This is a genomic window from Paenibacillus sp. 10L310 (assembly GCF_056395745.1).
Genome location: NZ_JBFTKC010000006.1, coordinates 57672 through 115342, shown reverse-complemented (window position 1 = coordinate 115342; position 57671 = coordinate 57672). Strand labels below are relative to the sequence as shown.

Annotated in this window: 55 protein-coding genes and 1 other annotated feature (1 of these 56 only partly in view); of the genes, 9 read left to right on the top strand and 46 right to left on the bottom strand. The window is 46.5% G+C overall.

The features are described 5' to 3' along the window. The first annotated feature begins 133 nt into the window (after nt 1-133). Nucleotides 134-1135: a Na/Pi cotransporter family protein gene (locus AC1DE7_RS15900; RefSeq protein ID WP_477534782.1), complete on the top strand. Its 1002-nt coding sequence runs from the start codon at nt 134-136 to the stop codon at nt 1133-1135. A gap of 57 nt (nt 1136-1192) precedes the next feature. On the opposite strand, the gene AC1DE7_RS15895 is transcribed toward AC1DE7_RS15900, so the two are convergent. The 18 genes from AC1DE7_RS15895 to gpr all read right to left on the bottom strand — a co-directional run bounded on the left by AC1DE7_RS15895 (nt 1193) and on the right by gpr (nt 19232). Further along, nucleotides 1193-1627 (bottom strand): NUDIX hydrolase, encoded by a 435-nt coding sequence (locus tag AC1DE7_RS15895; protein WP_477534781.1) that lies wholly within the window; start codon nt 1625-1627, stop codon nt 1193-1195. Nucleotides 1628-1740: 113 nt separating this feature from the next. Further along, nucleotides 1741-3087, bottom strand: a complete 1347-nt coding sequence (gene mtaB / locus AC1DE7_RS15890; RefSeq protein WP_477534780.1) for a tRNA (N(6)-L-threonylcarbamoyladenosine(37)-C(2))-methylthiotransferase MtaB — start codon at nt 3085-3087, stop codon at nt 1741-1743. A gap of 2 nt (nt 3088-3089) precedes the next feature. After that, on the bottom strand, nt 3090-3854 hold the full coding sequence (locus AC1DE7_RS15885) for an RsmE family RNA methyltransferase (RefSeq protein WP_249912134.1): 765 nt from the start codon (nt 3852-3854) through the stop codon (nt 3090-3092). Nucleotides 3855-3992: 138 nt separating this feature from the next. Further along, nucleotides 3993-4673, bottom strand: coding sequence for a site-2 protease family protein (locus AC1DE7_RS15880; protein WP_253439422.1), 681 nt, complete (start codon nt 4671-4673; stop codon nt 3993-3995). Nucleotides 4674-4676: 3 nt separating this feature from the next. Beyond that, complete coding sequence (gene prmA, locus AC1DE7_RS15875; RefSeq protein ID WP_477534779.1) at nt 4677-5642, bottom strand: 50S ribosomal protein L11 methyltransferase; 966 nt, start codon at nt 5640-5642, stop codon at nt 4677-4679. 190 nt (nt 5643-5832) lie between these two features. Then, the gene (locus tag AC1DE7_RS15870; protein WP_211080824.1) at nt 5833-6225 is read right to left on the bottom strand and encodes a hypothetical protein; all 393 of its coding nucleotides are present in this window, start codon (nt 6223-6225) and stop codon (nt 5833-5835) included. Next, nucleotides 6218-6397 carry a YfhD family protein gene (locus tag AC1DE7_RS15865; RefSeq protein WP_017687220.1) on the bottom strand — a complete coding sequence of 60 codons (180 nt, stop codon included), beginning with the start codon at nt 6395-6397 and terminating at the stop codon, nt 6218-6220. Before AC1DE7_RS15865 ends, AC1DE7_RS15870 begins: the two co-directional genes overlap by 8 nt. Nucleotides 6398-6655: 258 nt before the next feature. Further along, the gene (locus tag AC1DE7_RS15860; protein WP_017687219.1) at nt 6656-7024 is read right to left on the bottom strand and encodes a hypothetical protein; all 369 of its coding nucleotides are present in this window, start codon (nt 7022-7024) and stop codon (nt 6656-6658) included. Nucleotides 7025-7264: 240 nt separating this feature from the next. Continuing rightward, on the bottom strand, nt 7265-8389 hold the full coding sequence (gene dnaJ, locus AC1DE7_RS15855) for a molecular chaperone DnaJ (protein WP_036615086.1): 1125 nt from the start codon (nt 8387-8389) through the stop codon (nt 7265-7267). A gap of 129 nt (nt 8390-8518) precedes the next feature. Continuing rightward, nucleotides 8519-10363: a molecular chaperone DnaK gene (gene dnaK / locus AC1DE7_RS15850; protein ID WP_047843796.1), complete on the bottom strand. Its 1845-nt coding sequence runs from the start codon at nt 10361-10363 to the stop codon at nt 8519-8521. Between the two features lie 161 nt (nt 10364-10524). Beyond that, nucleotides 10525-11088 (bottom strand): nucleotide exchange factor GrpE, encoded by a 564-nt coding sequence (gene grpE / locus AC1DE7_RS15845; protein ID WP_036668567.1) that lies wholly within the window; start codon nt 11086-11088, stop codon nt 10525-10527. Between the two features lie 44 nt (nt 11089-11132). Then, nucleotides 11133-12164: a heat-inducible transcriptional repressor HrcA gene (hrcA, locus tag AC1DE7_RS15840; RefSeq protein ID WP_036615092.1), complete on the bottom strand. Its 1032-nt coding sequence runs from the start codon at nt 12162-12164 to the stop codon at nt 11133-11135. A gap of 254 nt (nt 12165-12418) precedes the next feature. Continuing rightward, complete coding sequence (locus tag AC1DE7_RS15835; RefSeq protein WP_017687214.1) at nt 12419-12889, bottom strand: N-acetyltransferase; 471 nt, start codon at nt 12887-12889, stop codon at nt 12419-12421. Between the two features lie 118 nt (nt 12890-13007). Further along, nucleotides 13008-14192: a radical SAM family heme chaperone HemW gene (gene hemW / locus AC1DE7_RS15830; RefSeq protein WP_036668565.1), complete on the bottom strand. Its 1185-nt coding sequence runs from the start codon at nt 14190-14192 to the stop codon at nt 13008-13010. 222 nt (nt 14193-14414) lie between these two features. Beyond that, the gene (lepA, locus tag AC1DE7_RS15825; RefSeq protein ID WP_036615097.1) at nt 14415-16229 is read right to left on the bottom strand and encodes a translation elongation factor 4; all 1815 of its coding nucleotides are present in this window, start codon (nt 16227-16229) and stop codon (nt 14415-14417) included. Nucleotides 16230-16374: 145 nt separating this feature from the next. Next, nucleotides 16375-16734, bottom strand: coding sequence for a DUF3679 domain-containing protein (locus AC1DE7_RS15820; protein ID WP_253502035.1), 360 nt, complete (start codon nt 16732-16734; stop codon nt 16375-16377). Between the two features lie 54 nt (nt 16735-16788). Beyond that, nucleotides 16789-18084: a stage II sporulation protein P gene (locus AC1DE7_RS15815; protein WP_477534778.1), complete on the bottom strand. Its 1296-nt coding sequence runs from the start codon at nt 18082-18084 to the stop codon at nt 16789-16791. A gap of 146 nt (nt 18085-18230) precedes the next feature. Beyond that, nucleotides 18231-19232, bottom strand: coding sequence for a GPR endopeptidase (gpr, locus tag AC1DE7_RS15810; RefSeq protein WP_091013937.1), 1002 nt, complete (start codon nt 19230-19232; stop codon nt 18231-18233). A 175-nt stretch (nt 19233-19407) separates the two neighbouring features. Here gpr and rpsT point away from each other — a divergent pair, with 175 nt between their 5' ends. Then, on the top strand, nt 19408-19680 hold the full coding sequence (gene rpsT, locus AC1DE7_RS15805; protein ID WP_024628504.1) for a 30S ribosomal protein S20: 273 nt from the start codon (nt 19408-19410) through the stop codon (nt 19678-19680). Nucleotides 19681-19868: 188 nt separating this feature from the next. Here rpsT and holA read toward each other — a convergent pair whose 3' ends face one another. From holA to AC1DE7_RS15790, 3 genes are all read right to left on the bottom strand, one after another. Continuing rightward, complete coding sequence (gene holA, locus AC1DE7_RS15800) at nt 19869-20885, bottom strand: DNA polymerase III subunit delta (RefSeq protein ID WP_036668560.1); 1017 nt, start codon at nt 20883-20885, stop codon at nt 19869-19871. A 256-nt stretch (nt 20886-21141) separates the two neighbouring features. Next, a complete protein-coding gene (locus AC1DE7_RS15795; RefSeq protein WP_477534777.1) occupies nt 21142-22431 on the bottom strand; it encodes an anti-sigma factor family protein in 1290 nt (429 codons plus the stop codon). Further along, the gene (locus AC1DE7_RS15790) at nt 22428-22976 is read right to left on the bottom strand and encodes an RNA polymerase sigma factor (protein WP_017687205.1); all 549 of its coding nucleotides are present in this window, start codon (nt 22974-22976) and stop codon (nt 22428-22430) included. Before AC1DE7_RS15790 ends, AC1DE7_RS15795 begins: the two co-directional genes overlap by 4 nt. Before the next feature lie 351 nt (nt 22977-23327). On the opposite strand from AC1DE7_RS15790, the gene AC1DE7_RS15785 reads away from it, so the two are divergent. Further along, nucleotides 23328-23630, top strand: coding sequence for a hypothetical protein (locus tag AC1DE7_RS15785; RefSeq protein ID WP_017687204.1), 303 nt, complete (start codon nt 23328-23330; stop codon nt 23628-23630). A gap of 240 nt (nt 23631-23870) precedes the next feature. Here the strand turns inward: AC1DE7_RS15785 and AC1DE7_RS15780 are convergent, their stop codons facing one another. The 4 genes from AC1DE7_RS15780 to AC1DE7_RS15765 all read right to left on the bottom strand — a co-directional run bounded on the left by AC1DE7_RS15780 (nt 23871) and on the right by AC1DE7_RS15765 (nt 28181). Further along, nucleotides 23871-25310 carry a polysaccharide deacetylase family protein gene (locus AC1DE7_RS15780; RefSeq protein ID WP_477534776.1) on the bottom strand — a complete coding sequence of 480 codons (1440 nt, stop codon included), beginning with the start codon at nt 25308-25310 and terminating at the stop codon, nt 23871-23873. A gap of 523 nt (nt 25311-25833) precedes the next feature. Next, a complete protein-coding gene (locus AC1DE7_RS15775; protein WP_051447377.1) occupies nt 25834-26610 on the bottom strand; it encodes a DUF3298 and DUF4163 domain-containing protein in 777 nt (258 codons plus the stop codon). A gap of 171 nt (nt 26611-26781) precedes the next feature. After that, entirely contained in the window at nt 26782-27672 is an 891-nt protein-coding gene (gene rsiV / locus AC1DE7_RS15770) for an anti-sigma-V factor RsiV (RefSeq protein WP_036668554.1), read from the bottom strand. After that, nucleotides 27669-28181: an RNA polymerase sigma factor gene (locus tag AC1DE7_RS15765; RefSeq protein WP_036668553.1), complete on the bottom strand. Its 513-nt coding sequence runs from the start codon at nt 28179-28181 to the stop codon at nt 27669-27671. Before AC1DE7_RS15765 ends, rsiV begins: the two co-directional genes overlap by 4 nt. 791 nt (nt 28182-28972) lie before the next feature. Here AC1DE7_RS15765 and AC1DE7_RS15760 point away from each other — a divergent pair. Beyond that, nucleotides 28973-29425, top strand: a complete 453-nt coding sequence (locus AC1DE7_RS15760) for a hypothetical protein (RefSeq protein ID WP_405157623.1) — start codon at nt 28973-28975, stop codon at nt 29423-29425. 15 nt (nt 29426-29440) lie between these two features. Here the strand turns inward: AC1DE7_RS15760 and AC1DE7_RS15755 are convergent, their stop codons facing one another. The 3 genes from AC1DE7_RS15755 to AC1DE7_RS15745 form a co-directional block, all read right to left on the bottom strand. Next, nucleotides 29441-32311: a ComEC/Rec2 family competence protein gene (locus AC1DE7_RS15755; RefSeq protein WP_477534775.1), complete on the bottom strand. Its 2871-nt coding sequence runs from the start codon at nt 32309-32311 to the stop codon at nt 29441-29443. A gap of 102 nt (nt 32312-32413) precedes the next feature. Further along, nucleotides 32414-32932, bottom strand: coding sequence for a deoxycytidylate deaminase (locus tag AC1DE7_RS15750; RefSeq protein WP_017687196.1), 519 nt, complete (start codon nt 32930-32932; stop codon nt 32414-32416). 39 nt (nt 32933-32971) lie between these two features. Further along, the gene (locus AC1DE7_RS15745; RefSeq protein ID WP_477534774.1) at nt 32972-33607 is read right to left on the bottom strand and encodes a ComEA family DNA-binding protein; all 636 of its coding nucleotides are present in this window, start codon (nt 33605-33607) and stop codon (nt 32972-32974) included. A gap of 185 nt (nt 33608-33792) precedes the next feature. Here AC1DE7_RS15745 and comER point away from each other — a divergent pair, with 185 nt between their 5' ends. Then, nucleotides 33793-34638, top strand: coding sequence for a late competence protein ComER (gene comER / locus AC1DE7_RS15740; RefSeq protein ID WP_036615122.1), 846 nt, complete (start codon nt 33793-33795; stop codon nt 34636-34638). Here the strand turns inward: comER and leuS are convergent. From leuS to spoVAC, 17 genes are all read right to left on the bottom strand, one after another. Beyond that, entirely contained in the window at nt 34619-37063 is a 2445-nt protein-coding gene (gene leuS, locus AC1DE7_RS15735; RefSeq protein ID WP_036668549.1) for a leucine--tRNA ligase, read from the bottom strand. The two genes, comER and leuS, sit on opposite strands and share 20 nt — an antisense overlap. 78 nt (nt 37064-37141) lie before the next feature. Beyond that, nucleotides 37142-37411, bottom strand: a binding site (T-box leader). A 112-nt stretch (nt 37412-37523) separates the two neighbouring features. Next, nucleotides 37524-38480 carry a phosphotransferase family protein gene (locus AC1DE7_RS15730; protein WP_477534773.1) on the bottom strand — a complete coding sequence of 319 codons (957 nt, stop codon included), beginning with the start codon at nt 38478-38480 and terminating at the stop codon, nt 37524-37526. Between the two features lie 221 nt (nt 38481-38701). Further along, nucleotides 38702-39472 carry a class I SAM-dependent DNA methyltransferase gene (locus tag AC1DE7_RS15725; RefSeq protein WP_036660118.1) on the bottom strand — a complete coding sequence of 257 codons (771 nt, stop codon included), beginning with the start codon at nt 39470-39472 and terminating at the stop codon, nt 38702-38704. A 129-nt stretch (nt 39473-39601) separates the two neighbouring features. Continuing rightward, entirely contained in the window at nt 39602-40507 is a 906-nt protein-coding gene (locus tag AC1DE7_RS15720) for a CvfB family protein (protein ID WP_036668546.1), read from the bottom strand. Beyond that, on the bottom strand, nt 40504-40851 hold the full coding sequence (gene rsfS / locus AC1DE7_RS15715) for a ribosome silencing factor (protein ID WP_036615136.1): 348 nt from the start codon (nt 40849-40851) through the stop codon (nt 40504-40506). Before rsfS ends, AC1DE7_RS15720 begins: the two co-directional genes overlap by 4 nt. A 17-nt stretch (nt 40852-40868) precedes the next feature. Beyond that, a complete protein-coding gene (gene yqeK / locus AC1DE7_RS15710) occupies nt 40869-41435 on the bottom strand; it encodes a bis(5'-nucleosyl)-tetraphosphatase (symmetrical) YqeK (RefSeq protein ID WP_282320681.1) in 567 nt (188 codons plus the stop codon). Beyond that, nucleotides 41419-42009 (bottom strand): nicotinate-nucleotide adenylyltransferase, encoded by a 591-nt coding sequence (locus AC1DE7_RS15705; RefSeq protein ID WP_074095918.1) that lies wholly within the window; start codon nt 42007-42009, stop codon nt 41419-41421. The genes yqeK and AC1DE7_RS15705 overlap by 17 nt, the downstream gene beginning before the upstream one ends. 15 nt (nt 42010-42024) lie before the next feature. Further along, on the bottom strand, nt 42025-42318 hold the full coding sequence (gene yhbY / locus AC1DE7_RS15700; RefSeq protein ID WP_017687186.1) for a ribosome assembly RNA-binding protein YhbY: 294 nt from the start codon (nt 42316-42318) through the stop codon (nt 42025-42027). 82 nt (nt 42319-42400) lie between these two features. Further along, nucleotides 42401-43270, bottom strand: coding sequence for a shikimate dehydrogenase (gene aroE / locus AC1DE7_RS15695; protein WP_477534772.1), 870 nt, complete (start codon nt 43268-43270; stop codon nt 42401-42403). A gap of 42 nt (nt 43271-43312) precedes the next feature. Then, nucleotides 43313-44440, bottom strand: coding sequence for a ribosome biogenesis GTPase YqeH (gene yqeH / locus AC1DE7_RS15690; protein WP_036615146.1), 1128 nt, complete (start codon nt 44438-44440; stop codon nt 43313-43315). Further along, nucleotides 44437-44964: a YqeG family HAD IIIA-type phosphatase gene (locus AC1DE7_RS15685; RefSeq protein WP_036615148.1), complete on the bottom strand. Its 528-nt coding sequence runs from the start codon at nt 44962-44964 to the stop codon at nt 44437-44439. The genes yqeH and AC1DE7_RS15685 overlap by 4 nt, the downstream gene beginning before the upstream one ends. A 110-nt stretch (nt 44965-45074) precedes the next feature. Beyond that, nucleotides 45075-47288 (bottom strand): DUF4129 domain-containing transglutaminase family protein, encoded by a 2214-nt coding sequence (locus AC1DE7_RS15680; RefSeq protein ID WP_338706618.1) that lies wholly within the window; start codon nt 47286-47288, stop codon nt 45075-45077. Beyond that, nucleotides 47285-48532 (bottom strand): DUF58 domain-containing protein, encoded by a 1248-nt coding sequence (locus tag AC1DE7_RS15675; protein WP_477534771.1) that lies wholly within the window; start codon nt 48530-48532, stop codon nt 47285-47287. Before AC1DE7_RS15675 ends, AC1DE7_RS15680 begins: the two co-directional genes overlap by 4 nt. Nucleotides 48533-48535: 3 nt before the next feature. Next, entirely contained in the window at nt 48536-49492 is a 957-nt protein-coding gene (locus AC1DE7_RS15670) for an AAA family ATPase (RefSeq protein ID WP_477534770.1), read from the bottom strand. A gap of 208 nt (nt 49493-49700) precedes the next feature. Continuing rightward, a complete protein-coding gene (spoVAE, locus tag AC1DE7_RS15665) occupies nt 49701-50051 on the bottom strand; it encodes a stage V sporulation protein AE (RefSeq protein WP_047843814.1) in 351 nt (116 codons plus the stop codon). A gap of 5 nt (nt 50052-50056) precedes the next feature. Then, on the bottom strand, nt 50057-51073 hold the full coding sequence (gene spoVAD, locus AC1DE7_RS15660) for a stage V sporulation protein AD (RefSeq protein ID WP_036615162.1): 1017 nt from the start codon (nt 51071-51073) through the stop codon (nt 50057-50059). Continuing rightward, complete coding sequence (gene spoVAC, locus AC1DE7_RS15655; protein WP_370739100.1) at nt 51070-51573, bottom strand: stage V sporulation protein AC; 504 nt, start codon at nt 51571-51573, stop codon at nt 51070-51072. Before spoVAC ends, spoVAD begins: the two co-directional genes overlap by 4 nt. Nucleotides 51574-52175: 602 nt before the next feature. On the opposite strand from spoVAC, the gene AC1DE7_RS15650 reads away from it, so the two are divergent. Both AC1DE7_RS15650 and AC1DE7_RS15645 read left to right on the top strand, forming a co-directional pair. Then, nucleotides 52176-53249, top strand: a complete 1074-nt coding sequence (locus AC1DE7_RS15650) for a M42 family metallopeptidase (RefSeq protein WP_315370663.1) — start codon at nt 52176-52178, stop codon at nt 53247-53249. 159 nt (nt 53250-53408) lie between these two features. Next, the gene (locus AC1DE7_RS15645) at nt 53409-53729 is read left to right on the top strand and encodes a hypothetical protein (protein WP_036615167.1); all 321 of its coding nucleotides are present in this window, start codon (nt 53409-53411) and stop codon (nt 53727-53729) included. A gap of 241 nt (nt 53730-53970) precedes the next feature. On the opposite strand, the gene AC1DE7_RS15640 is transcribed toward AC1DE7_RS15645, so the two are convergent. Then, nucleotides 53971-54678, bottom strand: a complete 708-nt coding sequence (locus tag AC1DE7_RS15640; protein WP_477534769.1) for a metal-dependent hydrolase — start codon at nt 54676-54678, stop codon at nt 53971-53973. A 275-nt stretch (nt 54679-54953) separates the two neighbouring features. Here AC1DE7_RS15640 and nirB point away from each other — a divergent pair, with 275 nt between their 5' ends. Beyond that, complete coding sequence (gene nirB / locus AC1DE7_RS15635) at nt 54954-57383, top strand: nitrite reductase large subunit NirB (RefSeq protein WP_477534768.1); 2430 nt, start codon at nt 54954-54956, stop codon at nt 57381-57383. Nucleotides 57384-57440: 57 nt separating this feature from the next. Next, nucleotides 57441-57671, top strand: partial view of a nitrite reductase small subunit NirD gene (gene nirD / locus AC1DE7_RS15630; RefSeq protein ID WP_036615174.1) — the 5' portion only. Its footprint extends 96 nt past the window's final position; only the first 231 of its 327 coding nucleotides appear in the window; the start codon lies at nt 57441-57443; its stop codon lies off the right edge, out of view.

Here is a 57671-nt window from a genome sequence, read left to right as displayed (position 1 = left end):
GAATCACCGTATCTTTCGAATTGGGGTGGGGTAATTTAGGTCGCTTCCCTCTGAATTCCTTTAGGCTTGTCATGGTTGTCTTTTCTTACTCATAGGATGAGTTAAGGAACCGGATGGAAGGAATGATATTTCTATGTTTAGAGATGTTATATTGCCCTTACTCTATGGGCTTATTATCTTTTTTGGTGGCATGAAGCTGATGGAAACGGCCTTGCAGCGCATGGCAGGGCCCATGTTGGCAGATTGGCTCAATCGTGCCACCTCTGCTCCATGGAAAGGCATGGCCTTCAGTGCAGGTGCAACGGCCCTGTTACAGAGCAGTACTGCGGTCACCGTACTCACCATTGGACTGGCTAATGCCAGATTAATTACCTATGGACGAACACTTGGCATCATCCTCGGCACCAACATCGGGACATGCCTGACGACGGAGCTGGTGGGACTGCAGATCGGACGTGCTTCCCTGCCGCTACTCGTCCTGTCGCTAACGGGCTGGGCCATGTTTGTTGTTCTTGGTGAACGCAATCTGGCCGCTCCTGAACGCACGCGTCAGACTCTGTTTAACATCCAGTACAGCTTCCTCGCAGCTGCCGGATTTGCACTTGTTATGACAGGCATTCAGGTGATGCAATCCATTGCCTTACCCTTGCGGAGCATGGGCGTATTTCAATGGTTTCTCGACCGCTCGGCCGACAGCTTGTGGTGGGGCTTCCTGGCAGGTGCATGTCTGACAGCTCTCATTCACAGCAGCGCTGCTGTCATTAGCATGGCGATTACGCTCGCTGCCACAGGAGTATTGCCTGTGGAGATCGGCATCGCCATTGTGATCGGGTCCAATGTGGGGACCTGCATCACCGCTGTGATTGCTGCCGCGGGTGGAGCATCCGCAGGCAAATTTGTCGCAGCCTCCCATGTTGTATTAAACATTGCGGGAGCGCTGCTATTTATGCCGCTGATCGGCCAGCTGCATGCAGCTTCGGCCTGGCTGTCAGCGGACAACGGGGCACAGATTGCGCATGCCCAGACCCTTTTTAACATCACCAGTTCACTGCTCGCTTTGCCATTCTGTTACTTGCCAATCTGGCACAAAAAACCACCGGTCCACGCCCCCGTGGCGAAGTCACCCGTGGCTTGATGATCTGCCTATCCGGACCCACAGAGCGCGCGGCTAACTGACTCGAACAATAGTGCATTATACGTTAATACCTAACTTGTTCAGGGCTACACGCAAGATATCATCGTTATTATCATATCCGCTCTGCTGCTGTAAGGACCATGCTTCTTCCGGAGCATACCAATCCACACCCTTGATTTCTTCAATCTGAGGCTGTAGATCACCACTCTCGGCTTCAACGAGATAATAATGAACTTCCTTGTCCACCGGGCCAAAATCTGCATGTTGGTACGTGTAAGCAATGATATCAACCGGCTCTACAATGCGACCCACCATACCTGTCTCTTCCAAAATTTCGCGCAGTGCCGTCTGTTCGATTGTTTCTCCATCTTCCATTTTGCCCTTGGCGAGAGTTGTTTTACCATAACGATCTACGATAAGCTGAATTTGAAGACTTCCATCTTCCCCTGTTCTATAAACAACTCCGCCTGCTGAAATTTCTTTTTTGTTCATCGTGCTCTCCCCCATCAACTTCGATATCTTTATCTTATTTTTTGCAAAAGAAGGACCTCATCTCCCCGGGTAAGCTCCCCAAGGAAATGAAATCCTTGTTTCTGACGCCTCGATTATATCGCGGCGGACTTAAGTTTCTCTTCCAACACACGTACCAGCGTAGCCTGACTCTCGTTGACGCCAGCTTCAACCACTTTGACTCGGCACACTTTACCGACCATATCCATCGTTCCATCAAAGACCAGTTGAATGTAGTTGTCGCTATAACCATGCAGCTTGCCACTTCCCTCGCGGCCTTTGGCTTCACCTTCGGGAATAACATCCAGTACCTGTCCAACAAACTGCTCAGCGTACTCCAGCTGCATCTGCTCAGACAAGTCAATCAGTTCATGCACACGTGCATTTTTGACTTCTTCGTCCACCTGATCTTCCATTCGTGCTGCTGGTGTACCCGTACGCTTGGAATAAGGGAATACATGCATTTCGGAAAAACCGATCTTCCGCATCAACTCATAGCCATTACGGTACATCTCATCCGTCTCACCTGGAAATCCAACAATGATGTCTGTTGTAATCGCTACATCAGGCATTGCTTCCCGAATGCGAAGCATTTTATTGTAAAACTCTTCTGTCGTATACTTACGGCGCATGCGTTTCAACACCGTATCATCACCCGCTTGCAGCGGAATATGGAAGTGACGAACAAGTTTGTCCGAACGTTTGATCACGTCGAGCATACGGTCGTCGATCTGGCTGGCTTCAATCGAGCTGATTCGAATACGCTCCAAACCCTCTACCTTATCCAAATCCCACAGCAGATCGGTCAGATCATAGTTCTCCATGTCATCCCCATATCCACCTGTATGAATACCCGTGAGAACAATCTCTTTGTATCCGGCGTGTACGAGTTGATGCGCCTGTTGAATAATGCTGTTCGCCTCACGACTGCGCGAGAGACCACGAGACCACGGAATGATGCAGAACGTGCAAAAGTTATTGCAACCATCCTGAATCTTCAGGAACGCGCGGGTACGGTCAGCAAAATCCGGTACGTCCATTTCTTCAAATACACGGGTTTTCATAATATTACGTACCGCGTTAACCGGTTGACGGGACTCCTGAATTTCATTAACATATGGCAGAATCTTGTCACGGTCCTGTGTACCGATAACCAGATCCACCCCTGGGATGTCCAGAATCTCTGCCGGAGAAGTCTGCGCATAGCAGCCTGTAACGGCCACAATCGCCTCCGGGTTGCGCCGAATGGCACGACGAATAATTTGACGGCTCTTTTTGTCGCCGGTATTGGTTACTGTACAAGTATTAATCAAGTATACATCCGCTGTCTGTTCATCAAAGTCCACTTGATCGTAACCTTCGTTTTTGAACAATTGCCAAATCGCCTCTGTATCATAGAAATTAACTTTGCAGCCTAAGGTGTAAAACGCCACGGATGGCATAATTACATTCCTCCCATTTCTCCGGATTCATATAGCACGCAAGTTAGTGCTGCCATTCCAGCTGTCTCAGCACGCAAAATGCGTTTGCCCAGTCCAACAGATACAGCACCTGCCTGATCAGCCTCTGCCGTCTCCTTCTCAGAAAATCCACCTTCCGGTCCAACCACGATCAATACTTCTGCACTTGCATCAGGTGCAAGCTGCTCTATAAACGGCTTCAGTGCATCTCTCAGCTGTTTACCGTTTTCTTTCTCATAACAATAACATACCAGGCTATAGCCCTCAAAAGAAGATAACAGCCCTTTCCAGGAAAGCGGCTGTTCGACGGATGGAATACGATTCCGGTGACTCTGTTCGGCAGCTTCCTTGGCAATTTTCCGCCACCGCTCCAACCGTTTGCCTTCTTTCTTGGCATCATATTGCACAATCGTACGCTCTGATAGGAAGGGTACAAATGATACCGCCCCAATCTCAGTACATCTCTGGATGACTGTTTCCATCTTGTCACCCTTGGGCAAACTCTGTGCCACGGTTACACGAATGCGTGCTTCATGGTCCATCTCGAGAGGTTCCACAATATTGGCAGTAACTTGGCCAACTTCAATGGTCTCAATTTCCACGAGTGCTTCTCTGGAGTTTCCGTCACTGACAATCAGTTTATCTCCAGGTTTACCACGCATGACCTTGCCAATATGGCGTGCATCATCACCTGTGATAATCACAGCGTGTTCATTAAACTGTTCTGCAGATACAAAATATCGCTGCATTAGTCAATCCACCCATTCTGTCCTGTTATGACTGGAATTCACCCCGCCTGATGGCAGGCGTGAATCCAATCGCCACAGATGATCATACAACTTTTACGTGTTTCTGACCAGTATATCCGTCCAAAACACGATACGCTTTTAGCGATATAATTCAATAATCAGACCTACCAGATCCATATACATGTTATTTGCAAATACATATAACGGTTGAATCGTTACAGCCTGCAATGGCGGGATAACCAGAATCAGCAGGAAAATAAAGATGGACCATTGTTCCACACCCTGCAGCTTGCGACTGAGGGGCCTTGGCAATACATCTTCAAGAATACGATAACCATCCAATGGCGGAAGAGGAATCAGATTAAACATAAACAGGAAAAAGTTCGTTATGCTGAACATAGGTAAAAACGTCATCAGGGCTGTAACCACTCGCTCATTCTCAATGTTGCCCAGTACGCCTGATCCAAACAGACAACCGTAGACAATGGCACCAATAATGGCGAGCAGCAGATTACTCAGAGGACCTACGACAGATACGATAGTCCCCATCAATCTTGGTTTGTCAAAATTCGCACGGTTTACAGGAACTGGGCGCGCCCAACCGAAGCCTGCAATAACAAGCAGTAACACACCCAGCAGATCAAAGTGCACGACCGGATTCAGCGTAACTCTTCCAAGCAGCTTAGCCGTTGGATCACCAAATTTGTTGGCAAAATACGCATGTGAGAATTCGTGAACTGTAAATGCGATCAGGATGGTCAGCAGGAAGAATGGTAATTGATCAATCGGAAGGCGAAAGAACCGCTCCAGGAAGTCCATGGGTTACCCCCTTCTGGCTACAAATGCCAGCCAATCCTCATCACGGTGGATCGCACTCACTTCAAATCCGGAGGCTACAAGTGCATCATGCACAACCTGCTCTTTGTTCTTCCAAATGCCGGATACAATATAGGTGCCACCAGACTCAAGCGCATTATAGACATCGTCTACGAACAACAAAATGATCTCAGCCAGAATGTTCGCCACGACAACCTTAACCGGCAGTTGTACACCAAGTGCAGGGTCCTGACTCCCAAGGACGGACAACAGATCACTCTCTTTAACCGTAATTTGTTGCTCCAGCCCATTCAGTTCCACATTCTCCCTGGCACTAATTACGGCAACTGGATCAAGATCGAGCGCCAGTACATGTTTTGCCCCAAGTTTTATCGCTCCAATAGCCAAAATACCAGAACCTGTACCTACGTCAATAACTTCCTCGCCGCCCTGAATAACCGTTTCCAGTGTGCGCAAGCAGAGGGAGGTCGTTGGGTGGGTTCCTGTACCAAAAGCCATGCCTGGATCAAGCTCAATAATTTTCTCATTTGGACTTTCAGGCGTATACTCTTCCCATGTTGGCTTGATCGTCAAACGTTCCGATACACGTACCGGCTTGAAATATTGTTTCCAGGCTGTTGCCCAGTCATCTTCATCCACTGTACGCGTCTCATAACGAACCTCACCTGTATCAATTCCGAATTCGGAGAGTTCCTCAACTCTCGGATTAACTTCTAACTGTAATGCAACCATGTCCGTACCTTCGGAGAAGTACCCTTTGATGACCGCAAAGCCTTCCGGAATATCATTCAATGGAACGTCGTATAACTCACCATACGTTGTGTCCCGTTTTTTATTTAAAGTACCGGACTCTTCAATCGAAACCCCTCCAGCACCCGCTTCATGTAAAAAATTCGAAATCATCTCCACAGCTTCTTCTGTGGTATGTATTGTTAGTTCATGCCATAACATACTTGGTTTTTCCTCCTCATTATTCAAACATCCCAACTATTGTACTACACAAGCTAGCCGGAGCACAAAGCCGCACCAGTAAAAGAAAAACAAAACAGGATATCCGCAGCCTGACTGCTCGAATATCCTGTCATCTATTCATACATATCTGTTTCATTTACTTCAGCATTTTGCATAATTCGAATCTCAGTTAGCAAAAACGCCCACCATTCTGCGTGATCATCTCTGCGGCTTGCGGGAGCGAATCGTTGGATACGGACACGGTCAGCAAAATTTCTTGTTTTAGCCTGTTGGCCGAGTCCTCTTTGGGTGTATCATACACCTGACCATTGGACAACATTTCCGTTTCATCGCTAATCAGGGCAAGTACATTCAATTCGCCACTAAATCCTCCAACGACGGCCGTAGGAGAATTATCGGAGCCCGTAACATCGTTTGAGTCCAATGCAGACGCTTCATTGCCAAGGCTCTCAATACTCAATTGGTTCGGGTGCAACAATTCCAGGGCTCTGCGTGCAGACTCAGCCTCAGTCCAGCTTGTAAAAACAGCTTCGAGGGTCACTGCCGAGCGATCTTCAGTCATGAAGCTCCCGTCCCTGACGTCGATCAGCCGCTTCACTGCGGCGTAGTGCTTCGATATCTTCATGATCCGCAGCTTCAGCGCTGAATTCCACGTCCTCATTTTTTGCGGATTGCATACGTTTCATCTTTTCCGTTTTTGTTAAGATCTTGCCTGGACGTTCATGTTCTGCCATTGTAATGCTCCTCCTTCAAATTATAATGAACTAATACGTGTTCCACTGTAACACTCCGATTGTAGTCCCATCCTCCGATCGCTGTTATCCCCAGATTCCTTCAACTCCCTCCTTAAAGGGAGAAATCCGGGGATAGCGTATGCTTCCGAAGTAGCTTTCTTGCGAAAGCTTTTAGGCGAACGCTTCGCTTCTTCAGATTGGTTCTACACTCTCCGTTAAAGTGTAATTATCTGTCCATCTTATATACATTTCCTGAAACTAGATCATTCCACCGGCTTGTTCGATTATAGACATAGCGCGGTGATGTACCGATTCATCTACGATGACAGTTAGTAATACATCTCTTCCTGTAGGGCCACCCTGTCCACCATCACTCATGCCGCTTGCAGAAGGGTCCGCCGCAGCCATAATTCCAGCACTGGCATTTGTTTGCATCGAATCGGGCACCCATGATGAAAAACTGCCGGAAACGCCCGGCTTGTAGGAAGCCCCGCTTGGTCCTACACCCGCATATCGGCTGAATCGATTAATTGACAGGTCCTCCACTCGCAATGCCTCCAGTTTTTTGGCCGCCCCTTGAGCCTGCTCCGGGCTGTGAAAGTACGCCAAAATATTTTTCTCGGTCATCCGCTTCACCTGCTTCCCTAATTTCTCGCATATCAGCTATGCATATCATTCTCGCCATGCTATCTTTCCGCAAGTTCGCTCAGAATATACCGAAATGCTCCCACAAATTGCTGTCGTTCTTTGTAGCATAAATCCATGGATTTCACAAAAACCACTGAACCACTAAAAAAGGCGTACAAAAAAGGACACCCCGCGGTAAAAACCGCTGTGGTGTCCTTTTGAACTTACTTTATTTTATTCTCAGTCGCCGCGGAAGGCGCGTTTCACTCTATCAAAGAAAGATTGTTCATGCTCATGTGTTTGCTCTCCATCCAGCGAAGCAATTTGGCGAAGCAGATCCTTCTGCTCGTCATTCAGCTTACTAGGTGTAACCACAACCACTTTCACATGCTGATCCCCCTGCCCCATACCGCGCAGGCGTGGTACACCTTTGCCTTTGAGGCGGAAATACGTTCCCGTTTGTGTACCAGCTGGTACTTTCAACTTCACTTTCTCGGTCAACGTTGGGATCTCAACTTCATCTCCCAGAGCTGCCTGAGCAAAGGTAAGTGGGATTTCGCAATAAATATCGTCGCCTTCACGCTCGAAGAAATCATGTGATTTCACGCGAATGACAATATACAGATCTCCAGCTGGTCCGCCACGCAGGCCTCCCTCGCCTTCACCTGTCATACGCAGTTGCGCGCCATCATCTACACCCGCTGGAATGCGGACATGGATTTTGCGTTGCTTGCGAACTTTACCGCTACCACTGCACGTTGTACATTTTTCTTTGATAATTTGGCCCGAACCGCTACAGTTCGAACATGCACGACGATTAACCATACGACCAAACGGTGTATTTTGCACGACTTCCTGCTGACCGCTACCTTGGCAGACCGAGCAGGTTTCCGGTTTCGTTCCAGGTTTGGCACCTGAGCCATGACAGGTATCACAGCCTTCGGTACGCGGAATCGTAATATCGGTTTCTTTACCGAATACAGCTTCCTTGAACTCAATTGTCATCGTGTACTGCAGATCATTCCCCCGTTGCGGAGCATTTGGATCACGTCGTCCACCGCCACCGCCGCCAAAGAACATGTCGAAGATGTCGCCAAATCCGCCGCCGCCAAAATCACCGCCACCACCGAATCCACCTTGATTCGGATCGACATGACCATATTGATCATATTGTGCACGCTTCTGACCGTCACTCACTACGTCGTAAGCTTCTTTAACTTCTTTAAATTTAGCTTCCGCATCAGCAGCCTTGTTTACGTCAGGGTGATACTGACGGGCAAGCTTACGGTAAGCCTTTTTAATCTCATCGTCGTTAGCCGTTTTACTAACGCCAAGCACCTCATAATAATCACGCTTTTCAGCCACTCTTCCACCCCCATATCATTCACCATATCGCACATCGTGACAAAAGGAAAGCCAAAGCGCGGGAGCCCCGGCTATGACTTTCCCTCTAATTCGAACGTCACCGATGTTTAATTCGCGTAGAACTACGAATTAGTTTTGTTTTTTATCTTCATCCACAACTTCGTAATCAGCGTCTACGACGTTGTCACGTTTAGCAGAACCTTGTTGCTCTTCAGCACCTTGTGCTTCTTGCTCTTGCGCCTGAGCTTGCTCATACAGTTTCACGGACAGTTGTTGAACGATCTCTGTCAGTTCTTCTGTAGCAGCTTTGATATCTTCCAGGTTGTCGGAAGCCAGAACGCCTTGCAGTTTTTCTTTGGCAGCATTCGCTTTTTCAACTTCGCCAGCATCTGCTTTTTCGCCAAGATCTTTGATCGTTTTGTCAACAGAATAGATCAATTGATCTGCACTGTTTTTCGCTTCAACGAGTTCTCTGCGTTTTTTATCTTCTTCAGCGTGCAACTCAGCATCTTTCATCATTTGCTCAACTTCAGCATCGCTCAAACCGCTGGAAGAAGTGATTGTGATTTTTTGAGTTTTGTTCGTACCTTTATCTGTTGCAGATACGTTAACGATACCGTTGGCATCAATATCGAAGCTAACTTCGATCTGTGGAACGCCACGTGGAGCTGGTGGAATATCACCCAACATGAAACGTCCAAGCGATTTGTTACCCGCTGCCATCTCACGCTCACCTTGCAGAACATGAATCTCAACGCTTGGTTGATTGTCTGCATACGTGGAGAACACTTGAGATTTGCTTGTAGGGATCGTAGTGTTACGCTCGATCATTTTAGTGAATACGCCACCCGCTGTTTCGATACCCAGGGACAATGGCGTTACGTCGAGCAATACAACGTCTTTCACGTCACCTGTCAGTACGCCCGCTTGTACAGCAGCACCCAAAGCTACAACTTCATCCGGGTTAACGCCTTTGTGTGGCTCTTTGCCCGTCAGTTTTTTGATTGCTTCTTGTACTGCTGGAATACGTGTCGAACCACCAACCAATACGATCTTGTCGATATCGTTAGGCGTCATACCCGCATCACTCAATGCACGACGAGTTGGTTCAAGCGTACGCTCAACCAGACCTTCAGAGATTTCTTCAAATTTCGCACGGCTCAGGTTCAACTCCAAATGCTGAGGAACGCCATCAGCAACTGTGATGAACGGCAAGGAGATCGTTGTAGTCAATACGCCGGAAAGTTCTTTTTTCGCTTTTTCCGCTGCATCTTTCAAACGTTGAACCGCTGCTTTATCTTTACTCAAGTCAATGCCTTGATCTTTTTTGAATTCACTTACGAGGTAATCAATGATCACTTGGTCAAAGTCATCCCCGCCTAGTTTGTTGTCCCCGCTAGTTGCTTTAACTTCGAAGAAGCCATCACCCAGTTCAAGAATGGATACGTCGAACGTACCGCCACCCAGGTCATATACGAGGATCGTTTGGTCTTCAGATTTCTCCATACCGTATGCCAAAGCTGCTGCTGTTGGCTCGTTGACGATACGCAGAACTTCCAAACCTGCAATTTTACCCGCATCTTTAGTCGCTTGGCGCTGACTGTCATTGAAGTAAGCTGGTACAGTGATAACTGCTTGAGTTACCGTTTGACCCAGATAAGCTTCAGCATCGGATTTCAATTTTTGCAGAATGATTGCAGAGATCTCTTGTGCGGAGTAGTCTTTGCTATCGATTGTTTCCTTGTGGGAAGTACCCATGTGACGTTTGATCGACATGATGGTACGATCCGGATTGGTGATGGCTTGACGTTTTGCTGTTTCACCAACAACGCGCTCTCCATCCTTTTTGAAACCAACTACGGATGGAGTTGTACGTGCGCCCTCCGGATTTGGAATTACGACAGCCTCGCCGCCTTCCATTACTGCTACGCATGAGTTTGTTGTTCCTAAGTCAATACCAATTACTTTGCTCATCCGAAAATTTCCTCCCTCAACAATTTAAAATGAATGGGTCTGATCTGACCCTTATTTAGATGTTCATGTTGCTAATCGTGCTCTATGTGTACAAACCTTTATATTAAACTTCGCCCACATTGTTCAACCATGGAGCCGACTCATTCCTTCCTATAAGGAATTTATGAGCTGACTTTAACCATAGCTGGACGAAGCACTTTATCTTTCAGCATGTAGCCTTTTTGGACTTCCTCAACAACGATACCTTCTTCGTACTCGTCGCTCTCCACTTGCATAATTGCTTGGTGGAATTCAGGATTGAACGGTTGTCCTACCGATTCCATAGCCGTCAGACCTTCATTATTCATCACGGTTTCCAATTGACGGAAGATCATTTGGATGCCCTTGGAGAAAGATTCGACCTCTGCTCCTTCCGGTACAGTAGCCATGGCGCGCTCGAAGTTATCAATAACCGGTACCAGTTCGGTGACCAGCTTCATCGAAGCGTATTTAGCCAATTCTTCTTTTTCCTTCTGCGTACGACGACGGAAGTTATCAAAATCAGCCTGTGCACGGACATAACGCTGTTGTTGCTCCTCAGCCTCTGCCTTCAGACGTGCAAGCTCATCCTGCTCCTGACCAGCCATCTCTTCAGCTTGTGCTTCTGCAGCGCCAGCTTCATTAATAGGCTCCTGCTCAGTTGCTGTTACCTCTTGTTCTTCTGTAAATGATTGCTCCTCTTTCAAGATGTTCACCTCCTTATACGAATGAAATGGTTCATTCCCGAATCTTATTTGAAACGATGTGTTAGCATCGCCGTCAAGTCACGGGATAGTGTATTTAAAATATGAATGACACGTGCATAATCCATCCGCGTGGGTCCTAAAATACCGATCGACCCCAAAGCCTCACCGTCCAATGAATAGGAGGCTGTAATCAGGCTACAGTTGGCAAAGGCTTCATGATCATTCTCAGTGCCGATTCGCACTTGAATACCAGATCCACCCGGCACGGGCATCATCAATTTCATGAGTGTTGGTGTCTCTTCCAGCAGGTCAAGAATATCTTTTACCTTTTCGATATCTTTAAACTCCGGTTGAGTCAACATATTGGTGGCACCACTGAGGAACAGACGATTATCATGTTCGTTGTCAAAGGCACTGTTCAGCACCTGCATAACTTCCTCGTAACGTGTAATATGCCGTTCCATCTCTTGCCCAAGTTCGGTATAAAGACGGGATTTCAATTTGTAGATTGGTACGCCCACAAGCTTGGTATTTAACAAGCGAACCACATTTTCCATCTCGGCTACCGAGATTTCTGGTGGAATCTGAACCGTCTTGTTCTCCACTTGACCTGTATTGGTCACGATAATTGCCACAGCTTCACTCTCGTTCAACGGAAGCAATTGGAAGTGACGTAAGGACGTATGGAATACTTCCGGTCCAAGCAGGATCGAAGTATAATTCGTCATATGTGACAAAATATTGGATGCATGCTGAATAACTTGTTCCATGACGTTCAATTTTTCAGCGAAGAACGACTTGAGATCATCCAACTCCTGAGGCTCCACCTGATTCCAAGGGACCAAATGATCGACATAATATCGATAGCCTTTATGGGATGGAATTCGTCCTGCCGATGTATGCGGCTGTTCCAGGAAACCCATATCTTCAAGGTCCGCCATTTCATTACGGATCGTCGCCGGACTGTATCCAACATCTCCCCTTTTGGAAATGCTCCGGGACCCTACGGGCTCAGCTGAACGGATATAGTCATCCACTATAGCGTTCAGAATCATTCGTTGACGCTCTGTTAACATGGTGAGTATCCCTCCTTCTGACTGTACTGTCCCATGTCGTTAGCACTCCGGTTAGATGAGTGCTAAGCGGTAATACAAAAATACCAAACTGACGTGAACATTGTCAAGTGAGTTTGATGAGTGGGCTCATCTATTTATAGTATAGACCAATGTCGACGAGTCCTAACAACTTTATTGAACATACTTTGAAGTAAAAAAGGACTGCATGTAGGGCAGAGGCTGACTCGGCTCGATTCATGCAGTCCATTCAGTTGTTATGCTGAAACGTTAAGCTCTTTTAATACCGCGATCTCATCGCAACAATCCTGCTTACTGCAATGAACACAGTCGGTCCATACTTTCTCAGGGAAAATCTCTTTTTCCACCACGGCAAAGCCGTTTTTGAGGAAGAAGGATACTTCATATGTCAACGCCATAACCTTAGGAATCTGTTGTTTCTCCGCTTCTTCTACCAGTCGGTCCAGCAATCGGGAGCCAATACCGAGCCCTTTGTGTCCTTCCGAGATACCGAGTGATCTGACTTCCACCAAATCGTTCCCCAGACGACAAAGCGATCCGCAACCCACCACTTCACCATCAACTTCGGCTACAACAAAGTGCTCCAGCTGTCGGTGCAGTATTTCCCGTGATCGCGGAAGCATGATCCCACGCTCTGCATAGCCCTTAATCATTTCATACAGTGGTTCAACATCTTCCGGCACGGCTTTTCTGCATATTACCGACATCCTGCTCTCCTCCTATTACCAAGCTTTCCAGAGGAAAGCTGACTTCGTAGTTGTTAAATTAACACGCTCTGTAAAATCAATATGAATAAATATACAACAGAGCGTATAGAATTTCAAGCTATGAATTCAGCGATATGGACCCGATAAACTCCGCAAAAACGTCATTTCCGAACAGGATACCCTGCTCGCTCAGTCGGAAGCCGTCTGCCGTCCGCTCAAGCAACCCTGCGTTCAACATTTTGCCCAAAGGCTTCGCAAACACTTCTTCCATGGACTCTCCGAACTGTTCGCTAAAGCGTGAGGCCGAAGCTCCCTCCAACATTCTCAGTCCAACCATCAGATAATCTTCCATAGCTTCCGGGCGAGCAATCTCAAAATGATCCAGACGAGGCAGTCCTGCTCGTGAAGCTTCAACATAAGGATTTATACCTTTAATATTCATATGCCGTTCGCGGCCCACATATCCATGCGCACCTGCACCCAGACCATAGTAGTCCTCATTACGCCAGTAGGTAATATTGTGACGACTCTCAAAGCCCGGCTTGGCAAAGTTACTAATCTCGTATTGTCCATAGCCCGCTTCTTTCATACGTCTCATTAATAGAAGATACATCTCCAGCTCATCATCTTCATGAGGAAGTGGTAACTGGTTCTTCTGATACAGGGTATGGAAAAGTGTATTCTCTTCCACTTTCAGGCTGTAGATGGAGTAATGCGGCAGATCCAGTTCCAGCGCTTTGTCGATACTCTCATTCAACATTTCAACAGTCTGGTTTGGCAAACCAAACATCAGGTCAATGGACAGGTTATTCAAGCCTGCTTTTCGAGCATTCTCCAAACTGCGATATACATCATCCGTATTATGAATACGGCCAATGCCTGTCAGCAGATCATTCTGAAAAGCCTGCACGCCAAAGCTGACACGGTTGACGCCGCCTTCTTTCATCGCAGCGAGTTTCTCCGCATCCGTTGTTCCCGGGTTGGCTTCCATCGAAAATTCAATATCGTCCGCCCAATTTGGGAAATACGTCTTCACGGAACGAAGAAATACGGCCATCTCATCCGGTTTCAGAGCTGTTGGCGTACCCCCACCTACAAATATGGTCTTGATCTCACCCGGTGGATTGGCCTTAACTGTATGTTCCATCTCCCGTTCCAGCGCTTCGAGATATTGCATCACGGGCTGATCTTTCAGAACGTAAGAGTTAAAGTCGCAATAAAAACATTTATTCGTGCAAAAGGGAATGTGAAGATACACCGCTTGGGGCGCACCTGTCTTCCGGCTGTGTGCTGCCAATGTCATGGCAAGTCCCCCTCTATTTGAAAAAAGGAAAGCCATCCGGCTTCCCTTTCAGCTTAGTTATTTAATATTCTGTGTTGTACCGATGTTTGCAAGCAAACGTCCTACAATTCAATTTCGATACACACATTATGTGATGTACCCGAAACAAAATATCGTTTATCCTTTCATACACATATTATTGATGTACCAAAAGGATTCACGTGACGTTTGCAAGCAAACGTCCTAGTCATCAATTTTCAGTACCGCCATGAATGCCTCTTGTGGCACCTCAACGTTACCAACCTGCTTCATCCGCTTCTTACCTTCCTTCTGCTTCTCAAGCAGTTTCCGTTTCCGCGAGATGTCACCACCATAACACTTGGCAAGTACGTTTTTACGCATTGCTTTTACCGTCTCACGAGCAACGACCTTGGTACCTACAGATGCCTGAATTGGCACCTCGAACATTTGCCGTGGAATCAGCTCGCGCAGTTTCTCACAGACAATGCGTCCGCGGTTATAGGCACGATCACGGTGAACGATGAAGGACAGAGCATCCACCTGTTCGCCATTGAGTACAATATCCATTTTCGCCAGATTGGACTGACGGTAACCGGACAGCTCATAATCCAGAGATGCATATCCTTTGGTACCGGATTTCAACTGGTCGAAGAAGTCATATACAATCTCGGACAACGGAATCTCATAGGTAATGGTAACCCGGGTTGTGTCCAGATATTCCATATTTACATATTCACCGCGTTTAGTCTGACACAGCTCCATAATGGTACCTACATAATCATTCGGTACGATAATATCTGCCTTGACGTATGGTTCCTCGACGTAATCAATCCGTCCCACTTCAGGATAGTTGGATGGGTTATCGATTTTCATCACTTCACCATTCGTTAAGGTGACGTGATAGATTACACTTGGTGCCGTTGTGATCAACGGAATGTTAAACTCCCGCTCGATCCGCTCCTGGATAACGTCCATGTGAAGCAGTCCAAGGAATCCGCAACGGAATCCAAAACCGAGTGCACTGGATGTTTCCGGTTCAAAGCTCAGAGACGCATCGTTCAACTGCAATTTCTCCAACGCTTCACGCAGATCAACATAGTCCGATGTTTCGATCGGATAGAGACCACAATACACCATTGGGTTAATTTTACGATAACCCGGCAAAGGTTCCGGTGTTGGATTTTTGGCATCCGTTACCGTATCCCCGACTTGTGTATCGCCAACATGCCGGATACCTGCAACGATAAATCCAACATCCCCGACGTTCAGCTCGTCCACGATGGTCATCCGAGGTTTGAACGCTCCAACTTCAATGACTTCAAATGATTTACCTGTCGCCATCATTTTAATTTTGGAACCGGATTTGATTTTGCCGTCAACAACACGCACATATACGATTACACCTTTGTACGGATCATAGTGCGAGTCAAAAATCAGCGCTTTCAAAGGCTGGTCAGGATCACCAGTTGGGGCCGGAACACTTTTCACCACTTGTTCCAAAATTTCTTTGATTCCGATTCCTGATTTGGCCGAAGCCAAAACCGCATTACTTGTGTCCAAACCAATAACATCTTCCACTTCCTGCTTCACCCGTTCAGGATCAGCGCTCGGAAGGTCAATTTTGTTGATAACCGGTAAAATTTCAAGATTATTATCCAATGCCAGATACACGTTGGCAAGTGTTTGGGCTTCAATTCCCTGAGCCGCGTCCACAACCAGCAGAGCACCTTCACATGCAGCAAGACTGCGTGATACTTCATACGTGAAGTCTACGTGTCCCGGTGTATCAATCAGATTCAATAAATACTCTTCACCATCATCCGCTTTGTAAGTCAAGGCTACTGCTTGTAGCTTGATCGTTATTCCACGTTCACGTTCAAGGTCCATTTTATCCAGAACTTGTTCCTGCATTTCACGTGAAGTGAGCGCACCTGTGTGCTCCAAGATCCGGTCCGCAAGTGTTGATTTGCCGTGATCTATATGTGCAATAATAGAAAAGTTACGAATTTTACGTTGTCTTGCCCGAATGTCAGTCATTCCTTACCCCCAGAAACAGCCTAGTGTCAATCACTTCATTATAACAGTTGAAGCACAGTGCATCAATCCCGTGATGTCTCAACTTTATAATAAAGTGTCTTCATGCACTCCCAGAGGTTATATTGTACCTTAAAATTATGGTATTTTATTCAGCAACGCCGCTAAAAAGAGAGACAACCCACTTGATCCCACTGTGTGAGAGATTTTGCAATAATCCAGCCGTTTTGTCTGCCAACACATCAACCGGAGCCTTATTTTGATCCGCCCCAAGCACTTGGCTTGGTGACTGAACAGGTACAAATGGTGGTTCTTTGATTTCCTTTTGGACAGGTGCAGTCGGGACAGATTCGGTAACCTGTGAAGTTGGCTCTGTTGTCACAGCGGTTGACGTGCCGTCTGATGAATTACCCATATGAAAGTTGCTGCCAGCCAGTTGCATTCCAAACAGCACACCCAGCAACATTAATACAGCGATGGATAACAGTCTTTTACCGAATCTGGACATATGCTTTGCCTCCTGTCACTCTCTACTATTTTGTTCTTCATACATATATAGTCCCTATCCACCCTGTGATGACGTTTCTGCACTGGCTTTGTCCACCTTCTGATCTTCCCAATACACTTGGGCAATCATGTCTGCTAGAATCTTCGATGTCCGTTGGAGCTCAGCTCCTGTGTTGTCGATGCCGCCAATCTCAATCAAAATGCTGTTGGGTGAAAGGGTTTGATTATACTCTCCATTGTTAGCTCCTCCGCCATCTTTGCCCCACACACCACGGGATACCCCAGGATACTTGGCTTCCAGTTTCTTATGAATTTTCGCTGCAAAGGCTTCATTCTGCCGCCAATTTGGATTTTCATGTCCAATAATGAAATACACTTTGGCGTAGCCCAAGTCATTAATAGTGGTTGTTGTTTTGCCATGACGTTGTGAATCGCGATGAATGTCTATGAGATACGTCAGATCATCATTTTGAGCGAGTGCCGCTTTTACCGTTTGACGGGAGTATTTATAAGAATAGTTCCAGTTGTAGTCCTTAACTTTAGTGGGGTAATCATCCTTGGCGTGTTCTACGCCGATTCCCAGCTTCTCCAGACTGTCTGAGAGGTAGGTTCCCACTTGAAACACATTGCCTGTTGATTTGCCTGTTGATGGATTATCACTTTTCGTACCTAGCAGTGGATTGTAGCCTTCCCGTGGATGGGAATGATAGATAAGAATTGACTTTTTGCCTGTTGTCGGTGAGCCTGAATTGTCTTTCTCACCATTCTTTGCTGGGGGATCTTCTTTACCTTCTCCATCTCCAGGCTCACTCGACTCAGGTGGATCCGTATTATCCTGGCCTGGAGAAATGTGCAGCTCACTACCGGGTTTCCCTCCACCTGCGGAAGCCGTATCCGTAAGACCGGGACCGGGCTGATAATCTTCGGGAGCCTCGGCTTTTTCGTTACCAGATCCAGGACGGAGCAGAACAGGTTGGTTGGAACCCATGCCCGGCATTTCTCTCGCAATCAGGCTCTTTGGATCTTGAGGATTTACATTCGTTAGTAATTGAAAAACAAATGAGGTGAGGTTTTCACCGGATATAGCAGACGTCTGTTCCTTCTGAGTGAGATGGGGCATCTCCATACCGAGCATATCAACAAAAAAGCGGCTTGATACGGCACTCGCAAATCCTTTCATGGAAGAAACGGGTGAATTATTCAAACGTTTCTCTGCCATGCCCCCCAGACCCAGTACAACAAAAAACAAGGCAGATATGATCATAAGCAACAACAACGTACGGCCCATGGCCAGCACGTGCAGACATCTTTTTTTCCACTTTCCAATATTCCAGGCCAATATCTTGTTCATTCTGCTGTCTCCTTCCCTGCTGGACAACTCTTATACTTCAACTCTATGAGCCGGCCTAATTTGATAGAACAGGAAAATGAAAGATTCCAGAAACAAAAAAAAGAAAGTCCGATAGATTCGGACCTTCTTCTCAGCAGTTTTAAGTTTTAATGTGTATAGGCCGCTACGTTATCCGGATTTACGGCATCATGGAGTGCAGCGTTAAGTCCTGTAGCGATAACATTGGCAATTCCCTCAATAAACTCATCGATTTCCTTTGGGGTAACAATGAGGTCATGACCTAGTGGCTCCAGTACCTCTTTCACCAGACTCAAGCGATCTTGCTCACCGATGTCGTCCAGCATACCCATGATCTGTTTGGTCTGATCCGTTTCCTGGCGGAAGTGTGAGCGCATCATCTCAATCACATTGTTCACAATGGTGGACGCATAACATACGGTTGGTACTCCGATGGCGATGCAAGGCACACCTAATATCTCACGAGTTAGGCCACGCCGTTTATTTCCAATACCGGAACCCGGGTGAATACCAATGTCCGCTACCTGAATCGTTGTATTTACACGTTCCAAGGAACGGGAGGCCAGCGCATCAATCGCAATAATGGCATCCGGCTTGGTCCGGTCTACAATCCCCTGTACGATGTCACTGGATTCAATGCCCGTTGTACCTAACACGCCGGGAGCAATCGCGCTGACTTCCCGATACCCTGGCGCAACCTGATCTGGCACCAATTCAAAATACTGACGCGTCACCATCAGATTTTCCACAACAAGTGGACCGAGTGAATCCGGGGTGACATTTAAGTTGCCCAGGCCCACAATCAAGACCTTGGATGTTTTGTTAATTCCGGCCTTAACCATAAAATCTTCCATTTCACGTGTGAACTCGGCAGCAACTCGCTCCTGTAACTCGGTGTCACCATTCCGTAGTGAAGGTACTTCCAAGGTGACATAGTGACCTTTCACCCGACCAATGGCCGTGGCTGCTTCTTCAGTCAGGACATCAATACGTGTAATCGTAATGCCCTCTTTTTTCTCTACATCTTCCCGTAGTCCGGGAATCGTCTGTTTCTGTCCACCTTGCGCCATTTCCTTGGAGTCGATCGCCAAATCGGTACGAACTGTATAGTTTTGCAAATCCAGTGTCATTCTGTCCTTGCCTCCCTTACCGCATTTGAGCATATTGTGTGGGAAAAAGGGTTTCTTTATACAGCATGTCGAACATCGTAGGAATATCTGTTGCATTTTACATGCTAGCGTGATAGAATATTTTAAGTTGTGAAACGTTTGTATTCATGCAAATGCCTTACAGGAGGTGAATGTAATGCCAAACATCAAATCCGCTGTTAAACGCGTAAAAACGAGCGACAAGCGCCGCGCACTCAACGCTTCTCAGAAGTCTGCACTCCGTACAGCTGTTAAAGCTGCTGATGCTGCTCTGGTAAGTAACGAAGTTGATACTGCAAAAGCTGCGATTCAAGCTGCTTCCAAAAAGCTGGACAAGGCTGTAACTAAAGGTCTGGTTCATAAAAATGCTGCAGCACGCAAAAAGTCTCGCTTGGCGAAAAAACTGAACGCTCTTTCCGCACAAGCGTAAGAAGCGTTACTTATACGATCCAATGGAAAAATCCTGAACAGCATAGGCTTTCAGGATTTTTTAGTATCTGATTCGATAAGTATAAGACAAAGATAAAGCGACCTTTATTCCGATGATTTAACGATCATGGAGCAAAGGTCGCTTTGTTTGTTATTCACACTAGTAATCTATTACGTTTACTTATCCATTCATGCACCAAGTCTCAATAAGAACAGCTCCAGACCAAGTACTTTATCCACCGCTCCTGTTTTCATCTGGTAATCCAGTTCGCTGAGGTGACTCAAAATCATTCTCAGACGTTCCGGCTGAAACTTACGGGCTTGCTCACCTGCAATCTTAACAGCATACGGATGCAGACCAAGCTGACTGGCAATCTGCTGCTGGGAGTAACTTTGTTGTCCCAACTCTTTCACCTGGATCATGATCCGAAACTGGCGTGCGATTAAAGCCGCAATTTTAATCGGTTCTTCCCGCTGCTTCAACAACTCATAGAAAAGAGCCAACGCTTTCTCCAGTCGCAAATTAGCAAGTTCCTCCACCAGTGAAAATACATTCTGCTCTGTACTACGGGCAACCAGTGACTCGATATCAGCACGTTTGATTGTCCCCCCATTACCCGCAAACAAACATAACTTATCTACTTCAGCAGACAGGGTCTGAAGACCTGTTCCTGCATAGCTGATCAACGTTTCCGCCGCTCCCGTCTCCAAGGAAACATCCCGCTGCTTCGCAAGTTTCACTATCCAATTCAATAACTCTTCTCCACTGAGTGGAGCAAAAGCAAGAACTACTGCCTGTTTCTTGACAGCTTTCACCAGTTTCTTACGCTCATCCAGCTTATCCCCTTGGGCCAGGAAAACAATCGTACTGTAATCTGCCGGATTTTCCATATATGTAAGCAGACGATCAACCTGATGTTCAATCTTGGATTCTTTACCTGCGGTGAACAGGCTCGCATCCCTTACGATAATTAATTTGCGTGGAACCAGAAAAGGTACAGTCTCTGCTTCTTCAATAACAACCTCCACAGCCGTTTCAGACAAATCATATGGAATAATCGCAAAATCACGATGTTCTTCTTCAATAACCTGTTCTTTTAACATATCCGTAAATTGCTGTATCTGGTACTTCTCCGTTCCGTACAGCACATAGATCGGTGCCGTTTCTCCATTACGTATTGCCTTTGTTGCACTTTTTACATCCATTCACGGCGCCTCCTTATCCCTCTTATCCTATCAGAAAAAGCGCAAGACAACAAAGGGACCTTACATCCAGTTGCGGATGAAGGTCCCCTGTCCTACATCTATATAAACGCAGACACCAGCAGTTCTAGAAAAAGCCGGTGCGCGGTCATACGACGTCAGTTGTTTGAACTGAGATAGGACGTTTTGTTACTTCCACTATATGCTTGTCATACTGAAAATGTTCTTTCGTTTAGAGGAGCGCACTCCCCATTTTTAATTATTTCGCAGGAGCTCCACCTGAAACAACAGGTACATTAAACGAGTTCTTCGCCGTTGTTCCGTCCTTGTCCGTTTCGTAATTAAAAAGGGTACCATCCTTTGACCAACTCGCTGACTTCAGTGTCCCCTCTATGCTGCGTTGTTCAACCAAATTTAGAACATCCGGTTCGCTCACAGGTTTGGAGTATATGCTGATTTGATCACCAATAAGCATAACTACATAGGAACCGTCAGGTGACTTCCATTCTTTTGGTGCTGCTGTTGTAGTCATTCCCTGATCCGGTCCTGCTGCGAATCCTTTGTTCCCTCCAGAAGCGTCTGCACCTGCACTGGAATCAGGTACAGTGTTACCTTCAACCGGAACATCTTCAGTCATATTAGGTGTTGTATCCTGAGAAGTGAAGGATTGGGCATCTCCATTTTCTGTTTCTGTTTCTGTTACTCCATTCTCTTCCCCATCTGCAGAAGATTTAGGAGAATCTCCTGATTCCTGAATTCTCTGCTCAGAATCTTGGTTCTGAGCCGGATTCTTCTGATTATCGGTCGAAGGAGTTCTGGACGAATTATCCTGCGGTCCTTTATTCGGAGCAGGCGTTGATTCAGTAGCCGGTTGTTTAGGTGTCGGATCTGACTGAACTTCAGGCTCCTGTACCTCATCTCCACCGTTCTCTTCAGGCATTGTTTCTACGTCTTGGTTATCTGGTTTAGTTGGTGAATCATTCGATTGACCCACAAACACATCGTTGCTGCTTGGTTGGGACGAAGTGGCAGGATCATAATTTTCAATATTCTTGCTTAATGAATTCTCATCCAAATTGCCGCTCTCTTGAGAAGCTCCAGAGCTCATCAGCATGGAATCGGCATTCTCAATCTGTTCAGGCGGATTTCCCCAGATGGCGAATCCCAATATAACTGCCGCAGCCGCTGCACCCATGGACATACGTCCTGCCATCGAGTTAAGCCATTTTTGCTTCGTTTTCCGCTCACTTGAACGTTGTAAATTCTCAAATGTAGCGGGGACAGGATTCATTTCCTGTATGGTGCTACTTTGTTCCTTCCGCGCTTCGTCAATGGCATCAAGCTGTGGCATAATCGCATCAACCAGACTAAATTTCGGGCTTACTTGCGGCAATTCTTCCAGTTCTCTGGAAAGAGCTCTGAGTAAACTAAAATTCTCGGCGCACTCCGGACACTTTGCCACATGCTGTAGCATCTGCGCGGTTTCCGCCTCGCCCAGATCATGATCCAGATAGCGGTGCATCCATTCCACCACCTCTTCGCATTTCATCCTGTCACACCACCTTTCTGATATTCCTGTAGTAGATTCTGTAATTGCTGCCTGGCTCTAAATAAATAAGATTTCACCGTATTCAACGGAAGATCGAGACAATCCGCAATTTCATTGTAGGATAAGTCCTGCAAATATCTTAGAACAATAACGGTACGATGATGCTCGGGAAGCTTGTTGATCGCATCCTGAATGTCCTGGGCCACATATGTAGACATGACCTCGTACTCCACATCCTGATTATCCTGAAAAACCATGTCATGTTCGTCAATGGAGACAGACGGCTTGGTTCTTCTGAATTTATCAATACAGATGTTCGTGACGATGCGTTGTACCCATGTTTTGAATTGGGCCTTTTCTTCGTATGAATTGATTTTGGTGTAAATTCGGATCAACGCTTCCTGCGCAGCATCCAAAGCGTCCTGTTCATTATTTAGAATGTAATATGCGGTCCGATAGACATGTTGTTCAATCTCCCGCAATAGGGTAATTAGAGCGTCGCGATCGCCCGATTGAGCGGCTCTGATGAGTTCCGGCTCTACCACAAAGGATCCCCCTCTCCCTGCAACCTTACAGACGTGATCATCAATAAAATTGTTGCAAAGTTAAGTATTTTTTTAATTTGCCATAACAAAATAACGGCGTATGTATTAGGGCCGCTGAAATCTTCTCTTAGAATAACAGAAATTGCATAACGAGTCACCAAACGTATCCAAAAGGGATTCCATTACTTACACGACTCAATTCAAATGCAATGGCATACATTATAGATAAGCACTTTTTTGGTTCCTAAAATAAAAAAAGTCGAAATTTGTCCAAATTTAAGCTGATTTTAATGCAATTTTCATGAAAATAGTGTATTGTAAATTTACATTCATAAACACGAGGTGATGAGCATGCCAGCTCTTGCGAAAATTCAAGCTTTAAAAGAACAAATGCCCAAAGAATATCAAAGTATTTCCCACTTTGTTGAACATGCATTGGAGTCCATTGATACTCTGGTCGAGGAACATCGGAAGTATGTAGCTGCACAGGCATTATACGGCGATAAAATCGTTGGATCGGAAGAACGCTTGTACAGAGAAACCGTACTGGATGTCAGAGCACAGCTATTGATGACTCTTGAGAAAACGGTAGAAGATCTGTTGCACAAGGGCGACAAACACTGGAGCAAACACTTTAAGGATGGCGTAGAGTAGTTCTTATATTTCTTCTACAATTTGAAAAAATGGCCCGTTTTCCGATATTCTCCCTCCTGGAGTGTAACGGAAAGCGGGCTTTTTTTGTACTGTGACTTGCAATCAAATGAAACAGCAAGGAATGATTTTTAAATCCAAATAAATGAAGGTCGGTTTATATAGGATAGTACAAATCCATTCTTATAGAAAAGGTACAAACCTTAGAAAAACGAAGGTTTGTACCTCTTTTGTGTGATGAACTTATTGATTATAATAAGGGCCATTTCCTGTGGATTCATTCAAGGACAATAACTGAGAAACCGTTACGAATTGGTAGCCTTGCTTTTTTAGTGATTTAAGCATGTGGGGCAGTGCATCAGCTGTAGAAGCGTGAATATCATGCATAAGTACAATCGAACCTGATCTGATGTTTTTAGCAACCTCTTTATTTACAGCTTGGGCGTTCCGGCTTTTCCAATCCAGCGAATCCACAGACCATAAAATAATGGGTGTTTTCTGTTCTTTGGTGACTTTTTTGACTGATTCATTCATAGCACCATAAGGCGGACGGAATAGGGTTGGTTTTTCCCCAGTCGCATCCTCGATTCGGTCCGATGATTCTATGATTTGTTTGCGCACCTCACTCAGGCTCATATTCGCAAGATTTGGATGACTCTTGGAGTGATTGCCGATCTCGTGGCCGGCCTTAGCAACCTTTTTAGCCATATCAGGATAATACTCTACTTGTACGCCCAGCATGAAGAAAGTAGCCTTCGCGTTGTACTCCTTCAAAGTCTTTAGAACTCTAGGTGTCACCTTTGGGTGAGGCCCATCATCAAAGGTAAGAGCCACATATTTCCCTTTAGGATCAAGCGGAGGCTGAGTTGGCCTCTTCCCTTTTGGTTCATCGTTATTTCCATAAGTAATATTCCATTTTTTAGTAAGGTCCTTCTTCAAGTAGGAATGCAAGGATTTCAGTGGAATGTTCACTTGGACCGTTCCGGCTGCACCAGCAGCGATCTCGTATTTATTAAAGTATAAAGTAAAGACCCCGTTACCTATGGACCATTTCCATCCAGATGGATTTTTTATAGATTTTTGAAGTTCTGCTTCGAATACATAAGAGTGAACGTTTTTCTGTTTCTTCAATTCTTCCTTCACGATGGACATAATATGGTTAACAGCTGCTTTGTCATAAGTCATGATATCAGATAAATTCAATATTTTATTTTCAGCTGTGTCGATATTAAAAGATTTTATTATCGATTGTCCATTAGCACCGCCTGTGGTGATTTGATAGGAAGTGAACACTAAACTATATAAATGGTCATTAATTTTATTCGTATCTACTGTAATATTCAATTCAGCACGATGATCGCCTTGAAGCGTTTTTGCACCGGTCCCAACCTGGGCTAAGAATTTCTTTTCCTGATCATTGACCCACGTCTGAATAGGAGTATTAATCTCCTTGCTGTTTGAGAGAACGTTGCTAATCGACAGTATATAATGCTTCGTATTCTTCGTCCTTGTTTCGATATTTAGGCCTGGGTATGCACTGGGCGACACTTCAACGTTCTCTGTAACGCTGTGGTTCCCAGCTAGAACATTTTGCACCATTAGATTGATTCCTAGAATCCCGCCAGCTAATACAATAAATCCAACCAGCCAAACGGGCCACCGTGTTTTCTTCCTTTTGTTCATTTCAAATCATCCTTATCTTTATTCTAGTCATAAAACTGCAAGTCATTGTACGATACCTGATGAAAAATCAACCACCAGTTATTCACATAAAACATCGATGACAGAAAAGCACCACTGAGTGCCATCACTCTCGACAGATCGATAATGAGGAGCCACGCAAATCCCCCTGAGCCCATTTGATATTAAGATGGTAGGCCATGACAGCCATGACGGATAATGCCCTTAAGCCATCAAATTCTGGTATATAACGTTTACCATCGCCTCGTACCGGTGCAAAGTTCCGGATTAAACTTCCGAAATGATTCATGTTGTCGTGCATTTTGCTTTCGTCCCTATCCTTTTTGATTTGTCGCTCATAGGCAGGACGCCGAGCTTGTGAAAAAAGTTTTCTCCAATTAATGTAATCAATGAAGAGAACAAAACATTTTCATGGAACTTCTACCTTTAGAACTAAAAAAAAGCATCCCGTAAGAAGAGAGTCTTCGGGATGCCACATTCAGAATAATCGTCATTCGGCTTTGCCTCAGAGGCTGGCATTCTTCAAATTGAAACGGAACTCCGGTGAACCCACATATCCCGGCGCGATACTGTATTTTGGGAAGACGATAACCAGTTCGCCTTTTTCAATATAAAACGACTGTTCCGTGAACGTCCCTTTGAATTCTTCCAGGAAGTATTGATCGGGATCCTTTCTCATTTGCGCAAGAATATCTGCATCAAGCTTTTCTTTATAGTTAGAACCGAGGAGATCCTCCAGTGTCACGCGCTGAGCCGCAGAGGCATTTTTCAAGTTGTAGGTATCGATCCGGGGCATGCTTGTTCCGCCCCTGTACCCTTCCGTGATTACTTCAAGCGAAACTACTCCTGCCGGGTTTCCAGTTCCGTCCGACTTTAGCTTATAGCTGACGTAAAATTCATAGGGGTGGAACTTCTGGTGATTTACTTTTGCCTTTTTGGCCGTTTTTGCGGCATCCTTCTCCCACTGAGCAAGATCCTTTTGCGCACGGGATAAAAGGATGCCATTCAGTTCATTCTGGTATCTGGTGTCCAGCATGCCGTCCAGCTGCGGTACCTTGATGTTCACAATAAGGTTCTTGCTTGTTGTGCTCAGTACCTTCTCCACGATTTTTACACCTGTAGCCGAAGGGACGGTTGCTTGTACCTTAGAGCTGACAGTTACGTTCGCTGAAACAGGTGCCGAGGCCAGCGCATATGCAGATAAGCTCGCTGCGCCGACGCCGAGCATGGCTACACAGCCCATGGCCCCCATCTTCATGTATTTTATCGTTTTCTTTTTCATAGCTTTCATCCTCCATCTCTTTGTATGAGTGTCTAATCACGCACACTCATTGGCTAGACGCATGAGATGGTTCAGAAAGTTTTGGAAAATCAAAAACAGAACAATGTCTCTTCGACCAAAGTACTAACAAAAAAAAACCGGCGCGGGGTACCCCATCACCGGTCTCTTCCATTACTTAATGTATTTGTTATTAATCAGAACGTCTTTCAACACATCCGTGGGAATGACGAATTCCACAGAACCCATATAGCCTGGCGCAACGTCATATTCGTTGAAAGCAATCACCAGCTTGCCGTCGTTGTTGATATAGAAGCCTTGATCCTTCGCGATGCTCTGGAACTCACTGGTGACCGGCACGTCGGTAGCTCCCGGAGCCCAGTAAATCTTATTAGGGTCCGCTTTCATTTGCCCCTGCATCTGCTCTTTAACGTTGTCGCTGATGAGCCGTACATAACGATCGTCCTTGAACAGCATCGGCAGAGTTATGAGGATTTGGTTTTTCTTATCGATCGTATCAAACTGAAGCTCCTCCGAGGATGAACCGGCGGTCTCGACCACGTATCTTTGTATAGATAAAATCTCGTCGTTGTCCGTCTTTACTTCATATCCGACATCAAGTCCCAGATGGCCTCCGCCTTGCTTCTTCAATTCGCTGATTTCCGCCTGGAACTTTTCGTAAAGCGCTTTGTTCTCCTTCATATATTTCTCGTTCAACCCGCTTTGCAACTGCTCATTCTCCATATCGGTAATGGAAGGCACTTTGATATTCGCATTGTAATTAGACTCGTCAACCACGTATTCCTTGAACGTGAGCACCTGGATAACCCGGTCCACACCCGGTATGGATGACAAGGCTTTCGCTACGGGAGGGCTCACATTGATCGCAACAAGGAACATGAACGCAGCCGCACTGGAAACGGCTAACCATCTGTACTTTGAGCCGCGGCCCCTCCTTCCCTCCTTAGAGAATTTATGAATCGATTGGTTTACAATGCTATCCAATTCATCTGGAATGGGTATTTCTTGATATTCTTTTCGCAGCTGTTCCATGTTATTGTTCATCTTACTCGTTCTCCTTTGGTTGTTTCATCATTCATTGTGATTCGCAATAGCTGATGCGCCTGATACAGCCTTGTTTTAATCGTATTCACATTCTCATCCAGTACAGCAGCAACTTCTTCGATCTTCATGTCTTCAAAATATCTCAGTATAATGACGCTCTTGTACTTATCCGGCAAGGATTCGAGCGTTAGCTTCAAATCAATGTCCGTATACGTATCTTCTGCCCCGAGGCTGTAGGTTTCGATCATTTCATGATCCATCGAGTGAACCTTTTTGTTTCTGCGCAGAAAATCCAGGGCGGTATTCACCACAATCCGGTAAAACCAGCTTTTAACCGCGTCTGGGTTTTTCAAACGTTCGAGATTCGTCATCGCTTTGTATATGGAGTCTTGTACGATATCCAGGGCATCATCCTTATTTTTGACATAGCTATAAGCAAGTCGGTATACGTTCTCTTTATGCTCTGTAATACAGTGTGTAAGAATTTTTTCAGTTTTTCTATTGAACATGGTCGATTATTCCTTTTCTATATAAATCTTTTGTCGTAACAAGAAGTAAGACGTTTACGGGTTCCCAAAAAGTTTTCGCATCCGAAAATTTTTTTTACTTCTGCAAACCGTTCAAGGCCCTCACAAGCAGGTCAACGTAAACCTCGGCGCCTCTATTAAATGCACCTCGTCCTTTTAAAAATAATCTTCCCTTCCTTTGCTTGCCAAATACCAGTCTACTACCGATGACCGAATTCATTTGAAACTTTTGAAGGTTTCTTTCCGAAAAAACAATGTATCACTCGGAACCGAAAGTCATTTGGTAGTCTGTAGCGCCTTTGTCGTTGTAGGCTTTCTATATTAACGATATTTCATATTTTTAATCCGTCTCCTTCTGATCTGTGCCGGTGGAACCACGCGCATTGAATTAATTTGCTTCGCGCTGGCCGCGAATTTCAATAGAAGGAATATCCATTTCAAAAGTTGCGACGTGTTCAATTATGACCGCTTCAATAAGTTCTTGAATTTTGTTAGTTATCAAATGATACTCAGTAACTTGAACCGTCCAAATGCAATAATAAATGGGCATCCCCTTCCTCATTTCCTACCCTGCCACTACCAAAAAATATATGTCACCACCATGAGATTAAGAAAAAAGTCGTTCGCAGCGAAACGACTTCTTTCTTTTATAGGTCAACTAAGTACTTTCTTTCTCTAATTCCCACTTTTCCTCAACCTCTGTATGTTAAAATATAGTAACGCCTTAGCCTATCTCTTATTGAATATAGTTATTTAGGGAGGTCAATTTTCGAATGACAAAAAACCATAGAATCAATAGGCCGCGCGGAAAAATAGTTGCAGCTGTATTAACTGCAGTGTTCATTTCACTTGCAATGGGGATATATCACTATGTCCCTATAGATGAAAGATTAGAGAATACTTACTATTATTCATTCGGGTATACATTTGCGGTTGGATTATTGATTAACCTCGCTATATTACTTTTCTTACTTACGCCACTTTCTATATTGGTGGATGGACTACTTTTATACAGAAAAAAAGATAATACGTATATGATATTGCTTGTTGCTATTGCCGCATATGTTCTATTAGGCTTCACAGGTGGGATCATCTACTCGATATTTACACTTAACTTCACTACTTTTTCCGCTCAGACTATCCACATTGTTGTATGTTCTATTGTCTTTTTAACCTTTCAGTTGGTATTAAATCGGAGTTTTCTTCACTTATCTTCACACCGATAAATAGATTGCGTGCCGTCACTCAATCCCAACCAACTTATAACGAACATCAATCTTCCCATCTTTCACTCTCATCTGGACCTCACCCATCTGATCTGTCCGATAAATATCTGACCCGTTAGCCTCCAGACGTTCCATCACTCCCGGATTGGGGTGCCCATATGTATTGTTAACACCGGCAGATATGACCGCGGTTTTGGCATTCCAGTATTGGAGCCAGGCTTCGGTTGACGACGTTTTACTCCCATGATGAGCGACCTTTAGAACATCAATGGAGACAGATGCTGAAGCATCTTTTGAATCAACCTGCAGCGGGCGGGTAAGTATCCTTTGTACAACTCCCTCTGTAACTCCAATATCTGCACCTTTCTGTTCAAACTGGGCAGCCAATGAGCCATCCTGAATCATATAGAGCAGGTCCTGCTCGGCTGCCGCATCCATATCTCCGGTGAACAACATGGAAGCCCCGGCCATTTCCAGCAAAAAGACAACGGAATCATGATTTTGGTGTTCAGATACAGGCAAATTGCCTGATTCATTTACATCCATATGTGCCAGATCCGGAGCTATAAAATGTAAACTTGTCTCTTTATCAGCCTTATAGGACATGCCCTGCTGAATGGCGTGCAGAGGAATTTTACGTTCCATGGCTGTGTCCAGTAATTTATCAAAGTTTTCTTTACCACTGGTTGTGCCATTAAATATGAAACGTTTAACCGGAATCTGTTCCAGCACAGCCTGTAGTCCTCCGGCATGATCCTGATCGGCATGCGTTACAATTACAGCGTCCAGTTGATGGATACCTCTTTTTTTCAATAGAGGAACAACCACCTTGGCACCTACCTCATACGGATCACGTCTTGTTTTCCACGATTGTTCGGTGTTCCCAAAACTAACCGTTCCCCCGCCATCCACCAGAATGTGTTTGCCTTCCGGGGTTGTAATCAATGTACTGTCTCCCTGACCAATATCCAAAAACTGCACGATGCCGGTTCCAGCAGGCTTGGGAGTCTGATATGCCCACCATAATCCAGCAATAAAGCTGATTGCGAGCAACCCGCACAACCATTGCTGAGCTTTACTCATTCGTTCATTTGAATAATAACCTGCACCTCGTGTAGTAAATGCACTTGTATATTCCGGCCAGGCAATACTGGCTCCTAATGTCGTTAATGAAGTTTCTTTTCCATCTACACGGTTCTTACCTTGATCCTGTAACACGGCAGACATCGAAGAGCGAATGCCCATATTCGCCATTGAAACTGAAGGTTGTCGCCTCACAAGGGGAGCCGTCTCTTCCTCAACAAACGCTGTTGCTTGTTGCTCACCATTGCCACGATGCAACAGGTAGAGTAAGGCATACAACACAGCATAATAGGCGGCAATCCATAACAAGGGCGGTGTTGCCCAGATCAATACAAAACCTGGCAGGCTGTTCATCCACTCCACGCTTACAAAAGTCAGTTGATTCAGTTGCATCGCTATCCATGCGAGGGGTTTCGCCAAGGGAACCCATATGAATGACAGTAACATGGCGACCGTCCCCAGAGGTAATACAATGGCACTAATCAAAGAAACCAGCAGAAAGTTGGCCACAAATGAGAGTAATGAGAACTGATTGAAATACAGAATGGTTACTGGGAACGAAATCAACTGAGCGGTCACTGTAACGGATGCCGTTGCAGCCAGAGATTTCGGCCAGCCGCTGAACAGCCGGTTAATCAATGGCATGTAGATCATCAAACCTGCGGTCACGAGAAAGGATAACTGGAAGCTCACGCTTAGCAAAAAGTAAGGGTCCCACCACATCATCAGCAACGCTGCTGCACTGATCATCTGAAGACCGTCTCTGGCGAGACCACGACGTGCCATATACAACCCAATCATGGACATAATTCCTGCCCGAATCACTGAAGGTGAACCTCCGGATAACAGTACATAAGCTGGCACCAGGATCAGAACAATCGTGAGTGACGTCTCTCTGGTAAGCCTTAGCCAAGATAGAATGAGAAGCAACGAAGCAACATATACAGCGACATGGGTTCCGGAGATTGCCAGGATATGCGTTAGACCGAGTTGTGAAAACTGACCATAGGTACCTGGATCGATATCAGTAGCCATCCCGATAATAAGACCCTTCATATATCCAGCATGAGGCTCTGGAAATAACTGCTCAACCGCCGAGCCCAACTTATGCCTAGTCCAATCCGTCCACCTTAGTATGTTATATTGTCCAAGTCCCTCAGGAGCAACTGCTGTTACCGAACTGGCTCCTTTCACTTTGAACAACCAGTGGATATGCAGGGTACGCAAGTAACTGCGATAATCAAATCCGCCAAAGTTCCTAGCTTCACCAGGAAGGACAAAAGAACCATTAAGCGTAATCAAATCGCCCCTCTTCCAGCCCGCTGCTATCTGTTGTTCTTCTTCCTCCAACAGTCTGACTTGTACCATCAATTGTTCATCTATGTTGAATGCAGATAATACTGTTGCCAGATCTGTATCTGCTAACGAATCCAATGTTGGCAATATTGAAGACATCTGTATCTTAAAGTCAGCCCGATCTCCATCAATACGTACATCTGACACCAGCTCACCCTGAATTTCAGCTGACCATCCGTCCAACTCATGAGTAGCGATATGCATGGTCTCCGGCAGACTACTATGATTGCGTGCGTCATTCCACTCCCAATGTGCAACACCTCCAATAAAGGCAGCAAGTAAAAATAAAACAGACCATCCACGCACATCCATAAAACGAAGTAAAAGTGGTAAACATGCCAGAGCTCCAATTAACCCCCAGATTAACGCCCAGCCTGTTAACGCACATGCTATCCCGCTCCCGCACAACCAACAAATCGTAAAACTTAATAACGGTCTGCCTTTCATTTCTCCCCCTCCTTCATTTCACCCGTTGAACGCAGAAAAACCCCCGGAAAGCCAATTCAGGCTTGCCGGAGGTTCTCCCTCACATATTCGACCATATTCACATTAATTGCTCACAGTCATCATCGTTTCCCGCGGGGGCTGGTAATTCTCCAGCCTACGGAACGTTATGCCCTTCTGTTCCATCATATTGGTAACCTTGCCGGTATCTTTAGGATAAGAACGATGAAACACGATTTCTGTAATCCCGCTATTCGCCAGCATATTGGCACATGTCCAGCACGGTTCGTCGGTCACATACACGGACGAGCCTTCGCGGTCGATTCGATCTGTGAATAAAAGCAAATTTTGCTCCGCATGAATTGTGCGAATGCATCTTTGCTTTTTCACCATTTCTTCTTGCCCATCGGTCACGACCAACTCATACTCTTCCGATATCATGCAACCTGCTTCAGAACAATCCGGGACGCCGGTGGGTGCACCATTATAGGCTGTTCCCAGCAGTTTCTTTCCCTGAACAAGAACGGCACCCACATGACGACGCGAACAGCGGGAACGGGTGGAAACCATATACGCGATGTCCATAAAATACGTATCCCAGTCCTTGCGTACCTCAGTACTCATGTTGCATTCCTCCCGCTCAACACATTTTTCATTCTAATATTACCGGATCTGCACATACGGCGCCATCTTCTCCAGCATCTTCATCCCAATTCCTTTGACCTTTGTCAGATCACTGACTTTTGCAAAAGGACCATGTGCATTCCGATAGTCCACAATAGCTTGAGCTTTCTTCTCTCCGATTCCGGGAAGCTCTATAAGCTTGGAGACAGGAGCGGTATTCACATCAATCTTGCCATTGTCGCTAGCTTCCTCACGAACTACAGGTGGATTACTGTTCGAGCCCGTCTCGGAGGTAACCGAAGGATTCGAATTCGTACTTTGCGTAACTGGTTCAATCGAATTTGAGGTGTCCGGTGGATTATCATTCGTCTGACTTGTAGTTTGAACAACTGATTCACCTTCAACCCCAATGCTCGCAAGCCCTTTAGACTCTTCTGCCTTTGTCTCATTCCCAGTCTGCATCCCACTTGCATCCGCTCCCGAAGATGCTCCTGTATTGCCCTGAACCGAAGTAGCCGACTGTACAACAGGGAGTTCCTGCTCTATCGTCGGCTTCTCGGTGCCGAGCTGCAAGGGTTCCCAGCCACTAGGTGGTTGTTCACTTTTGCCCGACCATAATATAAGTATACTTCCAACCACCGCAGCAGCAATAGTCATCCCTTTGTTCCATCTCATTCTTCCACACCTCTCCCTGAATTCAAAATCATTCATTTCGAACACGGGCGGTGCTTCCGAACCGTTGAACTTTCCTGATGAAACAAGTTGTGCATTTTTCATGTCATGTGAAACAGGTCCTCACGCATAGAATAGAGGGAATGAACTGCGCCAGTACCGTAAAGCATGAAAGGAGGCCTGAAACAATGAAGGTTGGATTTATCGGAACCGGCAGCATGGGCAGCCTGCTAATCTATGCCCTGATCCAATCGGGTGCACTTGAGCCCCGGCAGATCGCGGCCAGCAATCGAACCCCGTCCAAAGTACGTCAGTTATCCCTCCGTTACCCCGGTCTGCATGAATCCCAGAGCAATCGGGAAACGGTGATCCGAAGTAATATCATCTTCCTGTGCGTGAAGCCGCTTGAATTCAAACATGTTATTGACGACATCCTGCCTGTCGTGAATCCCAATCATATAATTGTCTCGATCACCAGTCCCGTGCAGCTGCGACATCTGGAATCTTCACTTCCTTGCAAAGTCTCCAAGGTAATTCCCAGTGTCACACACCAAGTCGGGAGTGGAGCATCCCTCTGCATACATGGCGAACGAATGACCAGTGAAGACCGCGCTGTGTTGGAAAGTCTGCTCAGTCATATAGGCAGGCCGTACCAAGTGGATGAAGCCTGTACACGAATCACATCCGACTTCTCCAGCTGCGGACCTGCATTCATATCGTTCTTTTTGGAACAGTGGATCGAAAGTGCAGTGAAACTGACAGGCATTAAAAGGGCAGATGCCTGCGCTCTGGCTGGCGAAATGCTCCTGGGAACAGGCAAGCTTCTCACCGAAGGAGGATACACCCCGCAAGAGCTTCAGGCTCGTGTCGCTGTACCTGGCGGTATTACCGCTCAGGCACTTGCACTGCTGAAGGTTAGTCTTGACGGCGTTTTCGACAGCCTGATCCACACGACACATGACAAATATGATGAAGATTTGTTAAAGCTGGATGAACTATTCCGAGCCGGTGAGATTAACCGGCAACAATATTAACGAGTTTGCCTGGAACGGCAATGACCTTGCGAATGGTCTTGCCTTCCAGCGCCTGCTTAACAGGTGCCAGCTCCATCGTAAAGTCCTGCATACCCTGTGCATCCAGATCCTTCGCGATCGTAGCACGAGTTACAATTTTACCATTTACCTGAACAACGATTTCTACTTCCGCATCCACTGTCATGGACTCATCATATTCAGGCCAAGCCACGTAAGAGATCCCACCTTCGTGACCCAAACGGCTCCACAGTTCCTCTGCCATATGTGGTGCCAGTGGTGACAACAGCTGCACAAATTTCTCCATCGCTTCACGAGGCAGTGTGTCCGCTTTGTATGCATCGTTGATGAAAATCATCAGCTGGCTGATGGATGTGTTGAAGCGCAGATGTTCCAGATCTTCCGTAACTTTTTTGATCGTTTTGTGAGCAGTCCGTTTGAACTCATCCGTTCCACCGTCCACCGTAATCTTGTCATTGATGGCTCCTGTGTCTTCGTTAATGAAGAGACGCCATACACGTGACAGGAAGCGGTGCATGCCTTCAACCCCGTTTGCATTCCACGGTTTTGTCGCTTCCAATGGTCCCATGAACATCTCGTACAGACGCAATGTATCTGCACCGAATTCATTGACGATTTCATCCGGATTAATGACATTACCACGTGATTTACTCATTTTCTCATTATTGGTACCCAGGATCATACCTTGGTTCACCAGTTTGTGGAAAGGCTCTTTAGTCTCCACAACACCCAGATCATACAGCACTTTGTGCCAGAAACGAGCGTACAGCAAGTGAAGTACAGCGTGCTCTGCTCCGCCAATGTACAGATCAACTGGCAGCCACTGCTGCTGTTTCTCCTTGGAGATCAGTTCCTTGTCATTGCGCGGATCGATAAAGCGCAGGTAATACCAGCAGCTACCCGCCCATTGTGGCATGGTGTTGGTCTCACGACGTGCCTTCATTCCCGTTTCCGGATCTACCGTATTCACCCACTCCGTAACATTCGCCAGTGGTGATTCTCCTGTACCCGAAGGTTTGATCTGGTCGATATCAGGCAGCAGCAGTGGAAGTTGATCCTCCGGTACGGTCTTCATCGTTCCGTCTTCCAAATGCAGAATCGGGATTGGCTCACCCCAGTAACGCTGACGGCTGAACAACCAATCGCGCAGACGATAGGTCACTTTCCCTTGTCCTTTACCGTTCTCTTCCAGCCAAGCAATCATCTTGGCAACCGCTTCTTCATTGTTCAGTCCGTTCAAGAAATCGGAATTCACATGCGCGCCATCACCCGAATATGCCTCTTGTGTAACGTCTCCACCTTGAATAACCTCGATGATATCCAGACCGAACTGCTTCGCAAATTCCCAGTCGCGTGCATCATGACCCGGAACTGCCATAACCGCACCTGTACCGTAACCTGCAAGAACGTAATCAGCAATCCAGATCGGCAGTTTTGCACCATTAACAGGGTTGATTGCATAAGCGCCAGTGAATACACCTGTTTTGTCTTTGGCCAAATCTGTACGTTCCAGATCACTCTTACGAGAAGCCTGCTCCTGATAAGCCTGAATAGCTTCACGTTGGTCATCGGTTGTAATTGCTTCTACCAACTCATGTTCCGGAGCCAGTACTGCAAAGCTCGCACCGAACAATGTGTCCGCACGGGTAGTGAACACCTTGATAACTTCCTCGCGACCCTCAATGGCAAATACAACTTCCGCCCCTGTCGATTTACCGATCCAGTTGCGCTGCATATCCTTGATGCTTTCAGACCAATCCAGCTCTTCCAGGTCTTCCAACAGACGCTCTGCATACTCGGTAATTCTCAGAACCCATTGACGCATCGGTTTGCGTACAACCGGATGTCCTCCGCGTTCACTCTTGCCATCAATAACCTCTTCATTAGCAAGTACCGTTCCAAGGGCTTCACACCAGTTAACTGCAACTTCATCTACATAAGCCAGACCTTTGTTGTACAGCTGAATAAAGATCCATTGCGTCCATTTATAGTATTCAGGGTCCGTTGTGCTGATCTCACGATCCCAGTCATAGGAGAAACCAAGCGATTTGATCTGGCGACGGAAATTGTCAATATTACGGAATGTAATATCTCGTGGATGTTCACCTGTATCCAGTGCATGTTGCTCAGCAGGCAGACCGAAAGCATCCCAACCCATTGGGTGCAATACGTTGTAACCGCGCATACGTTTGTAACGGGAAACGATATCCGTTGCCGTATATCCTTCCGGGTGACCTACGTGCAGACCTGAACCGGATGGATAAGGGAACATATCCAGTGCATAAAATTTCGGTTTAGCAGGGTCCTCACCCGTTTTAAACGTTTTATTTGCATCCCAATATTGCTGCCAACTTTTTTCCATGACTTGTGGCTGATAGCCGTGTTTCGGCTGGTTATTCTCACTCATCTATTGTTCCTCCTTCAGGTTATTCACTTTAGCTTTAATTGCAACAAAAAAACCTCAGCATCCCGTAGCGTTTGCAGCGCTAGGGACGAGAGGTTGAATTCCCGTGGTACCACCCTAGTTAGTGGACGAACGTGCTTCGTCATCCACTCCCTTTGGACCTGTAACGGCGGTTAACCGATGCGGATTTCCATTCCTGAACCCAAGCTTTATACAAGCAGGTTAAACAGAATGGTGTAATCACCGCATTTCTCCAAGGCGAGTTCGCAAATCACTGTCAACCGGCTTGCACCAACCGCCGGCTCTCTGTTATGTACAGGAATTACTACTGATCCTTATCATCGAAATATGTATACAATATCGGGACCATTATATAAAAAAGCAAGCCCAAAGTCAATATTACACGTTATAATGACCCTTTTAAGTCACACGGTTCGTACCGTTCAATAATACTCATTGCTGTTCAGGATAACCGAAAACGCTCAATGCCTTCCTCCAGATTATGAATGGTCCAATTCACATGTTCCTGATTATCATATTGACGATAAGCGCACTCAATGCGCAGCACCAGATCAAAGTACAAGTCATAGAGACTTCTTCTTTTCAGCTCACTTTCAGTCGTAATCGCATACCCATACCCTTTCACAAAACCAGGCGTATAGTTAAAATGACTGAAATAATGCTCCATCAGAGGATCTGCCCACAGTGAACGTTCAAAATCAATAATCGCTGTGATTCGACCCGCGTCCACTAGTACATTGCCATCCCACAGATCCCAACTGATAAGCACAGGTTCTTTGACATCGTCCAGCACATCCGATTTTTCTTCAATCAGGCGTCTCAATTCAGGGTAATCGATCGAAAATGTAATCCCGGCTTCTTCCCCGTCGGTAAGAATGTCATCCATCAGATTCATAAATGCATCTTTCCATGTGGAATATCGCTGTTTTTGCTCCGAGAAATATCCAAACTGCTCGCCCTTGATTTCATTAATTCGACGATTGTACCGACCGAGCTGGTGTTCAATGGCCTCCTGCTCTCCCGCAGAATATTGATCCTTGACCTGATTATAGGGCGCTCCAGACATGTACTCCATGATAAAATAACGCGCTGAAGCCATAGTTAACGAATCATCATAAGCCAACACTTGGGGTACGGGAACATCCTGTAGCTCCGTAATGAGGCGCAGTGCCTCAACTTCGGCAATCATGAGATCCTGTTCACAGCGCATCAGATTTGTCGAAGCTGACGGTGCAATTTTGAGTACCACTCGCTGTGCGTCACTCAGTGTAATGAGATATGCATGATTGGCCCAGCCATCCACCATTTCCTTGTAGTCCTGTATACTTGCAGAGAAATGCTGCTCTATTATGGCATTCAACTGTTCTGACGAAAGTCTTGTTTTATATGTACTTTCCATTTTTACACCTCACATTGACAATTGATTTATCTTCTCAGAAAACGCTTTCTATCCGACTATTATCGCCTTCTTTACTTTAACTGGCAATACTTTTTGTCACGTCGTTATGTCTTTTCTTGCATTCCTTTACCCTATTTAAGACTATTGCTATTCATTCTCCATAAAAAATCAAACAAAAAACTGCCCTTATGCACCATAAGGACAGTTCTCATTATTCGCTCTTACTTCACAGCCACGTAGAACAAGCGCTGTGCGCTGTCTCCGGCCTCTTTCCATTCAAAATCCGCATATACCTTCACGTCTCTAAAACCTGCCTTGGACAATTCCAGCTTCATCCAGTCCGGATTATATGCACGCTGGACATGAACTTCTTCAAACCGCTGATACATATCCTTATTACCATCATCCACACGCGAAAAAATACTGAGATGATGCTCAATCTCACAGCGATCCTGGTCCAGATCACAAGTCCAAATATAAGATACGGAGCGCTCATCCAGTACAAAAGGCTGCTCCTCATCATAACGAATAAGGGTATTCGGATGATGCACATCAAACAGGAACGTTCCACCAGGCTTCAGCATTTCGTATGTCCGCTGGAAAGTACGAACGACATCTTCTTGTTCAAGCAGGTAATTGACGCAATCACAGAAAGATATCACCGAATCCACAGGTTCCGGAACTCGCCATTCCCGCATATCCTGCTGCACCCAACGGACACTGCCCTCGCGATACAAGCGATGACCCTGAGGCGTAGCCTCCATCTTGCTGCGTGCAACCGACAGCATATCTGATGAGAGATCAATGCCTGTAACTTCGAAACCGGAGTTCACGAGCGGGATCGTAATGGAGCCCGTTCCACAGCCAAGTTCAGCGACACTTTTGGGCATTCCATGCTTTTCCCATGCTGTTCTTGCAAACCTTATCCAGTCCGGATAAGGCATATCTTCCATTAATTCATCATACACATAGGCAAATTTCCGGTAAGACATGTCAGGCACCGCACTTTCAATTTCATTTTCCAATCCTGTTAACAAAAGAAAAAGCAGGGGCATCCGGTGTTTACCCAGCCTATCCCTGCCTTATCCGAGTTCCATATTACAACTATTTAATCAGGAAGATTACTTGTTTTCACTTTGATCCGCAGGAGCAGATTCGGACAGATACGTCCAGCTTTCCTTTTGAACCACCAGTCCGTCCTTCATCAATTTGCCCAAGGCACGCTTGAAAGCAGATTTACTGATGCCAAAGCGCTGCTTGATGATATCCGGCGGAGTTGCATCCGAGTAAGGCATGCCGCCCATAGGACGCTCTTTCATAAAGGCGAGCAGCTTGTCTGCATCTTCGTTACGTCCAACTTGTTTGAGTTGAGTCATGGCCAGATTCACACGTCCGTCTTCACGTACCAGTGTCACCCGACATTTCACTTTCTCACCAAGACGCAGCATATGACTGCGTTCAGATGAATGAATCATACCAATCGCGCCAAAGCCCAGTACACCGCCCTCTACAAGTACAAAAGTACCCATCTGCAGTGGCTTGTATACCGTCGCTTCAACCCACTCGTTTAACCATGAAGTTGGAGCATGGAAAGACAATGGTGAAAGCTCACGTTCCCCGGCCAATTTGGCACGCAGACGTCCCTGCTTGTCATGTTCCATGATTACAAAGACTTCATCCCCCACTTGAGGACGCAATTCTTCCAGTTCAGGCAATTCACGAATAGGAAGTAGCAATTGCCGTCCAAGGCCCATTTCCAGGAAACAGCCCAGTCGTGGGTGAACATCAGCCACAACCAGTCGTGCCATTTCGCCAAGCATGAGATAAGGCTTTTTCATCGTTACGGCCAGACGATCTTCTGTATCAAAGAATACAAATACCTCAAGCGTCTCACCAATTTTAATATCCCGTGTTAACTCGGTGTAGTGAAGCAGTACATCTTCCGATCCTGTCGTCAAAAAGAAGCCAAACGGAGACACTTCACGTGAAACCGGCAAAGAGACGACTGTTCCAGCAATCAAACTCATACAGTTTCCACCACTTTGGCATCAGACCATAGTCGTTCAATGTTGTAGTATTCACGCTCGTCGCGGTGGAAGATATGAACAACAACATCGCCCATGTCCATCAATACCCAACGTGCGGAATCCATACCTTCGATACCTTTGATCGTCGCTCCGGCTGCATGAGCCTGTTTGCGAATTTCAGTGGCAATGGCTTGTACCTGTGTATCGGAATTCCCGTGACAAATAACAAAATAATCTGCCACCAGGGAAACATTAATCAGATCCAACGCTACAATGTTGGATGCCTTTTTGTCGTCAGCGGCAGCAACCGCCATATTCATAAGTTCTTTCGATGATACTGTCATGAACCAACCTCCATAATCTATAATTGTGCAATTAAGTCATTCCGCGACAGCATGGTCAAAGGATAAATGACACGCCGTTGCGAAATCAGCAAGCTGATCGTCGAATCGAATCCGGCAATTAAACCTTCCTCCAGACTACGTTCAGCCTGTTCGCGAATGTGATCCACTCCCGGGAAATCTCGTCCCGGTTCAATGTAATCGGCAAGACATACCACTTTGTCCAGCAAGCTCATGCCTACCCGACCCGAGGTATGCCACCGGATGGCATTAATAACTTCGGAATCTTCCACACCGTAATCACGCTTGGCTACAAAAGCACCGACTTCGGAATGCCAGAGTTGCTTGTCATGCTGCAGAAGTTCCTGGTTTAACCCGTTATCACGGATGACCGCTTCCATCTCCGCTACGGGCCAGTACTTCGCCACATCATGCAATATCGCTGCCAGATCTGCTTTCACAGGATCAGCACCGTATTTTTCAGCCAACATCACTGACGATTCCATTACACCCAGTGTATGCTTCCAGCGTTTTTCCGGCATTTGTCCGGATACGGCTTGAATCAGTTCATCACGGCTTAGTGCCATATAAACCGCTCCTTACAATGTATTGGTGCACTTCATCAGGAATCATGAAGCGTACCGAATGACCTTTGGCCAGACGTCTGCGTACGGCTGTCGATGAAATATCGACCAAGGGCATCTCGGCCAGCAGGACCCGATCCTGTAACTCGTCTGGTAAATCATCCAGATGTAACTGGAAGCCCGGCCGACCAACTCCGATAAAGGTTAAGCGTTCTGCAAGCTCTTCAATCTGCTCCCATTTGGGGAGATAGTTCACCATATCCGCCCCGATAATGAAATAAAATTCATGTTCAGGATGGCGACGCCACAGTTCCTTCATCGTATCGATGGTATAAGACACGCCGCCCAATTCCATCTCGATACCCAGCACCTCATATTGCTGCACACCCTTCACAGCCGCTTCCGTCATATCGAGACGTTGCTGTCCCGAAGCTCCGGCTCCGCGTTTGTGAGGTGGAACATGGGAAGGCATGAACCAGATCTCATCCAGTGCATGTGAATCCCTTGCCGCTTCAGCTGCCAGGAGGTGTCCCATGTGGATCGGATCAAACGTACCACCCATGATGCCGATCTTCACCTGCGTCACGCTCCCTTATCTAGGTAGTTCGATTTGTTTGTTATCGCGAGATTCTTTGTACAGGATGATTGTGTTACCGATGAGTTGTACAAGCTCACTTCCCGTTTCACGGGCAACTTCTTCTGCCATCTCTTTTCTGTCCTCGTCATTGTTGTTCAGCACTTGCACTTTCATCAATTCGCGCTTCTCAATCGCATCTTCGATGTGACGGAACAGGTGCTCGTTGGTTCCACCTTTACCAATCTGAAATACAGGGGTCAGGTGATGTGCCTGTGACCGCAAAAAGCGCTTTTGTTTACCGTTTAACATGAATACTCCATACTCCTTATGTTGAGCAGGCCCTGATCGACAGCGCAAAAACTGTCCGGACCTGATCATTCAATTATTATTTTCACACTTCAAAACTGTTTAGTACAGCACGTCTCATCGTCTCCACTGGAGCCGGAATGCCGAGCCAATGCTCAAAGGCCACTGCGCCCTGATATACAAACATACCCAGACCACCGTGCACCGTGCATCCTCGTATCCGCGACTCTCGAAGCAGACGGGTCTCCTGCGGATTGTAGATCAGATCACTCACCGCTGCTCCTTCACGGATCAGTGCAGGATCAACCGGTACGTCATCAACATGCGGGTGCATTCCAGCAGCCGTTGTGTTAATCACAATATCAGCCGTAGCCAGTACCGTTGCAGCGTCTTCCATGCCACTGCCCGAGATTTCTCCCAAGCCATGGCCTCGTAAATCCGAAGCAAGTGCAACAGCCCTGTCCGCTGTACGGTTCAGAATGTGGATCCGTTCAGGCTTCTCCAGTGCAAGTGCATATATGACACCTCTCGCCGCTCCTCCTGCTCCCAGGACAGCAATACGTTTGCCCCCAAGCTCCGGCACAGCCTCTTCCTTCAGCGATCGGACATAACCAATACCATCCGTATTGTACCCTGTCAGTGTTCCACCTTCATTAACGATGGTATTCACCGCACCAATCAGGCGAGCACTTTCATCGATCACATCCAGATACTGCATCACCTGCTCTTTGTGCGGGATGGTGACATTAACACCACGATAGCCCAGTGCCACAATTCCGCGAACTGCCGCTTCCAGTTGATCCGGATGAACATGCAGTGGCATATACATTCCATTCACTCCTGCAGCCTGCAGAGCCGCATTGTGCATTGCCGGAGACTTGGAGTGAGCAATAGGATCACCCATAACACCAAGCAACACGGGAATTGAAGAGTTGAATTTGTTCTGCTCAGACATAGGTCCGCCTCCGATCCATCTGATGTACAGCTTCTGAGATTATTAGATCAAGGATGGGCGGATCTGTACACGAATGCCTTTTGGAGCATGAACAGCAACAAGCGCTCCAATATCGCCATTAACCTTAATCCAGCCCAGACCCGAGATGAATACATCCGATTGACTGCCGCGTTTGATGCGGAATTCATGTCTGGTCCATTCAGCCATCTCTGCTGCATCCTCACGGGTTGGCGGAGACAACAATTCTCCCAGATGGTCGCGGTACAGATCATCTGCACGCTCCAGCTTCGTCCGGTGAATATCAAGCGCAGTGCTGATAAAACAAGTGAACGACTGGCGATCACCTTCCACAAAGTCAAATCGAGCCATGCCGCCAAAGAACAGCGTCTGACCGGAATTCAACTGATACACAGCGGGTTTAAGCGGTTTTTCCGGCATGATGGCAGCGAGGTCCTTACGTGAAACAATCTCGCTGAAACGCCATGGATAGACGATTCCAGGCGTATCAATGATATATTTTCCATCATCCAACGGAATGTTCACCATATCCAGCGTTGTTCCCGGATAACGGGATGTGGTCAGTTCCTGCTCCAGATCGCTGTAATCACGGATTAGACGGTTAATCAGTGTGGATTTACCCACATTGGTACCGCCTACCACGTACACGTCACGATCTTCGCGATATGTTCCTACAAGCTCAAGCAGACGGTCGAAGCCCTGATTTTGCTTTGCACTGCACAAGACTACGTCCACTGTACGCAAACCCTGTTCTTTGGCTTGCTTTTGTACCCAGTTGCGAATCTTGTTCCAGTTAGTTACTTTCGGAAGCAAGTCCGTTTTGTTCACAGCAAGCAATACCGGATTGTTGCCTACAAAACGTTGCAGACCGGAGATAATACTGCCATCAAAGTCAAACAAATCAACGATATGGATGACAAGTGCATCCTTATCCCCGATTTTGCTAAGCAGCGCCAGGAATTCGTCCTGATCCACCGTAACGGATGATGACTCATTGTAGTTTTTGATGCGGAAACAGCGCTGGCATATAACGGGTTCACGATCCAATGCCTTCTCGGGGATAAACCCTGGTAATTCCGAATTTTCTGTTTGCAGATGCACGCCGCATCCGCTGCACCTTACGGCAAGATTGCCGTTATGCGGTTCTGTCATTTCTTCTTTTCCTCCTCAAGCCATAAGCCTTTCCTGCGTAAACTCGTTAGAGCAATCCGTTCCACGCGTCGATTGAAGCGGGTCATAAAACCTTCGTCCCCAATGGAGATTGGCAGTACCAGAACGGTATATAAACCCATTCGGTTCCCTCCATAAACGTCCGTAAGCATCTGATCGCCTACTACAATCGTGTTTTCAGGAGATAACTCCATCATTTTCATTGCTCTACGAAACGGTACATTCGATGGTTTGCGTGCACTATGCACAAACTGGATATCCAGCGGGGTCGCAAACAGGGATACACGATTCAAATTGTTATTGGACACAATCATCAGCTTGAAACCTGCCTCTTTCACACGTGCAAACCATTCAATCAGTTCGGGCGTAGCGTCAGGGGCTTTGGCTCCAACGAGTGTGTTATCCAGATCAGTTATAATTCCACGGTAGCCTTGAGCGTACAGCTCTTCCAGATTAATGTCAAAAACCGTGTCTACACGCAGCTTGGGCATTAACATTTTAAACAAAGAAGTCACCTCAGTTTCATACGACACACTATATCACAAATCCGTCTTTCCTGAAAATGCATACAGCGCCTGATGGCACAGGAAAAAAGGAAAAACGGGACGGGCAACAACTATGCCCGTTCCGCTTTCAGTTCCTTCCGCAGCTTCAAGGCGGTCTGATAGACACCCTTCCAGTCGTCGGCAGTTACGGACGCCGGACTGTAACGAGTCTGTTCAAACTTCGTGAGAAGCTCATACAATGTTGCTTCTGCAGCAGGTTTTGCCTGGCTCCAGCGGGCTACCGATTCCCGAAGTGTCTCGTCTCCGCTCCGGGTCAACCCTTTGCGTTTCACATACTGAATCCAACGCTCGGTCTCTGCCACTACCTTCTGTTCAGGGGTGAGCGGTCCACCTGTCCGTAAACGAAGCAGGAAGAATCGCATAGAGAAACGATTACGCCAGAACATATAGGCTACCCACAATACAATAATGGCTCCTGCAGCCCAGATAACAAAAGTCGGGATGGCAGACGATGTCTGCTCAGGTGCAGGGGTCTGCTCTTCCTCTTGTACCGGCTCCTCTTCTGGCTCTTCTTCAGGCTCATCTACAGGTTGTACATCAGGCTGTTCCGTCAGCAGCGGCATATCAAAGCCCGGCGTTGCTTCAACAGGAATCCAGCCATACTCACCAAAATAAACCTCTGCCCAGGAGTGTGCATCTGCATTGGTAACGGTGTAGGTCGTCTCAATCTCCGCACCAGGTTGACGTGGGGCCTGCATGTCCGAATTCAGGGACAATTGTCCAGGCGCATAACCTTTAACCCACCTTGCAGGAATGCCCTCCGAGCGCGCCATCATCACCAGCGCAGTGGAGAAGTAGTCACAGTAGCCTTCCATAATATCGAACAGGAAACCTTCCACAAAGTCGCTGCTTACTTTTCGAGATAAATCCGGATTGTTTGTGTATTCAAAATTAGTTTGTAAATAGTTTTGCAGTAATGCCACTTTTTCATACGGAGTATTCGCAGATGCCGTTATCTCGGCTGCCAGATTCGACACCCGGTCAGGGAAACGGGATGGTAACTGCAAGTACATATCATCTGCCGGATTACTGTTATACAGATCTTCAAATGACTTCGTACGAAGCTCATCTTCCACAATCACAGGCGCTTCCGATACGATAGTATACGTCTTGGGATACTGTGGTTGCTGACGGTCTGTCACCACATGCAGTTCAGCCTGTTCAGCATTCCACAACATCCGTTCCGTTCTGTCCTCACCATTAATTGAGCTCACTTCCGAGATCGAATAAGCACCAAAGAGAATCGGATAGACATTATCATTCAGCATCGTTACATTCTGAGTCACTTGTTTGGTATTCACATTACCCGATTCCTGGTTCTCCAGAGGCTGTCCGGCTTGAACATTCTCTGTCGTACCCCGTCCACGGTCATCCCAACCTGTGCCTGTATACTCTGCACGTGTCTCACCGCGCCAGTAACTACGCTCATTGGTAGTGACAGACATGACAGGGGTATAGTCGAAGTTGAATCCTCCACCAAGCTGATTGTCTTCCCTGCTGTATCCCGATTCGGTAGCCGCGGGAATATCAAGGTTTCCGTTACCAGCCTGACTTGTGGAAGTTCCGGTATAGTTACGCCATGCCGTATATGGGTCCGTCAAGGTGGGTGGAATCTCAGGCATATTAACGCTGGCTACAATAATCAAAGAAAAGATAATGGCAATATTGGCCAGGACTTTATAAGGATACCGGATGATTCGTTTCCAACCTTGTGGATACTGTAGCTGATAGTTACGGAAATGCTGACATACGAGCCATCCCATCCCCGCAAACATCACCCACGCGATTTCAATCCAGAGTGGAATCTGAGTGAAAGAATCGAGAATCCCCATCGAAATGATGTTAACACCCAAAAAAACAAGAATACGACGTGTGGTGGTCACGAGTCGAAGCGCAGCTTCAAGCATCACCCATGCACACAGGGAGAACCAGATGTACGGCGTCATGTGTAATATGAATTGCTCCGCTCGGTCCGTTAAAGAGCCATAAGGGATGTATACCGTATAATCAATTAGCGTTTTATGCAAAATGTAACCAACAACGACCGCCTTGATGATCGCCCGATAGATCGTTTTGAAGGGCAGAATGACCTCCAGTACACTGACCGCTGCAAGTGTCCATAACACCAGAGAAGTTGTCTCCGTGTACCACGATTCCTGCGTAAATGAAATCCACTGCATTCCAATCAGGAAAATCCAGAGCAATGACGCTGCATGATACCAGGATCGTTTGCCTGTAACACTTTCATTTCCTTTTGTACTCATACAGAACCTCCCCCCATCACCGTTGGAAGCTCCTGCAAGTGAGAAACAGTGAATGACCTCGTGCCTCTTCCACGCAACATGGCATTCCACTCGGCACTCCGGCGAGATTCACTGGTATCGATCAGAATATGACATGGCGTCATGCCCCGCGTATCGGCCCAGCGCAACAGTTCCATTATTTTTTCATCCTTCTGGGGAGAAATCACGACAAAGTAAGCTCCCTGAGGCAGTTGACGTGCGATTCTTTCCACGCCGGGCAACAGATGGGTATCCTGACCGTTATATTGAATATCCACCAGATGATGCATCATCTTCTGTCGTTCCATCAGACTTTCACTGGGGGCCATGAAGGATGTCTGGTCTGACAATGTCAACAATCCCATCCCCATTCGTTCCCTGACACCATACTCCAGCAGAGAGGCAGCCGTGGAAACGGCAATTTCAAATGCATCCCCATGTTCATAACTTGATGCCAGCGCATCCAGAACCAGAATGGTTTTGGGCACAGACTCATGTTCAAACTCCTTGGACTTCCAGTTCCCTGTCTTTGCCGTTGCATTCCAGTGAATGCGGGAAAGTCGATCTCCGTATACGTAGTCACGTACACCATTGATCTGAGTGGTCTCTCTCCGTGAGCGGGTTAACGCCGTCTGAGGACCGGATAACCGTGATTTGCGGTCGTAAAGCTGCCAATATGGAATAAATACCGTTCTTGGCAGTACGCGAAACTCACCTTTGGCCTTAAACTTTCCTCGATGTTCAATCAGTCCAAATATGTCCTCGCTGGCACATTCCGTTTCTGAAAAAACATACTTTCCCCGCTCAAGTGGCGGTGTTTGAAAAGACAACTCTCCATTACCTCGCATATTGGGAATCAAACTTTCCTTGAACGACCACGATTCTCCGTTATGCCGATGCAGCATTTCACGCACAACAACATAGGGAAGCGGGAGGAATCCCGGAATCGTCAGACTCAGCTGTACTTGAACCTGGTCACCCGCATGCAGCAATTCTTCGTGGTCTGGACCAGAAGATAACCTACGAACTCCTTGAGCACGTCTTACCCCGCTAAATCCAGCAATGGCATGGTACACACAGAGCAGGGTCACCATCGACAGCAGCATAAGGGATGTCTTCCCGCCCTGAAACAAAACATAAGCCAGACAGCACATCCACACCATTGCGATGCTCCATACGCGTGGGTGGCGTAACCCTCTATTCACTGTTCTCAAAAGCGGCTTCATGAACTATTGCCCCATGGAGACGGGCACGCGTACTTGCTGGAGTACGGCATTCAAAACGGCCTCGGAACTCATACTGTCCAGTCTCGATTCGGGACGAAGCACAATACGATGAGAGATCACATAAGGGGCCATCGTTTTCACATCATCCGGAAGCACATAATCACGTTCCTGCAAGAAAGCAAAGGCTTTTACGGCCATCATGAACGATATGGCTGCCCGTGGGCTGGCACCCAGCAAAACAGATGGGTGGGAGCGAGTTTGACGAACAACATCAAGCAAATAGTCCATAACCGGATCACCGATAAAGACCTCTTTAATCTCCTGCTGAATTGCCGAGATCTGGTCCATATGAGTCACGGATTCAAGGCGATCTACAGGCTGACCGAGCTGATGCTGTTTCAATAGGATTTTCTCAATTTCCTTATCGGGATAACCTAGACTTATTTTCAACATAAACCGGTCGAGTTGTGCTTCCGGCAACGTGTACGTCCCTTCAAAATCAATCGGATTCTGAGTTGCACAGAGCATGAATGGATGTGGCAGATCATACGTATCGCCATCAACGGTTACGCTGCGCTCCTCCATCACTTCGAGCAGAGCCGATTGGGTTTTAGTTGTGGCCCGGTTAATCTCATCAGCTAGCAAAATGTTGGTCATCACAGGACCTGGCCGGAAATAAAAACGCTCATCCTTCGGATGAAACACAGATACGCCCGTAATATCACTAGGTAAAATATCAGGATTACATTGAATACGTCGGTACTCACCACGCATGGATTTCGATAATGCCTTGATTAACTGCGTTTTGCCAGTTCCCGGTACGTCTTCAATCAGAACGTGCCCGCCTGCAAGCAAAGCTGTAAGTAAAAGTTGAATTTCAAAGGATTTCCCCATAATGCAGGATTCCAGATTAAAACGAACTGCGGATATGATTTGGATCGACTCTTTGCGCACAGGCATGTGGTCTAACCTCCTAAAAAAGCATACAGATTTCCTTTTATTGTACATGATCCAGAGTCACGAGTACACTCGAAGGAACTCACAATTTGTTTCCAGCCCGTCAGATTCACCGCAGTTCTCGCATGAATACGACAAAAAAGCCCCGGATACAAGTTATCCGGAGCCTCTGCTGAATCGCAATATGTTCAAGGAGATTTCTCATTCTATGTTAGCCTTTTGGTCTAACCACCAATGCCGCGAGAAAAGAAAAGATGATCGCTGACGATATTCCCGCCGCAGTCAGATCGAAAATCCCTGTAATCACACCCAGCCATCCCTCTTTTTCCAACTCCGTCAATGCCCCGTGCACCAAGGAATTACCGAAACTTGTGATGGGGATGGTAGCACCCGCACCTGCAAATTTAACCAAGGGGTCATACACGCCAAATGCATCCGCAAGCGCACCTGTCACAACAAGTGTACTCATGGTATGAGCTGGCGTCAGTTTAACCCCATCCATTAGAAGCTGTCCGACAACACAGATCAAACCGCCAACGATAAATGCCCACAAGAACTGCATTACCTTTATCCCTCCTTTTCAATAGCTACGGCATGTGCAATACAAGGAATACTTTCACCCTGCTGGTACGAAATCGGAGATAACAGCGCCCCGGTAGCTACGACGAGCACCCGTTTAAGATCACCCTTCTGCATTCGGTTCAAAATGTGACCATAGGTGACGGTGGCAGAACATCCGCAGCCACTTCCCCCGGCAACCACATAAGGCTGTTTCTCCCGATCATAGATCATCAGGCCGCAATCATTAAATACCGTCTGTTCCATGGGAATGCCTTCTTTTTGCAAAAGCTCTTTCGTAATTGGCAGACCGACGGAAGCCAGATCCCCGGTCACAATGAGATCATAATAGCCGGGTTCCAATCCCGTATCCCTGAAATGAGAGATTATAGTGTCGGCTGCTGCTGGCGCCATGGCTGAACCCATATTAAAGGGATCTTTGATGCCCAAATCCATAATGCGTCCAATGGTGGCTTTGGTAACAACGGGACCATCACCAGTACGGGAGACCACACCACACCCTGCTCCTGTGACGGTATATTGCGCATAAGGCGGCTTCTGGGAGCCATACTCCGTCGGATACCGAAATTGTTTCTCCACCGTACAGTTGTGGCTCACCGTTCCTGCAAGGACATAATCTCCAGCTCCCGAGTCAACAATCATGGACGCTAACGCTAACGTTTCCATGGAAGTAGAACAGGCTCCAAAGACACCCAAGTAAGGCACACCCAGTTTTCGCGCTGAAAAGGAACTGCTGATAATCTGGTTCATCAGATCTCCACCAACAAAAAATTGAAGCTCTTCCTTGGTGATATTTGCATTTATCAAAGCCAATTGGGAGGCCTGTTCGAGCAGTTTACGTTCTCCCTTTTCCCACGTTTTCTCGCCGATCTCGAGGTTGTCGTAGACATAATCGAAATCAGATGACAGTGGACCCTCGCCTTCTTCTGGTCCTACAACTGCGGATTTACCGATGATCCGCGGACGATTCTCAAACTGCCATGTCTGGCGACCCAATCGTTTCACAGGTGCCCACCTCCAAATCCCAAAAAGGCGTAAACAATCCCTACGACAAATGCTGCCACGACACCAAACACGATAACGGAACCAGCAAGTTTAAACATGTTGGCCCCTACACCGAGCACCAGTCCTTCAGCACGATGTTCCAGTGCAGCAGAACACATGGAATTGGCAAATCCGGTAACCGGTACAGCCGTTCCCGCTCCTGCCCATTGAGCCATTTTATCGTAAACGCCGAGACACGTTAGAATAACCGATATGAGAATCATGACCGCCACCGTAGGACTGGAAGCTTCCTTCGATGTCATGTCGAAACCGGCCATAAAAGCCTCTTGAATGGCCTGTCCAATCAAACAGACGGTACCCCCAACCAGAAATGCTTTGAGGCAATTTTTCAGGATTGGACGAGGCGGCTCATGTTTTTTTGCGACTTTTTTGTACTCCTTTTCATCCATGGACAGGGACGATGATTTTTTTTCGCTTCCGGATGTAGATTGAGCTGGCAAGTTACAAGACCTCCTCTATGTGAAAATGGTTCAAAGCTACGGCTGAATGCCAATGTGTGTAATCCTATATTCATTGTTTGTTAATAATCGGAAGGTTATGTATCCGGCGACAGACAGCATATGTTTCCAACAAGATTATGTTGTGAAAGCAAGATGGGAATACGCCGGATCTGAGGACTTTTAGATACGTCTATAAATAAAGAAGAACAATCACGAGCAAGATAAAAAGAAAGATAAACAGTACTTTTTCCGTGCCCTCTTCTGGAGGCTTCATTGGATATTTAGCTCCTTCCTGTAGACAGACAAACAAATATTGAAATAAAGAACTTCACAAAATGATGACATCTCCTCCATATATTCATATTCATTGAAGTGGCATCAGGACTGCGACTACAGCGGATAGAGTCATGAAACTTGGACACGGTAAGCGCCCAAAATATGCCTTAAATACGTGACATAAACATGGACAATCACTTGCGCAAGGTTCATACTGTAATGTGACCAGTGGTTAAATAACAAGTCCTCAGCATCTTAAAGGACAACAGGCGGGTAGCCGTTCTACTGTGACCTGAAATACATACCAACAGAGGAGTTGTTGACACATGAATGAAAAAACGATGGATATGTTCCGTACGTTGACGGAATTTCCTTCCGCATCCGGTTTTGAACGTGAGCTTCGCGGCTGGATGAAAGATAAGCTTTCCGCTTATACCGATGAGTTCGTCCAGGATCGCCTGGGGAGTCTATTTGGTGTATTACGCGGGGAGGAATCCGGTCCTAAAGTTATGGTAGCCGGACACTTTGACGAAGTAGGTTTCATGACTACAGGTATTACCGAAACGGGTATGGTCAAATTCCGTCCACTGGGTGGATGGTGGAGTCAGGCTGTACTGTCTCAGCGACTGGAAATCATCACACCTGATCGTCGGATTACCGGAGTTGTAGGTTCTACTCCTACACACTTGCTGGACGAGTCCCAGCGGAATAAACCTGTGGATCTGAATTCAATGTATCTCGATATTGGAGCAGACAACCGTGCGGAAGCAGAATCTTGGGGCATCCACCCAGGTATGCAGATCGTACCGATCTGTGAATTTACGCCTATGGCGAACCCGAAAAAAATTATGGCCAAAGCGTGGGATAATCGTTACGGCGTAGGACTTGCACTTGAACTGGTTGAAGCGCTGCACAAGGAAAAACTTCCTAACACGCTTTACGCTGGTGCAACGGTTCAGGAAGAACTGGGGCTTCGCGGTGCACGTACGGCGGCCAATCTGATTCAGCCTGATATCTTCTTTGCACTGGACTGTAGCGCGGCAAATGATATGACAGGTGACAAACAGTCATTTGGACATATCGGAGAAGGCGCATTGCTTCGTATTTTTGACCCTGGTATGTTCACCCATCGCGGAATGGTGGAATATGTTCAAGATACGGCTTCATCCAATCAGATTAAAATGCAGTATTTCATCTCACCAGGGGGTACGGATGCAGGTCAAGTTCACCTGAGTGGCATTGGTGTACCATCAATAGTTGTTGGTATCTGCGCACGTTATATCCATACCTCTTCTTCCATCATTCATACGGATGACTACGATGCGGCCAAAGAACTGATCGTGAAGTTGGTCAAAGGTCTGGATCGGACAACGATGAATACCATAATTAATAACGCGTAACAGTTGACAAGAGACCTCCTAACCATCGGGAGGTCTCTTTTTTATATTCACAACGATATCAGTTAGACACGTAGATTAATAGGCCGAACATTATAGGGAATTACACATAAGATACAATAACGGAAGATGAATTAAACACCAAACAGCGGGGGACCTGTTATGGCAGTGAGAAGGAATGGAAAATCGAATAAAGGTTCCAAAAAAACAAATGCCGCAAACACCCTTCTCAATGGCAACCTTAAAGGAAGAAATCTGGAACTTATCGTTGCAGCATTACTGGTAAGTGGGAAGTTAAGAGTGGATGCGGTCACGTTGTTTCGAGAAGCTACACTGGTTGTTGAACTGGTCGGGCAGTATAAATCGCTACAAAATATTACACCATCGAATCAAGACAAACTGGTGCAATTCCTCGATGAGATCGGTGGCGATATGACGTTGAATGACGTTATACGCGCTTTCCAACAGAGAATCAATTCCTAAACGCCAAGAAATGAGGTTGAAGTGATGTCTGACTTTGACGGAAATGGGTTCGCTGAACTACTGATCATTGTCATTCTTGTTGTTTTATTTGTATTTGGTTCTTCCGATATTGACGACCTGACTGATTCTCCTTCTCAATCCTGAATTGGCTAGGTTATTATTACGATCCACGATCCATTCATTATGAAATGCATACCTGTAAACGCCAGCCCACAATATGCGGGCTGGCGTTTTTGGATGGCTATAGAAATAGCGTTGAGAATGCAATCCAGGCCAAAATAAGTGTAAGCACAATGCAGACATTCTCTACAACGGCACCACGCTTGGTCCCTGTACTCATCAGATTCACCCGTATGCGCCACTTGAGCGGTGGTAACGGACGAATACCCCGATTGGTTAGTGAATCGGCCAACAGATGCATCGCATATGCCGTGCCTCCCGCTACCCAGATCTCCGGACCCTGCTGCTGGGTCGTGCTGTACAACAAGCCCGCCCATATTGCGGTTCCGTACAGGGTATGTGTCAGTCCCCTATGAGTCAGTGTGGTACAGAGCATTAACAAACTGCCTGCAATCAAGTTCCACGGTGCGAACGCGTGACCATAAAAGACCAGCCCGAGTCCAATCGCAAACATCAACACTTTGCGAAGCGAACGCGAAGGCAGGAATGACACAAGCGCAATGAGGATCGCAAGCAATAGGTTCCATGGTTTGGCATGAACATAGAAGTACACAAATACAGCTGTGGGCAACAGAATCGTCTGTAACAACCTGATCAGACTGTTAGGCAAGGCTCTGGATACCAGCAGCGAATTTGGCTCATCAATGTCAGGCAATAACGAACCAATCAGAGCAACCGTAACTGCCGGCGCAGTCACCGGCATACCGGCCAACTGCAGAACAGAAAGCGACACGCCGGTCCCGATAATAAGGTGAGATCTTCCCATCATGATGCAAAAACGTCCTTTCGAAGAAATCGGGAACAATACGGCCCAGTTTCGATTTTACAACGAAAACAAAATAAGAACAATAGTTCGCATTTCTTATTTGTATGAAAATAAATATCACTTTCTGTGATGGGGCTCACATTATTATATTTATGACTCTTCTATCTTTATTAGTGAATTAAATCACATAAACTGTCGTCAACTACTTGTATAATTTCAAATATAAACCACTAAAATTGTTGGTAATGTACAGCGTCTATCCAAGGAGGCATACACACATGAACGGAAAAAAAGAGAAACTCGTTATCATAGGTAACGGAATGGCAGGAATCAGTACCGTTGAGCAAATTTTGAAATTAACTACGCGATTTGATATTACCGTTTTTGGCACAGAGCCCTATCCTAACTACAACCGCATTATGTTGTCTTATGTACTGGAAGGAAGCAAAACACTGGACGATATCGTGCTGAACGACCTTCACTGGTATAAAGATTACGGCATTACGCTGCACACAGGCACAACGGTTACACGAATCGATGCCGAGACACACGAAGTTGTGACTGAAGATGGAACTCGCGTTCCTTATGACAAAATCATCATTGCGACTGGCTCCAACTCCTTCATTCTCCCTGTACCAGGACATGACAAAGAAGGTGTTGTCGGTTTCCGCGATATCGCCGATTGTAATGTCATGCTGGAAGCTGCCAAACAGTATAAACGAGCGGCCGTTATCGGGGGCGGATTGCTTGGTCTTGAAGCTGCCAAAGGTTTGGTACAACTTGGCATGGAAGTTACCGTAGTGCATCTGATGGAAGATCTGATGGAGCGTCAGCTTGATCCACAAGCTTCAGCCATGTTGAAGGCAGAACTCGAACGTCAGGGTATCCGGTTCAAGATGGGTGCGCAGACTTCCGAACTACTGGGTGGCGAACGCGTTGAAGGGATACGTTTTGCAGATGATACGGTTCTGAATGTTGATTTTGTGGTCATGGCTGTAGGCATTAAACCCAATACGGCTGTAGCCCGCGAAAGCGGTATGGAAGTGAACCGGGGTATTGTCGTGAATGACTATATGCAGACTTCCCTGGAGAATGTGTATTCGGTCGGGGAATGTACAGAGCACCGCGGGGTATGTTACGGCCTCGTTGCCCCATTGTTCGAGCAAGGTATGATTCTGGCGAAACATATCTGCGGTGTGGAGACCGCTCCTTATGAAGGTTCAGTTGTATCCACGAAATTGAAAATTTCGGGTGTAGATGTCTTTTCAACCGGTGAATTCATCGACAGTCCAGAGCACACCGTCATTTCGCACAAAGATGACTGGAAACGGACCTACAAAAAAATTCTGCTTCGTGATAATAAAATGGTCGGCGCTGTTCTCTTCGGTGACATTACGGATTCTGCCGAGTTGCAGAAACTGATTAAAAATCAAACCGAAATGACCGAGGAATTGTACGGTTCACTCATGGGTACAGGCTGCGGCGGTCATAAGAAAGCAACCTCTGTTGAAACGATGCCCGAGGACGAGATCGTCTGTGGATGTAACGGGGTAACCAAAGGAACCATCGTTGATGTAATTACAAACCAGGGCCTTATCACTGTAGATGAAATCAAAGCCTGTACCGGTGCAACACGCTCTTGCGGTGGGTGTAAACCGGTTGTGGAACAGATTCTGCAGTATGTACTTGGAGACAGTTTCAGTACTGGAGCCAAACAGGGCATCTGCGGATGTACTTCCATGGGTCGAGATGAAATCGTAGCCGAGATTCGTGCAAAAGGATTACAAACAACCAAAGAGGTCATGAATGTACTGGGTTGGAGTCAGCCAGAAGGTTGTTCCAAATGTCGTCCGGCGATCAACTATTACCTTGGCATGATTGCACCAGACACACACGAAGATGAGAAAGAATCCCGTTTTGTTAACGAACGGATGAACGCGAATATTCAAAAAGATGGAACGTATACGGTTGTACCTCGGATGTATGGCGGGGTGACTACACCAGCAGACCTCAAACGCATCGCTGACGTTTCAGTCAAATATGATGTAAAAGCAGTCAAAGTGACTGGCGGTCAGCGTCTCGACTTGATTGGTGTCAAAAAAGAAGATCTGACCAAAGTCTGGGCAGAACTGGATATGCCTTCTGGTTATGCATACGCCAAATCGCTGCGTACAGTCAAAACATGTGTCGGCTCCCAATTCTGCCGATTCGGTACACAGGATTCCATGGCTATGGGCGCTCGCATTGAACGTAAATTCGAACGTCTGGATCTGCCAGCCAAGTTTAAATATGCTGTCAACGGTTGTCCGCGGAACTGTGCAGAAGCATGTACCAAAGATATCGGTATCGTTGGTAACGACGGCGGCTGGGAGATCTTTATCGGCGGTAATGGCGGTATTAAAGCAAGACTTGCTGATTCCCTGTGCAAAGTGAAAACGGATGAAGAGTTGATTGAACTGTGCGGCGCAATCATGCAATATTACCGCGAGACAGGTAACTATCTGGAACGGACTTCCGAGTGGGTGGAACGCATGGGTCTGGAGCATATTCGTTCGGTTGTTGTGGATAACCTTGAGGAACGTAAAGCGTTGATGCAGCGGATTGAATTTGCACTTGAGCATGTTGAAGAACCTTGGCAAAAAGCGATTCGCAATGAAGAAGGCCAAAGTAAAATGTTCCATGGAATTGAAGTATCGGCTCGTCCATAAGTAAGCTCGCAAGATAATACTGCCGGAATGTTAAATATAGATAAGGAGTGGTTTAAGATGACGACAAAACAATCAGGCACCTACTTCCCTGCCGGAGTAGTTGAAGAATTCCTGCCACGAATCGGAAGAGTAGTTGAGATTAAGGACCATCAGCTTGCTGTCTTTCGTGCATCGGATGGTACCATCTTCGCTGCGGATAATCACACCCCCCACCCTAAGGGTGGGCCGCTGGCTGAAGGCATCGTGTCCGGGCATTATCTGTACGATCCGCTGTATGATTGGAAAATC

Bases quoted from the DNA above. Each gene is read 5' to 3' on its own strand.
- AC1DE7_RS15900 (WP_477534782.1), top strand. From the start codon at position 134: ATGTTTAGAGATGTTATATTGCCCTTACTCTATGGGCTTATTATCTTT.
- AC1DE7_RS15895 (WP_477534781.1), bottom strand. From the start codon at position 1,627: ATGAACAAAAAAGAAATTTCAGCAGGCGGAGTTGTTTATAGAACAGGG.
- mtaB (WP_477534780.1), bottom strand. From the start codon at position 3,087: ATGCCATCCGTGGCGTTTTACACCTTAGGCTGCAAAGTTAATTTCTAT.
- AC1DE7_RS15885 (WP_249912134.1), bottom strand. From the start codon at position 3,854: ATGCAGCGATATTTTGTATCTGCAGAACAGTTTAATGAACACGCTGTG.
- AC1DE7_RS15880 (WP_253439422.1), bottom strand. From the start codon at position 4,673: ATGGACTTCCTGGAGCGGTTCTTTCGCCTTCCGATTGATCAATTACCA.
- prmA (WP_477534779.1), bottom strand. From the start codon at position 5,642: ATGTTATGGCATGAACTAACAATACATACCACAGAAGAAGCTGTGGAG.
- AC1DE7_RS15870 (WP_211080824.1), bottom strand. From the start codon at position 6,225: ATGACTGAAGATCGCTCGGCAGTGACCCTCGAAGCTGTTTTTACAAGC.
- AC1DE7_RS15865 (WP_017687220.1), bottom strand. From the start codon at position 6,397: ATGGCAGAACATGAACGTCCAGGCAAGATCTTAACAAAAACGGAAAAG.
- AC1DE7_RS15860 (WP_017687219.1), bottom strand. From the start codon at position 7,024: ATGACCGAGAAAAATATTTTGGCGTACTTTCACAGCCCGGAGCAGGCT.
- dnaK (WP_047843796.1), bottom strand. From the start codon at position 10,363: ATGAGCAAAGTAATTGGTATTGACTTAGGAACAACAAACTCATGCGTA.
- hrcA (WP_036615092.1), bottom strand. From the start codon at position 12,164: ATGTTAACAGAGCGTCAACGAATGATTCTGAACGCTATAGTGGATGAC.
- AC1DE7_RS15835 (WP_017687214.1), bottom strand. From the start codon at position 12,889: ATGTCGGTAATATGCAGAAAAGCCGTGCCGGAAGATGTTGAACCACTG.
- hemW (WP_036668565.1), bottom strand. From the start codon at position 14,192: ATGACATTGGCAGCACACAGCCGGAAGACAGGTGCGCCCCAAGCGGTG.
- lepA (WP_036615097.1), bottom strand. From the start codon at position 16,229: ATGACTGACATTCGGGCAAGACAACGTAAAATTCGTAACTTTTCTATT.
- AC1DE7_RS15820 (WP_253502035.1), bottom strand. From the start codon at position 16,734: ATGTCCAGATTCGGTAAAAGACTGTTATCCATCGCTGTATTAATGTTG.
- AC1DE7_RS15815 (WP_477534778.1), bottom strand. From the start codon at position 18,084: ATGAACAAGATATTGGCCTGGAATATTGGAAAGTGGAAAAAAAGATGT.
- gpr (WP_091013937.1), bottom strand. From the start codon at position 19,232: ATGACACTGGATTTGCAAAACTATACAGTTCGTACCGATTTGGCGATC.
- rpsT (WP_024628504.1), top strand. From the start codon at position 19,408: ATGCCAAACATCAAATCCGCTGTTAAACGCGTAAAAACGAGCGACAAG.
- holA (WP_036668560.1), bottom strand. From the start codon at position 20,885: ATGGATGTAAAAAGTGCAACAAAGGCAATACGTAATGGAGAAACGGCA.
- AC1DE7_RS15795 (WP_477534777.1), bottom strand. From the start codon at position 22,431: ATGAAATGCGAAGAGGTGGTGGAATGGATGCACCGCTATCTGGATCAT.
- AC1DE7_RS15785 (WP_017687204.1), top strand. From the start codon at position 23,328: ATGCCAGCTCTTGCGAAAATTCAAGCTTTAAAAGAACAAATGCCCAAA.
- AC1DE7_RS15780 (WP_477534776.1), bottom strand. From the start codon at position 25,310: ATGAACAAAAGGAAGAAAACACGGTGGCCCGTTTGGCTGGTTGGATTT.
- AC1DE7_RS15775 (WP_051447377.1), bottom strand. From the start codon at position 26,610: ATGAAAAAGAAAACGATAAAATACATGAAGATGGGGGCCATGGGCTGT.
- rsiV (WP_036668554.1), bottom strand. From the start codon at position 27,672: ATGAACAATAACATGGAACAGCTGCGAAAAGAATATCAAGAAATACCC.
- AC1DE7_RS15765 (WP_036668553.1), bottom strand. From the start codon at position 28,181: ATGTTCAATAGAAAAACTGAAAAAATTCTTACACACTGTATTACAGAG.
- AC1DE7_RS15760 (WP_405157623.1), top strand. From the start codon at position 28,973: ATGACAAAAAACCATAGAATCAATAGGCCGCGCGGAAAAATAGTTGCA.
- AC1DE7_RS15755 (WP_477534775.1), bottom strand. From the start codon at position 32,311: ATGAAAGGCAGACCGTTATTAAGTTTTACGATTTGTTGGTTGTGCGGG.
- AC1DE7_RS15750 (WP_017687196.1), bottom strand. From the start codon at position 32,932: ATGAGTACTGAGGTACGCAAGGACTGGGATACGTATTTTATGGACATC.
- AC1DE7_RS15745 (WP_477534774.1), bottom strand. From the start codon at position 33,607: ATGAGATGGAACAAAGGGATGACTATTGCTGCTGCGGTGGTTGGAAGT.
- comER (WP_036615122.1), top strand. From the start codon at position 33,793: ATGAAGGTTGGATTTATCGGAACCGGCAGCATGGGCAGCCTGCTAATC.
- leuS (WP_036668549.1), bottom strand. From the start codon at position 37,063: ATGAGTGAGAATAACCAGCCGAAACACGGCTATCAGCCACAAGTCATG.
- AC1DE7_RS15730 (WP_477534773.1), bottom strand. From the start codon at position 38,480: ATGGAAAGTACATATAAAACAAGACTTTCGTCAGAACAGTTGAATGCC.
- AC1DE7_RS15725 (WP_036660118.1), bottom strand. From the start codon at position 39,472: ATGTCTTACCGGAAATTTGCCTATGTGTATGATGAATTAATGGAAGAT.
- AC1DE7_RS15720 (WP_036668546.1), bottom strand. From the start codon at position 40,507: ATGAGTTTGATTGCTGGAACAGTCGTCTCTTTGCCGGTTTCACGTGAA.
- rsfS (WP_036615136.1), bottom strand. From the start codon at position 40,851: ATGACAGTATCATCGAAAGAACTTATGAATATGGCGGTTGCTGCCGCT.
- yqeK (WP_282320681.1), bottom strand. From the start codon at position 41,435: ATGGCACTAAGCCGTGATGAACTGATTCAAGCCGTATCCGGACAAATG.
- yhbY (WP_017687186.1), bottom strand. From the start codon at position 42,318: ATGTTAAACGGTAAACAAAAGCGCTTTTTGCGGTCACAGGCACATCAC.
- aroE (WP_477534772.1), bottom strand. From the start codon at position 43,270: ATGTCTGAGCAGAACAAATTCAACTCTTCAATTCCCGTGTTGCTTGGT.
- yqeH (WP_036615146.1), bottom strand. From the start codon at position 44,440: ATGACAGAACCGCATAACGGCAATCTTGCCGTAAGGTGCAGCGGATGC.
- AC1DE7_RS15680 (WP_338706618.1), bottom strand. From the start codon at position 47,288: ATGAGTACAAAAGGAAATGAAAGTGTTACAGGCAAACGATCCTGGTAT.
- AC1DE7_RS15675 (WP_477534771.1), bottom strand. From the start codon at position 48,532: ATGAAGCCGCTTTTGAGAACAGTGAATAGAGGGTTACGCCACCCACGC.
- AC1DE7_RS15670 (WP_477534770.1), bottom strand. From the start codon at position 49,492: ATGCCTGTGCGCAAAGAGTCGATCCAAATCATATCCGCAGTTCGTTTT.
- spoVAE (WP_047843814.1), bottom strand. From the start codon at position 50,051: ATGCAGTTCTTGTGGGCATTTATCGTTGGCGGTTTGATCTGTGTTGTC.
- AC1DE7_RS15650 (WP_315370663.1), top strand. From the start codon at position 52,176: ATGAATGAAAAAACGATGGATATGTTCCGTACGTTGACGGAATTTCCT.
- AC1DE7_RS15645 (WP_036615167.1), top strand. From the start codon at position 53,409: ATGGCAGTGAGAAGGAATGGAAAATCGAATAAAGGTTCCAAAAAAACA.
- AC1DE7_RS15640 (WP_477534769.1), bottom strand. From the start codon at position 54,678: ATGATGGGAAGATCTCACCTTATTATCGGGACCGGCGTGTCGCTTTCT.
- nirB (WP_477534768.1), top strand. From the start codon at position 54,954: ATGAACGGAAAAAAAGAGAAACTCGTTATCATAGGTAACGGAATGGCA.